This window comes from Dyadobacter sp. 3J3 (assembly GCF_009801115.1).
Taxonomy (GTDB): Bacteria; Bacteroidota; Bacteroidia; order Cytophagales; family Spirosomataceae; genus Dyadobacter.
Genome location: NZ_VTOL01000001.1, coordinates 519,044 through 576,714 on the forward strand (window position 1 = coordinate 519,044; position 57,671 = coordinate 576,714).

General features: G+C 41.2%; 51 protein-coding genes (1 of these 51 cut by a window edge). 34 read left to right on the forward strand and 17 right to left on the reverse strand.

Annotation, left to right across the window (positions count from 1 at the left end; genetic code table 11):
• Nucleotides 1-78: 78 nt before the first annotated feature.
• Nucleotides 79-444 carry a cupin domain-containing protein gene (locus tag FZF08_RS02260; RefSeq protein ID WP_159466984.1) on the reverse strand — a complete coding sequence of 122 codons (366 nt, stop codon included), beginning with the start codon at nt 442-444 and terminating at the stop codon, nt 79-81.
• A 373-nt stretch (nt 445-817) separates the two neighbouring features.
• Between FZF08_RS02260 and FZF08_RS02265 the strand changes: the two genes are divergently transcribed.
• The 4 genes from FZF08_RS02265 to FZF08_RS02280 all read left to right on the forward strand — a co-directional run bounded on the left by FZF08_RS02265 (nt 818) and on the right by FZF08_RS02280 (nt 6,660).
• A complete protein-coding gene (locus FZF08_RS02265; protein ID WP_159466985.1) occupies nt 818-1,186 on the forward strand; it encodes a hypothetical protein in 369 nt (122 codons plus the stop codon).
• A 30-nt stretch (nt 1,187-1,216) separates the two neighbouring features.
• The gene (gene glgP, locus FZF08_RS02270; RefSeq protein ID WP_159466986.1) at nt 1,217-3,760 is read left to right on the forward strand and encodes an alpha-glucan family phosphorylase; all 2,544 of its coding nucleotides are present in this window, start codon (nt 1,217-1,219) and stop codon (nt 3,758-3,760) included.
• 84 nt (nt 3,761-3,844) lie between these two features.
• Nucleotides 3,845-6,232: a phosphoketolase gene (locus FZF08_RS02275; RefSeq protein ID WP_200837011.1), complete on the forward strand. Its 2,388-nt coding sequence runs from the start codon at nt 3,845-3,847 to the stop codon at nt 6,230-6,232.
• 17 nt (nt 6,233-6,249) lie between these two features.
• The gene (locus tag FZF08_RS02280) at nt 6,250-6,660 is read left to right on the forward strand and encodes a class I fructose-bisphosphate aldolase (RefSeq protein WP_159467311.1); all 411 of its coding nucleotides are present in this window, start codon (nt 6,250-6,252) and stop codon (nt 6,658-6,660) included.
• A gap of 139 nt (nt 6,661-6,799) precedes the next feature.
• Here FZF08_RS02280 and FZF08_RS02285 read toward each other — a convergent pair whose 3' ends face one another.
• From FZF08_RS02285 to FZF08_RS02295, 3 genes are read right to left on the reverse strand one after another with little or no spacing between them, the layout of a single operon-like run.
• On the reverse strand, nt 6,800-7,258 hold the full coding sequence (locus FZF08_RS02285) for a hypothetical protein (protein WP_159466987.1): 459 nt from the start codon (nt 7,256-7,258) through the stop codon (nt 6,800-6,802).
• Nucleotides 7,259-7,303: 45 nt separating this feature from the next.
• Nucleotides 7,304-8,428: an Acg family FMN-binding oxidoreductase gene (locus FZF08_RS02290; protein WP_200837013.1), complete on the reverse strand. Its 1,125-nt coding sequence runs from the start codon at nt 8,426-8,428 to the stop codon at nt 7,304-7,306.
• On the reverse strand, nt 8,413-9,033 hold the full coding sequence (locus FZF08_RS02295) for a hypothetical protein (protein WP_159466988.1): 621 nt from the start codon (nt 9,031-9,033) through the stop codon (nt 8,413-8,415). The genes FZF08_RS02290 and FZF08_RS02295 overlap by 16 nt, the downstream gene beginning before the upstream one ends.
• 349 nt (nt 9,034-9,382) lie before the next feature.
• Between FZF08_RS02295 and FZF08_RS02300 the strand changes: the two genes are divergently transcribed.
• From FZF08_RS02300 to FZF08_RS02370, 15 genes are all read left to right on the forward strand, one after another.
• Nucleotides 9,383-9,781 carry a cupin domain-containing protein gene (locus FZF08_RS02300; RefSeq protein WP_159466989.1) on the forward strand — a complete coding sequence of 133 codons (399 nt, stop codon included), beginning with the start codon at nt 9,383-9,385 and terminating at the stop codon, nt 9,779-9,781.
• Between the two features lie 113 nt (nt 9,782-9,894).
• Complete coding sequence (locus FZF08_RS02305) at nt 9,895-10,572, forward strand: ATP-binding protein (protein ID WP_159466990.1); 678 nt, start codon at nt 9,895-9,897, stop codon at nt 10,570-10,572.
• A gap of 83 nt (nt 10,573-10,655) precedes the next feature.
• Nucleotides 10,656-12,038, forward strand: coding sequence for an NAD-dependent succinate-semialdehyde dehydrogenase (locus FZF08_RS02310; RefSeq protein ID WP_159466991.1), 1,383 nt, complete (start codon nt 10,656-10,658; stop codon nt 12,036-12,038).
• 92 nt (nt 12,039-12,130) lie between these two features.
• A complete protein-coding gene (locus FZF08_RS02315) occupies nt 12,131-13,165 on the forward strand; it encodes an NADP-dependent oxidoreductase (protein WP_159466992.1) in 1,035 nt (344 codons plus the stop codon).
• 88 nt (nt 13,166-13,253) lie between these two features.
• Nucleotides 13,254-14,003, forward strand: coding sequence for a YoaK family protein (locus tag FZF08_RS02320; protein WP_159466993.1), 750 nt, complete (start codon nt 13,254-13,256; stop codon nt 14,001-14,003).
• A 514-nt stretch (nt 14,004-14,517) separates the two neighbouring features.
• The gene (locus tag FZF08_RS02325) at nt 14,518-15,078 is read left to right on the forward strand and encodes an AraC family transcriptional regulator (RefSeq protein WP_159466994.1); all 561 of its coding nucleotides are present in this window, start codon (nt 14,518-14,520) and stop codon (nt 15,076-15,078) included.
• 106 nt (nt 15,079-15,184) lie between these two features.
• Nucleotides 15,185-15,466 (forward strand): hypothetical protein, encoded by a 282-nt coding sequence (locus FZF08_RS02330; RefSeq protein WP_159466995.1) that lies wholly within the window; start codon nt 15,185-15,187, stop codon nt 15,464-15,466.
• Between the two features lie 102 nt (nt 15,467-15,568).
• The gene (locus tag FZF08_RS02335; RefSeq protein ID WP_159466996.1) at nt 15,569-15,859 is read left to right on the forward strand and encodes a BON domain-containing protein; all 291 of its coding nucleotides are present in this window, start codon (nt 15,569-15,571) and stop codon (nt 15,857-15,859) included.
• Nucleotides 15,860-16,145: 286 nt separating this feature from the next.
• Nucleotides 16,146-16,706, forward strand: a complete 561-nt coding sequence (locus tag FZF08_RS02340) for an AraC family transcriptional regulator (protein WP_159466997.1) — start codon at nt 16,146-16,148, stop codon at nt 16,704-16,706.
• Nucleotides 16,707-16,872: 166 nt separating this feature from the next.
• Complete coding sequence (locus FZF08_RS02345) at nt 16,873-17,163, forward strand: YtxH domain-containing protein (protein ID WP_159466998.1); 291 nt, start codon at nt 16,873-16,875, stop codon at nt 17,161-17,163.
• 60 nt (nt 17,164-17,223) lie between these two features.
• A complete protein-coding gene (locus FZF08_RS02350; protein WP_159466999.1) occupies nt 17,224-18,204 on the forward strand; it encodes a 2-hydroxyacid dehydrogenase in 981 nt (326 codons plus the stop codon).
• A 47-nt stretch (nt 18,205-18,251) separates the two neighbouring features.
• Nucleotides 18,252-19,031, forward strand: a complete 780-nt coding sequence (locus FZF08_RS02355) for an SDR family oxidoreductase (RefSeq protein WP_159467000.1) — start codon at nt 18,252-18,254, stop codon at nt 19,029-19,031.
• Nucleotides 19,021-20,148, forward strand: a complete 1,128-nt coding sequence (locus tag FZF08_RS02360) for an efflux RND transporter periplasmic adaptor subunit (protein ID WP_159467001.1) — start codon at nt 19,021-19,023, stop codon at nt 20,146-20,148. Before FZF08_RS02355 ends, FZF08_RS02360 begins: the two co-directional genes overlap by 11 nt.
• Complete coding sequence (locus tag FZF08_RS02365; RefSeq protein ID WP_159467002.1) at nt 20,145-21,404, forward strand: FtsX-like permease family protein; 1,260 nt, start codon at nt 20,145-20,147, stop codon at nt 21,402-21,404. The genes FZF08_RS02360 and FZF08_RS02365 overlap by 4 nt, the downstream gene beginning before the upstream one ends.
• A 1-nt stretch (nt 21,405) precedes the next feature.
• Nucleotides 21,406-22,083, forward strand: coding sequence for an ABC transporter ATP-binding protein (locus FZF08_RS02370; protein WP_159467003.1), 678 nt, complete (start codon nt 21,406-21,408; stop codon nt 22,081-22,083).
• A gap of 34 nt (nt 22,084-22,117) precedes the next feature.
• On the opposite strand, the gene uraH is transcribed toward FZF08_RS02370, so the two are convergent.
• From uraH to FZF08_RS02400, 6 genes are all read right to left on the reverse strand, one after another.
• Nucleotides 22,118-22,528: a hydroxyisourate hydrolase gene (uraH, locus tag FZF08_RS02375; RefSeq protein ID WP_200837014.1), complete on the reverse strand. Its 411-nt coding sequence runs from the start codon at nt 22,526-22,528 to the stop codon at nt 22,118-22,120.
• A gap of 12 nt (nt 22,529-22,540) precedes the next feature.
• Nucleotides 22,541-23,083 (reverse strand): heme-binding protein, encoded by a 543-nt coding sequence (locus FZF08_RS02380; RefSeq protein WP_159467004.1) that lies wholly within the window; start codon nt 23,081-23,083, stop codon nt 22,541-22,543.
• A 63-nt stretch (nt 23,084-23,146) separates the two neighbouring features.
• Nucleotides 23,147-23,659 (reverse strand): Crp/Fnr family transcriptional regulator, encoded by a 513-nt coding sequence (locus FZF08_RS02385; RefSeq protein WP_229216384.1) that lies wholly within the window; start codon nt 23,657-23,659, stop codon nt 23,147-23,149.
• Between the two features lie 224 nt (nt 23,660-23,883).
• Nucleotides 23,884-25,314: a trypsin-like peptidase domain-containing protein gene (locus FZF08_RS02390; RefSeq protein WP_159467006.1), complete on the reverse strand. Its 1,431-nt coding sequence runs from the start codon at nt 25,312-25,314 to the stop codon at nt 23,884-23,886.
• Nucleotides 25,315-25,408: 94 nt separating this feature from the next.
• Nucleotides 25,409-25,990 (reverse strand): hypothetical protein, encoded by a 582-nt coding sequence (locus FZF08_RS02395; protein ID WP_159467007.1) that lies wholly within the window; start codon nt 25,988-25,990, stop codon nt 25,409-25,411.
• Between the two features lie 33 nt (nt 25,991-26,023).
• On the reverse strand, nt 26,024-26,470 hold the full coding sequence (locus tag FZF08_RS02400) for a hypothetical protein (protein ID WP_159467008.1): 447 nt from the start codon (nt 26,468-26,470) through the stop codon (nt 26,024-26,026).
• An 884-nt stretch (nt 26,471-27,354) separates the two neighbouring features.
• Here FZF08_RS02400 and FZF08_RS02405 point away from each other — a divergent pair.
• Genes FZF08_RS02405 through FZF08_RS02415 form a run of 3 tightly spaced genes read left to right on the forward strand, consistent with a single transcriptional unit; the run spans nt 27,355 to nt 29,888 of the window.
• Nucleotides 27,355-27,729: a hypothetical protein gene (locus tag FZF08_RS02405; protein WP_229216385.1), complete on the forward strand. Its 375-nt coding sequence runs from the start codon at nt 27,355-27,357 to the stop codon at nt 27,727-27,729.
• A gap of 54 nt (nt 27,730-27,783) precedes the next feature.
• Entirely contained in the window at nt 27,784-28,977 is a 1,194-nt protein-coding gene (locus FZF08_RS02410) for a DUF2254 domain-containing protein (RefSeq protein WP_159467009.1), read from the forward strand.
• Nucleotides 28,974-29,888 (forward strand): mechanosensitive ion channel family protein, encoded by a 915-nt coding sequence (locus tag FZF08_RS02415; RefSeq protein WP_229216386.1) that lies wholly within the window; start codon nt 28,974-28,976, stop codon nt 29,886-29,888. The genes FZF08_RS02410 and FZF08_RS02415 overlap by 4 nt, the downstream gene beginning before the upstream one ends.
• Before the next feature lie 72 nt (nt 29,889-29,960).
• Here the strand turns inward: FZF08_RS02415 and FZF08_RS02420 are convergent, their stop codons facing one another.
• The 3 genes from FZF08_RS02420 to FZF08_RS02430 form a co-directional block, all read right to left on the reverse strand.
• Nucleotides 29,961-31,205, reverse strand: coding sequence for a sodium:proton antiporter (locus FZF08_RS02420; protein ID WP_159467010.1), 1,245 nt, complete (start codon nt 31,203-31,205; stop codon nt 29,961-29,963).
• Nucleotides 31,206-31,333: 128 nt separating this feature from the next.
• Nucleotides 31,334-32,398 (reverse strand): mechanosensitive ion channel family protein, encoded by a 1,065-nt coding sequence (locus FZF08_RS02425; RefSeq protein ID WP_159467011.1) that lies wholly within the window; start codon nt 32,396-32,398, stop codon nt 31,334-31,336.
• A gap of 347 nt (nt 32,399-32,745) precedes the next feature.
• On the reverse strand, nt 32,746-35,151 hold the full coding sequence (locus FZF08_RS02430) for an outer membrane beta-barrel family protein (protein WP_159467012.1): 2,406 nt from the start codon (nt 35,149-35,151) through the stop codon (nt 32,746-32,748).
• 821 nt (nt 35,152-35,972) lie between these two features.
• Between FZF08_RS02430 and FZF08_RS02435 the strand changes: the two genes are divergently transcribed.
• Together FZF08_RS02435 and FZF08_RS02440 are read left to right on the forward strand one after the other, a co-directional pair.
• Nucleotides 35,973-38,204, forward strand: coding sequence for a bifunctional alpha,alpha-trehalose-phosphate synthase (UDP-forming)/trehalose-phosphatase (locus tag FZF08_RS02435; RefSeq protein ID WP_159467013.1), 2,232 nt, complete (start codon nt 35,973-35,975; stop codon nt 38,202-38,204).
• Nucleotides 38,205-38,306: 102 nt separating this feature from the next.
• A complete protein-coding gene (locus FZF08_RS02440) occupies nt 38,307-40,043 on the forward strand; it encodes an APC family permease (protein WP_159467014.1) in 1,737 nt (578 codons plus the stop codon).
• A 6-nt stretch (nt 40,044-40,049) separates the two neighbouring features.
• Here FZF08_RS02440 and FZF08_RS02445 read toward each other — a convergent pair whose 3' ends face one another.
• Nucleotides 40,050-41,471, reverse strand: coding sequence for a sodium:alanine symporter family protein (locus FZF08_RS02445; RefSeq protein WP_159467015.1), 1,422 nt, complete (start codon nt 41,469-41,471; stop codon nt 40,050-40,052).
• Between the two features lie 278 nt (nt 41,472-41,749).
• On the opposite strand from FZF08_RS02445, the gene nhaA reads away from it, so the two are divergent.
• From nhaA to FZF08_RS02460, 3 genes are all read left to right on the forward strand, one after another.
• On the forward strand, nt 41,750-43,078 hold the full coding sequence (gene nhaA / locus FZF08_RS02450) for a Na+/H+ antiporter NhaA (protein WP_159467016.1): 1,329 nt from the start codon (nt 41,750-41,752) through the stop codon (nt 43,076-43,078).
• A 12-nt stretch (nt 43,079-43,090) separates the two neighbouring features.
• Complete coding sequence (locus FZF08_RS02455) at nt 43,091-44,410, forward strand: DUF389 domain-containing protein (RefSeq protein ID WP_159467017.1); 1,320 nt, start codon at nt 43,091-43,093, stop codon at nt 44,408-44,410.
• Nucleotides 44,411-44,477: 67 nt separating this feature from the next.
• Nucleotides 44,478-44,618: a hypothetical protein gene (locus tag FZF08_RS02460; protein ID WP_159467018.1), complete on the forward strand. Its 141-nt coding sequence runs from the start codon at nt 44,478-44,480 to the stop codon at nt 44,616-44,618.
• A 165-nt stretch (nt 44,619-44,783) separates the two neighbouring features.
• Here the strand turns inward: FZF08_RS02460 and FZF08_RS02465 are convergent, their stop codons facing one another.
• Together FZF08_RS02465 and rmuC are read right to left on the reverse strand one after the other, a co-directional pair.
• Complete coding sequence (locus FZF08_RS02465; RefSeq protein ID WP_159467019.1) at nt 44,784-45,356, reverse strand: dihydrofolate reductase family protein; 573 nt, start codon at nt 45,354-45,356, stop codon at nt 44,784-44,786.
• A 184-nt stretch (nt 45,357-45,540) separates the two neighbouring features.
• On the reverse strand, nt 45,541-47,253 hold the full coding sequence (gene rmuC / locus FZF08_RS02470) for a DNA recombination protein RmuC (protein WP_200837015.1): 1,713 nt from the start codon (nt 47,251-47,253) through the stop codon (nt 45,541-45,543).
• A gap of 740 nt (nt 47,254-47,993) precedes the next feature.
• Between rmuC and FZF08_RS02475 the strand changes: the two genes are divergently transcribed.
• The 6 genes from FZF08_RS02475 to FZF08_RS02500 all read left to right on the forward strand — a co-directional run bounded on the left by FZF08_RS02475 (nt 47,994) and on the right by FZF08_RS02500 (nt 53,253).
• On the forward strand, nt 47,994-49,472 hold the full coding sequence (locus FZF08_RS02475; RefSeq protein ID WP_159467020.1) for a sigma-54 dependent transcriptional regulator: 1,479 nt from the start codon (nt 47,994-47,996) through the stop codon (nt 49,470-49,472).
• A gap of 140 nt (nt 49,473-49,612) precedes the next feature.
• Nucleotides 49,613-50,332: an NRDE family protein gene (locus tag FZF08_RS02480; protein ID WP_200837016.1), complete on the forward strand. Its 720-nt coding sequence runs from the start codon at nt 49,613-49,615 to the stop codon at nt 50,330-50,332.
• Entirely contained in the window at nt 50,319-51,425 is a 1,107-nt protein-coding gene (locus FZF08_RS02485) for a hypothetical protein (RefSeq protein WP_159467022.1), read from the forward strand. The genes FZF08_RS02480 and FZF08_RS02485 overlap by 14 nt, the downstream gene beginning before the upstream one ends.
• A 3-nt stretch (nt 51,426-51,428) precedes the next feature.
• Complete coding sequence (locus tag FZF08_RS02490; protein WP_229216387.1) at nt 51,429-52,043, forward strand: LysE family transporter; 615 nt, start codon at nt 51,429-51,431, stop codon at nt 52,041-52,043.
• A 12-nt stretch (nt 52,044-52,055) separates the two neighbouring features.
• Entirely contained in the window at nt 52,056-52,232 is a 177-nt protein-coding gene (locus FZF08_RS02495) for a phosphopantothenoylcysteine decarboxylase (RefSeq protein ID WP_159467023.1), read from the forward strand.
• A complete protein-coding gene (locus FZF08_RS02500) occupies nt 52,180-53,253 on the forward strand; it encodes an alpha/beta fold hydrolase (protein ID WP_229216388.1) in 1,074 nt (357 codons plus the stop codon). Before FZF08_RS02495 ends, FZF08_RS02500 begins: the two co-directional genes overlap by 53 nt.
• A 115-nt stretch (nt 53,254-53,368) precedes the next feature.
• On the opposite strand, the gene FZF08_RS02505 is transcribed toward FZF08_RS02500, so the two are convergent.
• The gene (locus FZF08_RS02505) at nt 53,369-57,244 is read right to left on the reverse strand and encodes a hybrid sensor histidine kinase/response regulator (protein WP_159467024.1); all 3,876 of its coding nucleotides are present in this window, start codon (nt 57,242-57,244) and stop codon (nt 53,369-53,371) included.
• Nucleotides 57,245-57,580: 336 nt separating this feature from the next.
• Between FZF08_RS02505 and FZF08_RS02510 the strand changes: the two genes are divergently transcribed.
• On the forward strand, nt 57,581-57,671 hold the 5' end (the start) of the coding sequence (locus tag FZF08_RS02510; RefSeq protein ID WP_159467025.1) for a hypothetical protein. It continues 413 nt past the right edge of the window; 91 of the gene's 504 nt are visible here — the first part of the coding sequence; its start codon is at nt 57,581-57,583; its stop codon lies beyond the right edge, outside the window.

The window sequence follows — 57,671 nt, forward strand, 5'->3', positions numbered from 1 at the left end:
CCAGCATCTTTGCCATATTCATTGAGGCTAGCACTACTTCGTAACTTAATTTATCGCTCTTACAGCAGCCTTATCACATTACTCATATCCGCTTTTAATTACGGTTGAAATCATTTTGAACTGTTCTGCTGCGGAAATAGAACTTGATTTGTGAGCGGGAATAATGATTCCTTCACCGAGTTTTAGTTTATGTTTTTTACCATCGATGGTAATATCCGCTGTCCCGTCAATGATTTGAATGTAAGTATCAAATGCAGAATACCTCTGGGATAATTCTTCTCCCGCTGCAAACGAAGAAACCGTAATGTTTCCTGTGGATTTTTTTATGATGGTGCGGCTAACTACGGCATGAGGTATGTATTCGATGATTTCAACGATGATATGTACCTTTCCTTTCTCCATTTCTGAGCCTCGCGCTTTTTCACCTTTATCTGTGCTATTCATGATTTTTGTTAAGCTGAAATATGATTTTTAAACCTGACCTGCCGGAGTCTGTTAGAAAAATCCGATCAAACCATTAAGTCAGGTCCGGCTCTTATAAAGGTGACGTTGTTTCAGTACACCATTGTTATGAAAGCTGAGAGGAAAGTTGCATATATCACAGATTCCCTTCAAAGGTATGATCACTGGATGTCAACAACTTGATATAGAAAATTTTGACGTCACCTATGCACCTACTCCGCCAACAGTACAAAAATCTGTGATTCATGCAACTATTCTTATTTGAAATGTAACAAATGAGGAGCCTAATATGGCGTCTTTTACAAAAAGGAACGGAGCGGAAAGGTATCAGGCTTTCCAAACAGTTATTAAAACCATGAAAGACTGCAAACAACGGCAACATACGCTTTATATAGAGCCAGTTAAGCTCCAAAAGGAAGTAATTGCGTCAGATCTTACACTTCTGGTTATTGCTGAAGGGCGCGATCCGGCCGGAATAGATAGCACTATCAAAAAGACAACCAAACATCTGAGCCTCCGTGAAACAATTTTAGCACTGGGCAAACCCTCTGATACTCATTTGCGGGAATGGTACTTTCAGCGTTACACGGCTCACATAGCAGTTTCTGGACAATTGACATATCTACTTAACCATCATCAGAAGAAGGATCAAACACTGCTTTTTTTTGATGATGGTCCTGTTTATTCGGCAACAGCTATTAATGTAAACAACAAGTTATTGTGATCAAAATCAGAACCACAAGAATTTAATTTCATGGATCAACACGAAAATACCAATAGAGGATTATACGGTTTTTTGCCATCCGATGCAGAAGGAATACGAACGCTTGCCAGGCTGGCCCTGGATCTGCGGTGGAGCTGGGACCATGCGGCTGATAACTTATGGCAACAGCTGGATGCCGAATTATGGGAGCTCACACATAATCCCTGGGTTATACTGCAAACGGTTTCCAGAGAGCAACTTGAACAGAAACTGAAAGACAAAGACTTTCAGGCCAAAATGGATGAGCTTGTCAGCAAAAAGCAGCTTTCAGCTTCGGCACCCACCTGGTTTGAACAAACTCATCCGGATTCCCTTTTAGATTGCATAGCCTATTTCAGCATGGAGTTTATGCTGAGCGAGGCGTTGCCTATTTATGTAGGAGGACTGGGCAATGTGGCCGGCGATCAGTTAAAATCGGCTAGTGACCTTGGCGTGCCTGTGACGGCGGTTGGGCTGCTTTATCAGCAAGGATACTTTCGGCAGCAGATTGATGCAGACGGTATGCAGCAGGCCTTGTTCCCTTTCAATGATCCCGGACAGTTACCGGTTGTTCCGTTACGTTTGCCAAACGGGGAATGGCTTAGACTGGAAGTGACATTGGCAGGTTTCACCGTTTGGCTCAGGACCTGGCAGGTGCAGATAGGCGGGGTAAAACTTTATCTGATGGATTCCAATGATGCCGTGAACTTGCCTGTTCACCGAAACATCACCAGCCAGGTATATGGAGGCGATAATGAACTGAGAATTCAGCAGGAAATCATTTTAGGGATTGGCGGCTGGAAACTGTTGATGGCCATGGGGCTGAATCCGCAGGTTTGCCATATGAATGAAGGCCATGCTGCTTTTCTGATATTACAGCGTGCGAGGGATTTTATGAAAACGGCAGGCTTCTCGTTTGACGCCGCACTCGCCGTAACCCGTGCCGGAAATTTATTTACAACGCATACTGCCGTAGCAGCTGGTTTTGATCATTTCAGTCCTGATTTAATGGCGAAATATCTGGGCTCTTACGCAAATGACGAATTGAAGATTGATTTTGACCATTTAATGTCATTTGGCCGCCAGGACTCAGATAACAATTCAGAAAGTTTTAATATGGCCTATCTGGCAATCCGTGGAAGCGGGTCGGTAAATGGGGTAAGCCGTTTGCATGGCCAGGTGAGCAGACATCTTTTCCAGAATATTTTTCCGAGATGGCCACAGCATGAAGTTCCGGTTCGCCATGTTACCAACGGCGTGCACATGCCTACCTGGGATTCTGAATCTGCCGATGTGGTTTGGACAAAAGCCTGCGGCAAAGAGCGGTGGAGAGGAGAGCTGGCGGAAAGGGATAATGGCATTGATGCGGTTTCTGATGAAACGATTTGGCAAATGCGTACCACGAGTCGGACCGATCTTATCAGTTACACCCGTAAAAGACTCGAAGGGCAAATGAGCGTGTCAGGCGAACCGGCTGAAACGATCGCTATTGCAAAATGTGCTTTTGACCCTCAGACGCTAACGCTTGGCTTTGCCCGGCGGTTTGTGGCTTATAAACGTCCGAATCTTTTACTGCACGACGAGGAGCGGTTTATTAGGATATTAACAAATGCTGAACATCCGGTACAACTGGTTATAGCCGGTAAGGCACCGCCCTACGATGATTCGGGCAAGGCGTTGATACAGCAGTGGGTGCAGTTTATCAGAAAACACCAGTTATACAAACACGTCGTTTTCCTGAGTGATTATGATGTCCTGCTGGCAGAACAGCTCGTGCAAGGGGCTGATTTGTGGGTAAATACGCCCAGACGTCCCTGGGAAGCATCCGGCACAAGTGGTATGAAGGTGCTTGTAAACGGTGGCTTGAACTTGTCGGAGCTCGACGGATGGTGGGACGAGGCATATACCGATCAAGTTGGCTGGGCTATGGGAGACGAAGCTGAACATGGAGAGGATACAGGCTGGGACGCCTCGGAAGCAAATACTTTATATGAGCTCTTGGAGAAACAAATCGTTCCGGAATTTTATGCGCGAAATGAGTCGGGCTTGCCTGTTCGCTGGATAGAAAGAGTGCGGAAAAGTATGTCACAACTCACGCCCAAGTTTTCTGCTGCCCGTACCGTTAGGGAATATACGGATCAGTATTATTTGCCTGCCGCAACGAATTATATGTACCGTGCCAATGAAAATGGCGCGGCGGGTGTAAGAATCATAAATGCTAAGGAAGATCTTGCAAAAAAATGGCAGGGAATCAGTGCAGGAGCTCTGGAAATTGAAGACCATACAATGGTGTATCACTGTCGGGTGATTATTAACCTCAATGGAATAAGTGCCGATGAAATATCCGTTGAAATGTATGCGGAAGAAAGCAATGGAATGAAAGCTGAGATCGTGAGAATGTTTCCCGGGCCAACCCGACAAATGGATGGCGGAGACGTATTTGAGATTCAATTTGTAAGCAACAGGTCAAAATCAGATTATACAGTAAGGGTCATTCCGGCTTATGAAAATATTCAGGTTCCGCTGGAAGACGAACTGATTTTCTGGCAGCACTGAGACGGTTATTCTGGTAACAAAATCTCTTTTTTCTTATAGCAAAACCAGCGTGGTATTGCTTGTATTAAACCATTAACCAAATGAATGATGGAAGCAGAAATTATTGATCATGATACGGAGATTTTATCCCCGGAAATGGTGCGCAAGATAAATGCCTACTGGCGGGCAGCCAACTATCTGTCCGTAGGCCAGATATATTTGTATGACAATCCGCTCTTGAAAGAGCCTTTGAAACTCGACCATGTAAAACCTTTGGTAGTAGGCCATTGGGGAACCACACCAGGGCAGAATTTTATCTATGTACACCTGAACCGGATCATTAAAAAATATGATCTGGATATGTTTTACGTAGCAGGTCCCGGACACGGAGGACCCGCCATTGTAGGAAACGTTTACCTGGAAGGAAGCTGGAGTGATATTTATCCAAATGTGACGCAGGATGAAGCTGGGCTGAAAAAATTGTTCAAACAATTCTCTTTCCCAGGCGGTATATCAAGCCACGTTGCGCCAACAACGCCGGGTTCTATTCATGAAGGCGGTGAACTGGGTTATTCGTTAAGTCATGCTTTTGGAGCTGCTTTTGACAATCCGGGGCTTATCGTGGCTTGTGTGGTTGGTGATGGTGAAGCAGAAACAGGGCCGCTGGCAACAGCCTGGCATTCAAACAAATTCCTGAACCCGATTACAGACGGTGCGGTTTTGCCGATCCTGCATTTAAATGGATATAAGATCAGTAATCCCACAGTGCTGGCGCGTATAGAACACGAGGAACTGGAACAGTTTTACATGGGATGCGGCTGGAAGCCGTATTTTGTTGAAGGAGACGATCCTGAAACCATGCATATCCTGATGGCTGAGGCCGTAGAAAAAGCCGTGGTGGAAATACTCGAAATACAGAGTGGATCGAGCGGAAGATCCGGCAGACCGCGCTGGCCTATGATCATTTTAAGATCACCTAAGGGATGGACCGGACCTAAAGAAGTAGATGGCGTACCCAATGAAGGCACTTTCAATTCGCATCAGGTACCCATACTGGTGGATGCAGAACATCCCGGACATTTGGAACAACTGGAAAAATGGATGCGAAGTTACAAGCCCGAAGAACTGTTTGATAGTGAAGGAAAATTACTCGCAGAACTTGCCGAATTGGCACCAACCGGTAATCGCAGGATGGGATCGAACCCGCATACAAACGGCGGGATGCTGTTGCATGATCTGCACATGCCCGACTTTCGGACGCACGCCGTGAAGGTAACTTCACCAGGCGGGGTGATGGGCCAGGATACGATGGTGCTGGGGAAATTTATCCGGGATGTAGCACTTGCCAACCAAAGCGAGCATAATTTCCGTGTTTTTGGTCCCGATGAAACCATTTCCAATCTGCTGGGTGCTGTTTTTGAAGTCACCAACCGGCAATGGGAAGCAAAAGAAGAAACAAATGATCAATTCCTTGCTCCTCAGGGACAGGTACTGGATTCTATGCTAAGCGAGCATCAGTGCCAGGGCTGGCTGGAAGGTTATTTACTGACGGGCCGACATGGGATTTTCAATAGCTATGAAGCATTTATCCGTATCGTCGACTCGATGTTCAGTCAGCATGCCAAATGGTTGAAAGTAACCTCTGAACTACCCTGGAGACGCGATATTGCTTCGTTAAATTATCTGTTAGCCTCACACGTATGGCAGCAGGATCACAATGGATTTACACACCAGGACCCCGGCTTTCTGGATCATGTGATCAATAAAAAAGCAGATGTCGTAAGGGTTTATCTTCCGCCGGATGCCAACTGCCTTTTATCAATTATGGATCACTGTCTCAGAAGCAGGCATTATGTGAATGTGGTTGTTGCTGGAAAACATGCTTTGCCGCAGTGGCTGGATATGCAGGCTGCCATTATTCATTGTACAGAAGGAATTGGAATATGGCAATGGGCGAGTAATGACCAGGGTTTTGAACCTGATGTGGTCATGGCCTGCGCCGGAGATACACCCACACTTGAACTATTGGCCGCTGTTTCTATTCTCAGAGCACAACTGCCAGAGCTTAAAATAAGGGTTGTAAATGTAGTTGATCTGATGAAGTTGCAATCTGAATCTGAACATCCGCATGGACTGAGTGACATGGATTATGATTCTATTTTCACAAAAAACAAACATATCATTTTCAATTTTCATGGCTACCCATGGTTGATCCACCGTCTGACATACCGCCGTGCAAACCGGAATCTGCATGTGAGAGGTTATAAGGAAGAAGGTACTATCACAACGCCATTTGATCTGCGTGTTCAAAATGAAATTGACCGTTTCCACCTGGTCATTGACGTGATTGATCGTGTGCCTGAGCTTGGCAGCAAGGGAGCCTATCTCAAACAGCAATTAAAAGATAAACTGATTGAACATAAACTGTATGTAAATCAGTACGGCAAGGATATGCCTGAAATACTTGACTGGAAATGGAATAGCGGCAAATGACCATTAAAAAATAAAACATAAAGGCCAAGTCCCTTGTTGCAGACAACAGGGGACTGCTGGCCATGGACGAAAGTGTGGGAACCTGCAATAAACATTTTGCAGCATTGGACATTTCACAAACCGGTAATATGCACCGAAAATACAGAAAATTGAGTCCGTTTTCATTTACAGTGGGTGGTCATTTTTTGAAAGGACTCATTGAAGAAGTAAAGGCCCAAACCGATAACTGGGATAAAGAAAGGCGGGTCGTGATCATCAGGCAATGCGTAGATATAAGCCCCAAGCTCCCGGAAAGCTATCGGTATGCGGCCTATATAACCAACTCGAAACTATCATCAGTGCCGGGTTTGGGTTTAATGGTAAATGTCCACATCGAGCTGCAATTGTCCGTTGGTTTCCATAATCGTCGTTTTATTGTTAAAAATTAGCTACCCGAAGGGAGCGATCTAACTGTTCAAATAAGTTATATATGAGTAGCTAAGAGTTCCATCATTCACTTATTGAACGCCTCACTAGTGTATTTAGCGTTTGTTCACCCTTTTGGTAAAATACACTCATTTTTCATTTTCAGGTATCCTGCTTTTTATACAAATCCCTTATCTGCGGCAACAATGCCACAACAAGCATTGCAACCCCATAAAACACATAAAAGGTATGCAGCCAGTGCACCGCATGAAGCAGAACCATTTCAACTTGGATCCATACAATCAAAGCAAAGGCCTGATATATCGAAAAACTCCATGGCCAGCGCATATCTTTGAAAAGATTAAAATGTTCAGCGAACGGACTGTCTACTTTTTGTATCAAAGCATAAATTAAAAATAATGGAAATACGCCAAGAACAAGAAACAAAAGAATTCCCGGTAGCAAAAAGGAATGAAATGGAGATGGGGAGAGCATTGATAATGGCATGCCTATCAATTCTCCTGTTGGAGAAATGATCAATACAGCTCCGCCAAATAATGCACCTGCGCCAAGAAAGCCCAGGAGAAAAATAAGAATATTTCGTGTCGTTGCCGGTGTCATTATTATGACTTTTAAAGCGTATAAAAAACTACTATTGCTATCATTTTAAAAGCGTAAAAACCGCTCAACCGGACGCCTTAGCGATACCGGCTCAGGATAATCATTCAAATAACCGACTCTCAAAATAAACTGAACCGGCTGGTTCAGTTCCATTGATCTGACAAGTTTTTGGCTCGTGACGGCCTCTTCCAATATTTGGGTCATGGGATGGATCGCTATGTTTTTTTCCCTTACGCTCAGGAATAACCGCTCCATACATTTACCCGTTTCAAGCAGCGATTGAACAGAATCATCCTTACTTGTGATCAATATCCATCCGGCAGACTGTGCCACTTGGCTGCTTACTTTGTCAATGCTCTGATCACGAAATCTCTTCTTCATCACATCCGCTTTCCCATAGAAATTCCTTAAAAACCAGCCAGCGACGCCATCAATCTCCATCCCTGCCGTTGTAAGTCCATCGTGGTACTTTTCGGCATCTTTGCTTGAAAAACGGATCCATTCAGACAATTCCTTTTGTGCTGCATCCCGATAAGATTGTATCCGGTTGGCTTCAATTGTTTGCTCGCGCAGCCACTGGCACTGATCCGAGGTGTTGGGTATAAAATGAATATATTCAGCATCATTGCTGATCAGGAATTTTACGTCTTCTTTTTTCAATACATCATTCTTAAAATCCGACCGCACAGTTCTTCGCTGTTTTATTTTGTCAATATCATAAATCCTGATACTTGATTTTAGCAACCTGACTTCCACCACGTTTTCTTCTTCGTTACTGGCAGCTAGTAAAACAAAATCACAATCATACCCCATGTTTCCGGCAGCATAGTCAAGATTTTGCAGAAATGCCCCGATGGATAACATGGTTTCGCGTTGCGTGGGATCCACGCCATCAAGCCATTTAGTTTTGTCGTTTCCAACGATCCAGTGAAAAGGCTCAATATATTTCACAAACCAGGGCTGCGTATTATGTCCGCTTGGTGCGAGAGAAGCCAGGTATAAAATCGATCTTTCGTCTGGGCTCAACGGCGTTTTGCCCGGCTCGCCGGCACGATCTGACCGGATATAGTTCTTCTTATCACTTACGGAATAACCGACAATCCCCGCCAGACCAACCGTACCGGCCGCAACAGCGATAAATTTCTTTCGGTCCATCAATACTTTTTCCATAACCTGGCTCCTATCCTGATTACAGGAGATATATCTGCATTCGGAATATTGTACGTCACTTCTCCAAAATTAACACTGTTATTACGTCTTAAATAAAGATGTAAACCCGGCTGGATATAAAAAACTTTCCCAATAAAAAACTGATAGCTGATACCAAGGCCAGTATCTACGCTTTTCAGATCCTTTTTCAAGTCTGTATTTTTTTGTGTGATTTTAAAAGTATGAAATTCCAGGTAGGTATAAACTTCCAGGTTTTTCCAGACATTATATCCAAAGAAAACACCAGGCGATGTGGTATAATATCTTTTGAACTCTGAGGAAGAATTTTTCACGCCGGCAGTTTCGGCGTTATATGTCCCGCCATTGATAACACTCGCCCGGATCCTGATTTTCTTGTACCGATACCCCAGAGCAAAATGATATCCTCCTGTAAAAAACATCGGCACCAGGCTCTCCACTTCCAGTGCTTGCTTCACAGCATATACTGGTGGATTTGGATGCCAGAAAGTACCGGCCGACGTATCTGTCTGGGCGCTTAAACAGAAGGGAAATAAAAATAGGCCAACCATTAAAAACAAAATACTTTTCAATTTCAGGGCTTCCATAACTGCTTGTTTATCGTGTACGAATACCGTAACACGCTGCAAAAGTTGCAATTACAAAAAGCATATTTGTTACACCAGTCTATCTTATTGTTGTATACTTCACGCTTTACTTCATTAAATAGAAGAACTTCGAAAATCAGTAAAACCTACAACTCTTCACAAACCAGATGTAATATTCAGCACCCTCAAATTACCAAACTTTGTAGTCTTTTCCAGGTCAGGTTCTATTGCCGATCCGGATAATATAAATCCTGCTGTCAGCATTCATTACGGCGGACGCGCTGAAAACGAATGAATGGAAACCTGGCGAATAAAGATTTTATCAAACAAATTTTAAATAAATATCCCGATGAAAGGATTTCAAAGTAATATCGAAAAAGACACGCTGGGAAATAGCCATTTCAGAAAAGTCCTTTATACCGGCAAACATCTTCAACTGGTGTTGATGACCTTAAAAGTGGGGGAAGACATTGGAGAGGAAATTCACGAAAACAATGACCAGTTTTTCCGGTTTGAAAGTGGAACCGGAAAATGCATTATTGACGGACATGAAAGCGAGGTAAAAGAAGGCGATGCGGTAGTAGTACCTGCCGGGGCAAAACACAATATAATAAACACGGACAGCTCAGCCGAATTAAAATTGTATACGATTTATGGCCCGCCCAATCATCAGGACAAAATCGTAAGAGCTACCAAAAAAGAGGCCGAAGAAAAAGAAGAAAAATTTGATGGTAAAACCACCGAATAATATCAAATGTCAAATCTGTGATTCATACAACTATTTGACTGTTTCATGTAAACTTCACGGTCCTAATAATGTCACCTTTGATGGTAGGAATTCAGCCAAAATAAGCTCATCAAATGAATCCATTCAATCCATTATTCGACGTGCCCCTGGCCAGTAATTTCCCGGCGACGCTTGCACACGAAATCCGTAATCCGCTGGCAACAATTGATCTGTCTATCGAGATGATACTTGCAGGGCGTCAAGATGAGGATCTGAAAACATACGTAGACATCATTAAACGCAGCTCGGCCAGAATTAATGACCTGGTTAATGAAATGGTCAAAACCCGTAGTTTGGAGGAGGTGCAGATTGCGAATCAGTCACTGCATCATCTTCTGGATGAAGTAGTTGATATGGCCAGCGACAGGATCATGCTTAAAAATATCATGGTGCGCAAGGAATATGATCCAACAGATTGTATCGTGGCTTTAAACCGCCCGAAAATGAAAATCGCCCTTACCAATATCATTGTAAATGCCATTGAGGCTATGGATCCTAAGGAGGGCGAATTGAAACTGGTTACCATGTCCATCGCCGGAAAATATGTTGTCCAGATCGAGGACAATGGTTGCGGCATCAGCGAAAAAAACCTGAAAAATATATTTCAGGCCAATTATACAAACAAGCCCGGAGGCATGGGTATTGGCCTGGCGTCAACATACGACATTCTTGAATCAAATCATGTAAAAGTACACGTGGAGTCAGAAGTGGGATCAGGGACCCAATTCCTGCTTTTATTTGACAAAAAGTAAAAAAAAGGTTGCAAAAAACTTCCGGCTAAATACCCGTTACTCAACGGTTACCAAACTAAAACCAACTTCAACAAAACTTAATTATGGCCATTCAAACAGTTGATCCTAATACAAACCAACTACTCAAATCATTCGAAGAAATGAGTTTTCACCAGGTAGATAAAGCGATTTCGCAAGCTTCTTCGGCTTTTACTGAATGGAGAAAAACAAGCTATGGACAGCGCGCGGATTTACTCCATAAAGTTGCCACCCTGATGCGCGACCAGAAACAATATCTGTCCAGGCTCATTACCATGGAAATGGGTAAACTTATTGCACAGGCAGAAGGTGAGATTACTTTAAGTGCAGATATACTTGATTATTATGCAGACAACGGCGAAAAATTCCTGGCGGATAAAACGCTTGCTCCGGAGTTTGGACAGGCCATTATCCGTTACAGCCCCATCGGTGTTTTACTTGGTGTTGAACCCTGGAATTTTCCCTTTTACCAGGTTGCCCGGTTTGCCGCACCCAATATCATGATTGGCAATACCATACTTGTCAAACATGCCTCCATTGTGCCCCAGTGCGCCATCGCGATCGAAGATCTCTTTACAAAAGCCGGTGCGCCAAAAGGTATATACACCAATTTGTTGATTTCCGGTAAACGTGCATCCATGCTGGTATCGGACAAACGTATCAAGGGTGTTTCACTCACAGGAAGCGAAGCGGCAGGCGCCAGTATCGCTTCCGCAGCTGGAAAAAACCTAAAAAAATCAGTGCTTGAATTAGGAGGAAGTGACGCCTTTATCATTTTAGAAGACGCAGATATTGATAAAGCAGTGGAGTGGGCGGTTGTAGGACGCATCAATAACAATGGGGAATGCTGTGTGGCGGCCAAGCGGTTTATAGCGATCGAATCAGTTGCTGACGAATTTATCACAAAATTCAGGGACAAATTGGCGGCCCTGGTCATTGGCGATCCTATGGACGCTGCAACCCAATTGGGGCCTCTGAGTAGTGAAGAAGCCGCTGTCGCGCTGGCGAGTCAGGTACAAAAATCGGTGGATGCAGGGGCAAAAGTACTGCTTGGCGGAAAACGACCTGTCAGAGCAGGCGCCTTCATGGAGCCGACCATTCTTACGGATCTGCATCCGGGAATTCCTGCCTATTACGAAGAGCTGTTTGGCCCGGTCGCTTCTTTTTACCGGGTTAAAGATGACCAGGCAGCCATTGATCTGGCAAATGATTCTCCCTTCGGTTTGGGCGGATCCGTATTTACACAGGATATTGAACGCGGTAAACGGATTGCGGATCAGATTGATACCGGTATGGTCTTTATCAACCATCCAACCTGGACCCAGGCCGATTTGCCTTTTGGAGGAACAAAGGGCTCTGGTTATGGCCGCGAATTATCCGAATTGGGTATTGACGAATTTGTAAATAAAAAACTGATCCGGGTAAGTGATTTGTCCGATCCTTTCTAATTTTATGTAAGGAAAACAGTATCTTACACAACATCAAACAAAACTGAAGAAGACACTTTTAGATGTCTTCTTCCTTCCTTTAAAACATCGTTATGAAAACAAGACAAATTGTACTCGCCTCAAGACCAGTGGGTATGCCGACAAAGGAAAATTTCAGATTTGAAAGTATTGATCTGCCCGAAATAAAAGAAGGAGAAGTCCTGCTCAAAGGGCTGTACTACTCGGTAGATCCATATATGCGGGGTAGAATGAATGACGCTAAATCTTACGCGCCACCGTTTCAACTGAATGAGCCTTTTACAGGCGGTGTAATAGCTCGTGTTACCGAAAGCAAATCAGATTCATTTGCCATTGGTGACTATGTTCTGGGTCCTTTGCCGTGGCGGGAAAATTGCATTGCCAATGAAAAAGATATTCGCCCAATAGACGCAACGGTTGCTCCTGCGAGTTATTACCTCGGTGTTCTTGGTATGCCAGGTCTCACCGCCTACGTTGGACTCATGCACATTGGGAAACCAAAATCCGGTGAAACGGTGGTGGTATCTGGCGCAGCCGGAGCGGTAGGTATTGTGGTAGGCCAAATTGCTAAGATTCAGGGATGCCGGGTAATTGGTATTGCAGGCTCAGATGAAAAGATAAATATTTTGAAAAATGAATTTGGATTTGATCAGGCCATAAATTACAAAACAACACCTGATATGGGAAAAGCCATTGCAGAAGCCTGTCCTGATGGTGTTGATATTTATTTTGATAATGTAGGCGGTGTCATTTCAGATGCGGTGATCAGCCACATGAATTTTCATTCACGCATACCTTTGTGCGGACAAATCTCTCTTTATAACAATACTTCGGACGCCACTGGCCCAAGGTTACAGCCTATGATGCTGACCAGAAGCATACTGATGCAGGGATTCATAGTCGGTGATTTCCAAAATCTATTTCCCGAAGCCATCCAGCATTTATCGCAATGGATTAAAGAAGGAAAGTTAAAATTCACAGAAACCGTGATTCATGGTTTTGACCAGTTACCTGCCGCGCTGTTGGGATTGTTTAGCGGGCAAAACGAAGGAAAAATGATTGTGCAGGCGGAAGAAAAGGATCCAATTCCAGCTGAAAAAAGAGTGTGATGAAAGAACATTATGATACGGTTGAAATACAAAATGTTTACATTCGAATTCCCCGGGTTAATAAGAACCTTTACCTGCAAGTAAAATCATGTTCCGACACTCCGGCACACATCGTACACCAAAACACAATCTGAAACTGGCTACCCTACTGGGTCTTACAGCCGGGTTTGTTAATGCAGAAGGATTTCTTGGATTTTCCGTACTTACAACTAACATTACCGGCCATGCTGCATTACTAGCCGAAGGAATTGCGCAGCAAAACTGGCAAAATGCACAAGTCATTGTTTTATGGATGCTTTTATTTCTTGCGGGCGCTTTTACATCCGGACTATTCTTATCTCTTTTTGGCGCAAATCAACGTTACTCCTATTCCATTCCACTTGTGATCGAAATAGCCGTACTTGTATTTTCGGCACTCTATGGATACAAATTTGATGGGACTAAATTATCCCAACTCGTTTTTGCCGGTAGTCTGCTTTTTGCAATGGGTTTGCAGAATGCACTGGTTTCGCTGGTTTCCGGATCCTTGGTAAGGACAACTCATCTTACTGGGACATTTACGGATCTTGGCATTGATCTGGCGCAATTGGTGAACAGCACTAATGACAACCGTCCAATTATTCATTCAAAAATAAAACTTAGATTATTCATCATTGGCTCCTTCATATTGGGAGCAATTGCCGGTGCTTATCTGTTTCAACGTATAGGATTTAAATCATTTTTTGTTCCTGTTCTTATTTTAACTTTTGTGCTGCTTTACGATATTTTCAGAATTAATGTAAAGCGGTATTATCGCACAACTTCAAGGGCTTTCAAAGGGGACGTGAGTCAAAATTAGACCGGGCATTACCGACAGGAATTAACAAAATCAATGGTGAAATTCATTATCATTTCAATAATCTGAACGACCTAAAAGCCACTTGTCTCAATAACACTATTTTAAAAATCCCTGCTGATTGCCTTTATCGGAAATCCCGCACTTTCAATATTCCTGCCAAGTATCGGACGCCAATGCCCACGCCATTACCTTACTGATCCCAAAGCCACAGTCTGGACAGTATCCATAAAACAGATATACTGTGAATCATAATTGGTTACCTGCGCAGTTTTATTTAATATTCACTTGCCTATACAAGACGGCATACTTCCAAATAAATAGTCAACTACCGGCTATTTAAATATAACAATCAAAAGTAATGGCACGGTTGTAGTAGCTGTTATTTGCCACCACAAAGTTTGCCGGATTTATTCCGGATTCCATTACACATCAATTTTCATTCGTTGCATTGATCACAGATTAGCCTGGCAAATTCTGTATTTAACAACGGAAGAAATTACCAACGCATATCACAATGATACTCTACATCAAATACATGGTCAGCCTGCGTTGCAAAATGCTGGTGAAAGAAGAATTGACCAAATTAGGACTTCATTATGTGATCGTAGATTTAGGGACGGTTGAGATTCTGGAAGATATCACGCAGCATCAGCACGAGGAGCTTAAAAAAAACCTGCTCCGCTCGGGACTTGAACTGCTTGATGATAAAAAAGGTATTCTGATCGAAAAAATAAAGGCAGTGATCGTAGAGATGGTTCATTATGCGGATGAACTGCCGATAACCAACTATTCTGATTACATCAGTGAAAAACTGGGGTATGACTACACGTACCTGTCCAACACATTTTCAGAGGTAAAAGGAATAAACATTCAACAGTTCATTATTCTGCACAAAATTGAAAAGGTAAAAGAATTATTATTATATGAAGATTTCAATTTAACGGAAATAGCATACCGGCTGCATTACAGCAGTGTATCACACCTGTCAAACCAGTTCAAAAAAATCACTGGACTGTCGCCCTCCTACTTCAAAAAACTTAAAATGCACCGGATTGAAAATCTGGAAAATATGTGAAATATGTAAGTTCTTCTGATCCTTATGTAAGGTTTAAAACCAGCAATAAACCCACCTTTGTAAACCGGATTACACCATCACTGAAATCCGTATTCAGAAAAATAACATGAAACCAGAAAAACAGCAACGTGTCAATGAAATCATCCAGGTGCTTAACGCTAACCTGAAAATCGATGAAAATAATAAGGACACCTCAAAACAGGAAAATGTGATCCGAAAAGCGGCAAAAAAACTCTACGAAGATTTCCTACATATTGCAAAAAAGAAATTATCCAAAGAAAACAAACGCTTTGCATTTGAATTGAAAAAGCAACTTAAAAAAGCAAGAAAGGCCGAAACAACAATAGCCGTTGCTGCATTGCTTAAAAACAATATTGAACTTGCCTGACTTTGAAGCCTAGTGGCTTATTAATCCCGGATATTCTTGACATTTATTGATGAACCTTTAGATCTAATCATCAAAAAACTCATTCACTTTACATAATGAATCATGACAAAAAACACAGAAATCCATAAAATATGGGAACCTGATTATGATTCCGAAACCGCCAGAACTGAAACCGATAAAAACCTGAAAGAAAAAGTAATAAATGCTTTGCGGGCAAACACATTTATTAACTGCGAAAAAATAAGAGTCCGTGTAACGGGACGCCTTGTATTTCTGGAAGGAGAGGTTCATCTGCAAAAGGAAAGAATTTCAGCTCAAAAATGTATCAGAGACATCTTCGGGATCCGGGCGGTGATCAACTACATTACCTACCATAATGAATACGCTAAGTAAAAAACTCTGGTTGTAAACAGGTCTGCTGTACAATACCGAATATTATATATTTACAAAACGGAGGTAACGATCATTACCTCCGTTTTTTGTGCCAGAAGCGCAAAAATTACATTGGGAATCGATTACCTTCCCCTCATGCACCACTGTAATCACAATCATAACCGATTGTGATGATTGTCATCTATTTAGGCCAAACATACCCCTACCTTTCATATAGTTAAAAAAAATCCCCGGCCGGATAAACCATCCATATCCGGTTTCACCGTATCTATCAAACTTAACTTATATGGTACTCTATATTAAAAACATGGTTAGTTTACGCTGCAAAATCAGGGTGACCGAAGAACTGGCAAAGCTGGGACTGGGTTGTAGCAAGGTTGAACTGGGTGTAGTTCAACTCGTGAAAAAAATAACCGTTACACAGCGGAAACGACTTAGAGAAAACTTAATCGATTCAGGTCTTGAACTTTTGGAGGATAGAAAAAGTATCCTGATTGAAAAAATAAAAAATGTGATCATTGAACTCGTGCACTATACCGATGACATGCCCAAGATCAACTATTCCGACTACATCAGCAAAAGACTCGGCTATGATTATACTTATTTATCAAATCTGTTTTCTGAGCAAAAAGGAATTAATATACAGCATTTTATCATTAACCATAAAATTGAAAGGGTTAAGGAGCTGCTTCAATACAAGGAATTAAACCTGACAGAAATTTCCTACAAACTTCATTACAGCAGCGTATCACATCTTTCCAACCAATTCAAAAAAGTGACAGGACTGTCGCCATCCATATACAAACATCAAAGTCAAAAAAGGTGGAATAATTTGGAAAACATGTGAAAAGTATAACTTTTTACATGTTTTCTATAACACCTTATAACCAGAACTTTTGAAACTTTATGTATTATATCTAGATGATCAGATTGGTTTTGACAAATCCTCAGCTACGTATACAGTTAAAAGTCATTAAAATATATTCAGGCAGGAATCGTTAAATCAAATTAATATGACAATAGGAAAAGGATTATGCAGCTTGCTGCTTGCTGGCTCAGCAGGCTTTGCAATAGGATTATTGTTGGCTCCTGATAAAGGTTCGCAGACCAGAAAAAAAAGACAGCAGAAAGCAGAAGACTTTCTTGATGATGAGATTACTGGGTACAACCGTATTGTTTGTAATGTGAAAACAAAAATTGATGCGATATTAAACGGTATTTCGATACCCGTGGATGATAACATAAGCAACTGGGCAGATGCGGATCAAAAAATGAAAAATGATCAGCATCATATAAAAGTCTGACGATACTTACTGCTGACATGACCGGTACAGGGTAAATTCGCGTAATCCAAAACCGGTATTATGAAAGTAGTAGCATATAGTATAAAAAACTTTGAAAAGAAGTTTTTGGCCAGGGCCAATCAAAAAAAACACGACATTACGCTGATATCCAACACACTTACTTTAGCTAACTGCGGTTTTGCAGAAGGAAAAGAAGCCATTCTTGTTTCTATCCATGATGATCTTACGGCACCAGTGGTCAATAAACTGGCCGATATCGGTATTAAATACATCGCAACGCGTTCTGCCGGAACTGATCATATTGATAAAAAAGCTGCTAAACTGAGAGGAGTAAAAATTGCCAGCGTTCCGGCTTATTCACCTACTTCGATCGCCGAGCATGCAGTTGCGTTGGCTATGGCACTAAACCGCCATATCATAAAGGCCGATGCAGATAGTCATCATTATAACTTTAAACTTGACGGGTTGACAGGATTTACCTTTTCAGGAAAAACAGTGGGGATAATCGGGTTAGGAAATACCGGACAGGCCGCCGCAGCTATTTTTAATGGTTTGGGATGTCAAGTATTAGGTTTTGATGTTTTTGTCAATGACAAACTTGAAAGAATAAAGCAGGTTTCACTGGAAATCTTATTAAGCCAGTCCGATATTATCTCCCTGCATTTACCACTTACACCTCAGACGAGACATATGATTGACACTTCCAGCATAGCGCTTATGAAAGACGGAGTGATGCTTATCAATACTTCCCGGGGTGCATTAATCAAATCCGCTGACCTGCCCCAAGCACTTGATCAGGGAAAGATCGGATATCTGGGAATTGATGTTTATGAATATGAAAACAACATTTTCTCTCAGGATGCACATCGTGGCGAAAGTAAAGATGCTTTGCTTTTGAAACTGCTGGGCTATCCGAATGTAATTGTAACCCCACACCAGGCATTTCTAACCGTTGAAGCTTTGGAGGAAATTGCCAGTCAGACAATTCTTAGTCTAAATCATTGGCAGGACAACTTATCGGAGACCTTTGTCAGCAACTGAAAAAGATTCTAATATACAGGCATTCATCATAAATTATTGAAATTACAATGGCCTATACTGCATTGATTACAGGAGCCTCCAGCGGAATCGGTTTGGAACTGGCCAAAATCCATGCTTCAAAAGGAGGCAATCTGGTTTTGGTTGCAAGAAACAAAGTAAAGCTTGATAAGCTCAAATCAGAACTGGTTGAAAAGTACAAGATCTCCGTTTGCATCATTGTAATGGATCTTTCAGTTGAAGGTTCAGCGCAAAAGGTCTATGACCAGACTACACTGGAAAAAATCCAGATTGATTGTCTTATCAACAATGCAGGTTTCGGAGACTTTGGTTTCTTTTCCCAAACTGATACTGCCAAGACAGTGAGCATGATCAACCTGAATATCACGGCGCTGACATTGTTGACGAAGTTATACCTGACTGATATGCTTGACAGAAAAGGTGGCAGAATATTAAATGTCGCCTCCATAGCCGCCTTTCAGCCCGGCCCGAAAATGGCGGTTTATTCCGCGACAAAGGCCTATGTTTTAAGTTTTTCGCAGGCTATTGGTAATGAGGTGGCTCATCTGGGCGTAACCGTTACTGCACTCTGCCCCGGCGCGACGCAAAGCGGATTTCAGGCTGCGGCATCCATGCAGGAAAGTAAAATGTTTAATAACAAAAACCTTCCCTCTTCCAAAGAAGTGGCAGCGTACGGCTATGACGCGATGATAAAAGGGAAAAGTGTAGCCATACCAGGCTTTTTGAATAATATCATGGCGGATGCTGTGGGCCTTATGCCAAGAAAGTGGGTTCTCAAACTGGTAAGAAAAATTCAGGATGCAGCTTAAAATTAAAAATCACACCGCACACGCCAGACAAGGCCTAAGCATACATTATGCGCTCTTTTGCATTTTACTTACGTTGACAAATTGTAAAAAAGATCCGCAAAAGCTGAAACCTACCCTGGAACCTGTCACCGAATCGGTATATGCTTCGGGTATCGTAAAAAGTAAAAACCAGTATCAGGTTTACGCGGCTGCCACTGGCATTCTCAGCAAGATTTTAGTCAGCAAAGGAGATATCGTTTCCAAAGGAACGCCGTTGATGCTAATCACCAATACTACCGCCAAATTGAACACCGAAAACGCATTACTGAATGCGGAATATGCTTCATCCGTTTCCAATAAGGAAAAATTTGATGAACTTTCCATAGCGATCGAACTTGCCAAAACAAAGCTGGACAACGACCTTTCGCTATTGCAAAGGCAGAAAAACCTCTGGGCACAAAACGTGGGGACCCGCAATGACCTGGATGCCAGGCAGCTCGCTTATACCAGTTCTGAAAACGCTTATCAAACCGCAAAGCTTCGATTTACTGAGCTTCAGAAGCAAATCAGTTTTCAGCAAAAACAGTCACGTAAAACACTGGAAATATCAAAAACCACATCAGGAGATTACACCGTCAGAAGCCAGTGGGACGGAAAAGTCTATGATATTTTGAAAAAAACCGGCGAGATGGTCAACACCCTAAACCCTGTTGCACTTGTAGGCGATGCAAATGATTTTTTATTGGAATTGCAGATCGACGAATATGATATTACAAGAATACACGTGGGGCAAAAAATGCTGCTCACCATGGATAGCTATAAAGGACAAGTTTTTCAGGCGGTAGTCACCAAGATAATTCCCGTCATGAACGAGCGGTCCAAATCCTTCACCGTTGAAGCCGGATTTATCAAACCGCCTGCGGTTCTGTACCCCAACCTGACCTGTGAAGCCAACATTGTGATCCGCGAAAAGAAGAAAGCTTTGACGATACCAAGAAATTACCTGATGCCCGGAGATTACGTTTTACTGGAAAATAATCAGAAAAGAAGCGTTGTGACAGGACTTAAAGATTATCAAAAGGTAGAAATTATTTCAGGCCTACTGGTTAGTGACGTTATTATAATGCCTCAGGAATGAACTTCAAACTGATTTTCGATATTGCAAAGGCCCTCCTGCTGGCAAGGTGGAAACAATCGCTGGTTGCTGCCATAGGTGTCACTTTCAGCATCGGCATGTTTATCACCCTGCTCAGTTTTATGAATGGCCTCAATGATATGCTCGACGGACTGATCCTGAACCGGACACCCCACATCAGGCTGTACAATGAAATAAAACCCAATGTCAACCAGCCCATAAATCTGTCTAAATCTTATCAGCATTATCACAATTTCATCCGTTCCATCAAAGCTTCCGGGAGCCGGCAGGCCATTTATGACAACGGCGCGATCATGCAGGCACTTTTGAATGACAAAAGAGTACTCGGTTTCTCCCCGAAAATTACTGCCCAGGTATTCTTCAATGATGGCAACATCGATATAACGGGAGCCGTGAACGGAATTGACGTACAAAAGGAAAGTAAACTTTTTCATTTCAGTGAATACATCACAGCAGGCACCGCGACCGACCTGGAAAGAGTACCCAATAGTATTGTACTGGGTAAAGGTCTGGCTGAAAAACTACTCGCCGATCTTGGCGATGTGGTGCAGGTGACCACTGCAAAAGGCGAAATTTTTCAATTAAAAGTAGTGGGCTATTTTCAATCGGGCATTCAGGAACTTGACAAAACGCAGAGCTACGCCTCCATCATGACCACGCAGAAACTGCTTGGACAATCTGCCAATTACATCACCGACATCCAGATCAAACTCACCGATATCGACAAGGCACCTGCAATCTCAAGGGAATACACCCAGCTTTTTGGATCCGATGCGGAAGACATTCAAACAGCCAACGCGCAGTTTGAGACCGGCAGTTTTGTCCGGACGCTCATTTCCTACGCAGTTGGTGTAACGCTGCTGATCGTCGCCGGATTTGGGATATACAACATTTTGAACATGATGATATTTGAGAAAATGGATACGATAGCCATCTTGAAGGCCATTGGTTTTTCAGGGAAAGACGTCAAAAGTATATTTCTGGTCATCGCGCTGAGTATTGGCTTCTTTGGCGGATTGCTCGGGCTGATGCTGGGCCTGGGTTTATCGTTGATCATTGATCAGGTTCCTTTCACAACGGCATCCTTGCCCACGATAAAAACCTATCCGATCAGTTATAATATTACTTTTTATCTTATCGGCTCTGTATTTTCATTGGTTACCACTTTTTTAGCCGGTTGGTTTCCTGCAAGAAAAGCAAGTCAGGTGGATCCGGTCATCATCATCAGAGGGAAATAAAATGGGAGAAATTATTTTGGAAGCCAGGAAAATCAACAAATATTTCCATGACCCGGTAGACATAAAAGTGCTGACCGATATTGATTTTTCTATAAATAAAGGTGAGTTTGTTTCCATAACCGGCAAGTCAGGCTGTGGCAAATCGACCTTGTTATATATTTTATCCACCATGGATACAGACTTTGACGGCGATCTTTTGATCGATAACATTTCAATGAAAAACAAAAAAGAGCCTCAGCTCGCCGCCGTGCGCAATGAGAAAATCGGGTTTGTGTTCCAGTTCCATTATTTGCTCAACGAATTCACTGTGCTGAAAAACGTGATGTTACCTGCCTTGAAACTAAATCAATTTCCCTTGAAAGAAATTGAACAAAAGGCGATGGAAAGATTAAAGATGCTGGGTATCGAGCATTTGGCACAAAAAAGTGCCAATCAGGTTTCGGGCGGTGAAAAACAACGTGTTGCCATTGCCCGTGCATTGATCAATGATCCGGATATCATCATGGGTGATGAGCCGACAGGCAACCTGGACAAAAAAAATACCGAAGTAGTGTTTGATATTTTCAAACGACTGGCCGAAGAATTTAACCAGACTTTACTAATTGTTACCCACGACCAAAGTTTCGCCGAAAGGACGCATAGGATCATCAACATGGAAGATGGGAAAATTATCATTTGAATTATATGACAATTTTCCCTCGTGGCATTACTATTTAATTTCCTCTATATGTAGAATATCCGTAGGCAGACAGTGTTATAGGCACATGATAATGCTTGTTATCTTTTATTTCAAAGACAACCTCAATAAAGGGATAAAAACTATCGATTTCTTGTTTTTTAAAGTAATCTGCAATCAGGTATGTCAGTTTGTAAATTCCGATATTGGGATTTTCGGAACTTAGAAATTCTGAGATCCGGCCATTCTGATCGGTCACTTTTTGATCAAGCAACATCCATGTGCTTTTAGCCTGATCCATTTTTTCAAGTTTTATACTGACGCCTGAAGCCGGTGCACCCTTGGAAATGTCAAGGATGTGACTTGACAATTGAAAAGATTTTGGTTGTCCAAAAGCCCATATTGTACCCAATGCGAGGGTAAGTGTTAAAATAAGTTTCTTCATCATGATTTTTGTAAATTAATTATTTTGCGTTGTGATTCCAGCCTCTTCAATATTGGCGGATTTTGCAATCAAATCATCGTTTTCCGGACTCCCGCCGCCTGCTACCCCTATTGCACCGATAACTTTTCCTTCAAACCAAATCGGACTTCCTCCGCCCAAAAGAAGCAGTTCTGGTAAGTGTGCCAGATTTTCAGTATCGGGATTTGATTTAGCATTTCTGGACAATGATAACGTGGGTGTTTTTGTTGAAACAGAAGTATACGCCTTCCGTCTTGCAGCCTCAGTATTATGCGGCCCCACACCGTCCTGTCGGCTGATCAGTATAATTTGACCCGATCCGTCCAAAATGGCAATAGAAACAGATCTCCCAAGCTGATTTGCGCAAACCCGAGCGCGTGCAGCCAGACCTTCCGCGGCATGAAAACTTAGTTGGTGCTGTGGTATTAAGTACTGTTTGCTTTGTTCCCGATGATGATCATTAACAGTTTGATTATCAACAATCTGAGCTTTTAAACTAACAGACATTAAGAGAATTAAGATTGTGAGCGTCAATTTCATGATGTCTTTTTTTGACAAAATTACGGACGATCATGTAAAGAAGTGTTGACCTATGTCAACGTTTCAGAGTCTCGATTTTACTCTGCTCAGGGTTGAAGGAGACATGCCAAGATAAGAAGCAGCCATCTTATTGGAAACACGCAGTAAAAATTTGGGCTGAAATTTGATAAGCCATTTGACTTTTTCCAAAGCATCAAAACCTTGAAAGCCATAAATTCGTTTTTGAGCATTAACAAAACCAATTTCCAGAATTTCCCTATATATATGACCGAATTCAGGTACTGTCCTAACCATTTCATAAAAGTCCTTACGGGTAATAGCAAGTAACTCTGATTTTTCTATCGCCTGCAAAAATTCCTCTGCTGGCTGCTGGTCAATAAAACTTGGCAAGGCCGTGATAAACATACCTTCAAATGCAAAATATCGGGATGTTTCAAGGCCCGACTTATTTACCGTAAACAACCTGAGCGATCCTTTATTGATAAAATAATAAATGCGGCAAGTTTCATTATAATTCACTAAAATCTGATTTCGTTTTGCGCTGACAGGATGAAAAAATGAACAGATGTATTTCATCTGTTCATGATCAATATTATGTCGTTGCATTATATAGGACGACAGACGCTTATAAATAAGGGGGCTCGTGTCAGGAACTTGCATATTTTTTCTTGATTATAAGGGTTTTGATCAGAATAGTATCATGGCCTTATAAATAATAATACAAAATTTATTTTGTTAACAGAGGTTGCAAATTTCGATTTGCTATTGGCGGTATCTTAAGAAAGGTCTTAAAGACAACCTCAGGTCCCAAGCGAAAAATCGAACACGACTTTGGAACCATCAGGGGCAATCGCAAAAATCCGGATCATTCCGCTTTGTGCGGACAATAAAGCCTCGTCGATATCCTTGGGACTACTAATGGACTGTCCGTTAATAAAGGCGATGATGGTTCCAGGGGGAATCCCGATCTGGTCGAAAAAACCTCCTTTAAGAACATTGGTTACCTCTACCCCGGCAACGATGCTGAAACGTTGCTTTACTTCATTTGATAGTGGGGCAAAAGTGGCACCTAGTTTACTGTGTATCTCACCAAGCGGCTGACGGGTCTTTGCAGGAACTGTTGCCTCACCTTCGCCGCTCAGTGTAGCAGAAACCGTTCCTGTTTGATTATTTCGCAGGTAACCCAGTCTTATCCTATCACCCGGCCTGTGCCTGGCTATTCTTTCAGAAAATTCGGTTGAGGAATTTAATTGAATGCCATCTATATTTTGGATGATGTCGCCTTCTTTCAGCCCCGCAGCAGCAGCTGCACTTTCAGGTTGCACACCGGTAATGTACACACCTTTTACATTCGAAGGATTCATGCCATGCTGGACCATATACTGGTCCTCAACAGCCGGTGCCGGAAAGGAGACACCGAGCACACCGCGCCTTACAGTCCCGTAAGCCTTTAAATCATCCAGTATTTTTTTGGCCAGGTTTACCGGAATAGCAAAAGCATAACCCGCGTAACTGCCGGTTTGGGAAGCAATAGCAGAATTGATCCCAATCAGCTCGCCATTGGTATTAACCAACGCACCGCCACTGTTACCAGGATTGATGGCTGCATCGGTTTGTATAAATGACTCAACTGCCGAACTGCCTGACGGTTGTTGAGCACCTTGATCCTGACGGTTAATTATCCCGATACTTCTGGCTTTGGCACTAACAATACCTGCGGTAACGGTCGTATTTAACGAAAGCGGAAAACCGATAGCTAAAACCCACTCTCCTACTTGCAGTACATCCGAATTACCCAATTTTACAATTGGCAGGTAGTCAGCATCTACTTTAATAAGTGCCAGATCCGTATTTGGGTCGCGCCCTATCAATTTTGCTTTGAAGGTACGTTTATCTGGTAAGGTTACATCGATCTGGGAGGCATTTTCTACCACATGGTTGTTCGTAGCAATGTATCCATCTTCACTGATTATTACACCCGATCCTGACGCTCCATAGTCCTGTGTATTTTTAAAACGGATCTTGATGTGAACTACCGCAGGCATGGCAGCTTTTGCAGCTTCTACAAAGCTTACCATCCCGTTTGGTTGATTTAGATATACGGTATCTCCTGTAACAGTTTCCGTAACCTTTATGACACTGTCAGGATTTTTTATACTTTCCAAATTACTACCAGCACCTTGTGTGGTAACAAAAAGGGCTGAAAGAAAGAACCCAAGAAAATGTTTCATCTTAAAAGTTTTTGTTTATGAGAAAAAGACGCTCCGGTTCAAGACCTGAAATCTTCATCATGTCAAAAAAAGAAGATCCTGATCAATATTAACATTAATTCATTTTCCCAAGAAGGTCTGAGCATTTGGCAAAAAAAGTTTTCACTGCATCTTTCTGGTCTAATGTCAATATTTTGGGATCAATACCCATTGCTGCACTTTTTACTTCGGCGGCTTCATTTGACAATCCAGGATATTTCGCCACCTGTATATTTTCTAACGCACGGGCTAATATGTCAGCTGATTTCCTAATCTCATCGGCATGAGAAGTTTCAAATGGATTTTCGGTTATTTTGTTTGCACTTTCTTTTGCCTGATCCATATCCGCCTTGATATCAAAACCAACTTCCCCGGCCATGGCGTCGATTGCCGAAGTCAATTTCAACAAAGCCTCATTTGTATACGCATGATCCAAGGCCATTTTGTCCTTATCATTGCTTACAAACGTGATATATTCAGCAACTGTGCTATTATTCTCCTTTACCTCCATAACATCAGTTGTCTTTACCTCTTCGGTCTTTTCTTCTTTTTTCTTCTCACTACAACCAATCAAGGCCACTAATACTAAAAGAAATGTTAAACCTGACAGGCTTTTAAACCATTCTGTGTTTTTTGCTTTATTTTGAATATTTTCCATAATATTAAGTTATTTTTAAATTAGGATTAAAAATTAATTCTTAGATGTTCTAAGTACTACCTGATCACCCGGTTGTTGAACATTGGCATCATCCTCGGCAGAAATAATAAAGCCAACCGGTTTAAAAGACGTTACAGTACTTAGGGAGCTCTTCAAAGTATTGGAAAGAAAACCACTTGAAGTTTTCAATTGTCCAACATTTTTATCTCCATTTTGCTCAGTTTGTACCCAAACAACATACAGTTTCCTCTCAGGACTAAGTCTGTTTGGCTCAGCCAGACGCGTGACGTTTAAATCAATTTCATAATTTTCGTTTCCATCCTTTTTCACTTCAACAGATCCCTCTGCCGCAGGTACAACCGATGAAATTTCAAATTTATATTTCTCTTTATTACATGATTGTAGCACCATTACTGCAAAAATGAGTACGAAGAAATTACAAGCAAAACTTAAAAGTCTACTTTTTTTATTTGGTTTCATTTGAGATTTTGTTAAATTAAATCAAGAAGTTAACTGTTCTACAAATACCCCGATATCGGACAAGAAATCGACACATTCATAATTTATAAATTATAGGTAACAGGCTAATTTACCGGCAGAAGTAATTGAAATAGCTGTGAAGCCATAATCCTATCCTAATGGCAAAGTATTATAGAAATACCAAATATTATTATTGGGATACAAGGATAAATACGCTATAATCATGCCAATTACCCAACATAACTGTCATCCTACTTTCTGCCACAGAGAAAATAAACTAAGCTTGAAGAGATGCTCTTTGTTTGGCATAGCGTAAGATTCCAAAATGAGACAGTCAGCCAGAATGTTCCGGCAAGCTAGATGGATTGGAGTGAGAAGATGGCAATCTGCTACCAAATTGTGGAGGCCTGCCTTATGAAAATTAGAAAAACGTGCTATTCATGGGCATAAAAAACAAAAACTGTTTGACTCCTTTTTAGGCGGAGTTTTTTTGTTTTAGCTCATCATTAGCCCATTTTTTATTAAGATTCCCCTACAACCTTTACTTTTTCTGCGGTCCGTTGCGCGGTAACTTTTTTTGTGTAAAGACAAAAAAGTAAAATCGCCTTTTGAGCTAGATTTTCTTAAAATAATTTAGAAAAAAGTTAAACAAGATGCATTACCTACTTGGCCATTTGGCATGTAATCAACGTGTCTTTTATTCCACTAGCGAGACTTTCTTACACATATATCCCGCCCTTCCCATGCCGGAGAGTAGCGAGAGGGATGGTATAAGAATGGTATGGTCAATGAAATCAGGAACTATATCAAAATTCAAATTTATGAAAGGAATAAACTATTTTAGAAAATATCGGGGCATTACATTTATGATTATTTGTTTAACAATGGCAACTATTCTATCGTCATGCTCGAAAAAACTAACATTCTCAACGTCAGCAATTGTACCTGCCGCTCAGGGATCCGTAAAGGTTAAAAAGGATAAAAATGAGAATTACGCAATACACCTTACTGTAAACCACTTGTCTCCTCCGGACCGGCTGGTTGAATCCCGAAACGCGTATGTCGTTTGGCTAAATACTAAAAATAACGGCATTAAAAATATCGGACAACTAAAAACTTCAAGTGGGCTTTTTTCAAAGGAACTGAAAAGCGATCTTGAAACAGTAACAACATTTGAACCTGTAAGTTTTTTTATTACTGCCGAACGTGCTACCGATATTCAATATCCAGAAGGTCAGGTAGTACTGACGACGAAGTAAAATATTAATTTAAGCACAAAAAATAATTTGTCAGATCACCTGATTAACAACTCTATGCTAAAAAATTTCATACGGAAACAGTACCAAAAGACGATCAGCAGTATTGCATTTTTCCCGGCTATTATTGCTTTTGGATTTCTGGTTTTGTGTGGAATAATGATCTCTCTGGATTATTCAGAACAAGGTAAATTCATTAAAAGCCAGCTTCATTGGCTACGGCTTAAGGATGCATCCACTGCCAGAAGTATTATAGGCGCCATCGCTTCGGGAATTATATCCCTGACTGTTTTCAGCTTCTCTATGGTGATGATTGTGCTTAATCAGGGGGCTTCTCAAATGAGTAATCGTGTGTTAGGGCAATTGATCGGAAACAAATTCCAGCAAATTGTTCTAGGTATATATATTGGTACCATTATATATGCTTTTTTTCTGCTAAGCACCATACGTGACATTGATTCAGGCTTATATATTCCGGCACTTAGTACTTATCTGCTGATATTTTTTACAATCTTCGACATTTTTATTTTTATATATTTTCTTCATTACATCACCCAGTCAGTCAAGTATGAGGTAGTAATCAAGAGGATTTATAATGATACTCTGGATTCTCTTAAAAAGGTATGTACCAATGAGAAGCCTTCTCCGTCTGTGCTATTGAATACACCCTATACGATAGATTCGTCTTCTTCCGGTGTTTTTGAAGAAATAGATATCTTGGCAATTCGATCGCTTTGCGTTCAGCATGAGGTAGAAGTCTCGATACTGGTCGTTCAAGGTACATTTGTTTTAAAGGGAATTCCCCTTATTGCAGTCAGTAAAATACTTGAAAAATCAGTTCAAAAAAAGCTGATTGATTTGATCTCTGTTAGTCATGACGAAACCATTGACAGAAATTTCCTGTATGGCTTCAATCAATTAAGAGAGATCGCCCTAAGGGCTCTCAGCCCCGGGATTAATGATCCGGGCACAGCGATCATTAGCCTTCATGCGCTGGCATCCTTAATCCAGTACCGGTCTAAGCATTTCCCTGAAAATGTAATACGAAGTGATGAGGGAAAGATATTAGGTTCTATTCCGGATCTGAGTTTTGAAGCGATCGTTTCCAGTGCCATTAACCCTATACTGGACTATGGAAAAAATGATCGGTTACTTTGTGAGGAGCTTATTTTAATGTGCAGACAGCTCAAAATATTCACTTCAAATGTCCTTTTTGATGAAATGATATTGAAAATAAAATCCTTAGCATGATAGACTTCAACAACGCGTACCACCTCGTTTCAGAAAAACTAATCAATTGGGTACACGACTTTATCCGCCTGCTGCCCAATATATTTCTTGCGGCACTTATTCTGGTATTTGGCTTATTTATGGCACGCCGTTTTAAAACCTTTTCTGGCCAGTTATTGCGAAAGATTGTTCATAACCCTGCCCTGAGCAACTTATTCAACACAGTGATTTATACCTTTCTGATTGGTATTATCTTGTTTGTTGTGTTAAGTATTCTCGGACTTGACAAGGCTGTTACTTCCATACTTGCAGGAGCCGGCCTTTTGGGCTTAGCGCTTGCTTTTGCATTTCAGGACATTGCCGCCAATTTAATTTCAGGGATTTTTATCCTCATCAGAAAACCCCTTAACGTAGGTGATATCGTAAAAGTAAAGGATTATATGGGTAAAGTCGAACATATTAATTTGCGTGATACGGTGTTGAGATCGTTTCAGGGACAGATGGTTATTATCCCCAACAAAGATGTTTTCCAAAACGCAATCGAAAATTTTTCTCTGCTCGGCAAAAGGCGCGTGGATCTGGAAGTAGGTATATCCTATGGTGAAGACCTTGAGAGGGTTAAACAGATTACCATGCAAGCGGTAAAGGACATTTCAAATCTTTCTGAAACGGACGAGACAACAATGTTTTATACCAAATTTGCCGACAGCTCAATCAATTTCACGATCCGCCTTTGGGTATCTTCCGCTGATCAGATTAAACATAAGGAAGTGACAAGTGATGCGATTATACATATCAAAAAAGCCTTTGATGACAATAATATATTAATTCCATTCCCAATCAGAACCCTGGATTTCGGTATCAAAGGCGGAGTTTCTCTCAGTGAAACAACAGTCGCAGTTTCAAACAAAAGCCTTTCATCGGAAGATTAAAAAAATGAATCAATTGGTTGCTAAAACCATAAATCACACTTGTAAAATCTGAAAAGGCGTAAAGCCAAAATTTCACCCTACCTTTTCCGACAGCTTACGTATAAGCCCCCCAATCGTTAAACCTTGTATCAGAATTGAGAAAAGTACAACAACAAAGGTTACCGAGACAATGATATTTTTATAGGGATCGGCCGGCAATGATAATGCAAGAGCCACCGAAATTCCTCCTCGCAGACCTCCCCAAGTCATTATTTTCAATGTTTTCAGTGGAAACTCTTTTATAAATCTAAAAACAGAAGCTGTGGAGTAAAGCGCCACAAAACGTGCGCAAATGATAACAAAAGCAGTAACCAGGCCAATGATGATATATGATATGTCGAAATCAACGATCACGATTTCAAGTCCGATCAGCATAAATAGGATTGCATTCAGGATTTCGTCTGTCACCTCCCAGAACTTTCCAAGATAATCACGCGTCATATCACTCATTGCTAATGACTTGCCTCTATTCCCTGTCATAATACCTGCTACCACCATCGCCAACGGACCCGACACGTGCAGGTAATGACATAATGAATAACCACCCATCACCATCGCGAGAGAGATCAAAATTTCGGTTTGAAAATGATCAATTGATTTCATCAGACGATAACCCGCAAATCCAATAATCCCTCCCGCCAGAATCCCGCCACCAGCCTCCTGAACAAAGAGAAGACCAATATCAACCGCTCCAAAATTTTCAATTCCCACAGAAGCAATTTGAAGTAATGTGGCGAAGATCACAACGCCGATTCCATCATTAAAAAGCGACTCTCCTACAATATTGGTTTCTACTTTTTTGGAAAGATTTGCTTTTTTCAATATCCCCATGACAGCAATTGGATCCGTTGGGGAAATAAGTGCACCAAACAGCAAACAGTAAAGAATCGGGATTTCCTGACCAAACAATTGCATTAAGTACTGAAAGCTATAACCGACCAGGAAGGTTGAAAGGACCGTCCCTACCACTGCAAAACTTGTGATACTTTTCGCCGATTTTTTAAGATCTTCCAGATTAACGTGGAGGGAGCCCGCAAACAGAAGGAAACTAAGTAAAATCCCTAAGAGGAATTCTGAAAAATCGATAAGTGCCAATTCCTTTTCAACTATTAGCTGAAAATTCTTCGAAAAATGACCTAATACAATAACGCCAAGCGCGGCAATCGTGCCCATCAGCATCAGACTGATCCCTGACGGTAACTTTAAGAGCCTGACATTGAGGTAAGAAAAAAATGCAGCGAGTGAGATGAGGATAGAAAAAAGTACAAATAATTCCATTTTAAGGTTATAAAAAAGTATTGAAAAGTGAGATTAATTATATTTATGACCAATAATCATTCCACCAACCCTATACGTTTTCAGTAAAAGGCTGGTGGATCATTTAGTTTAGCATCTATGCTGAAATATTACCTGGCAACCGCATCCTCCGACTGCATTAATAATGTTTGTGTCGGATATGCAAACTCGATACCTTCATTTTCGAACGTACGATAAATGTCAAGGTATATATCCTGCTGTTTGTCCATATATAGTGTATAATCCGGATCAAGAATGTAATATACGATTTCAAAATTAAGACTAAAATCTCCGTAGCCGGAAAAATGTGCCCGGTCAAATTGAACATAGGGTTTCGACTGAACAATTTCCTTCAACATTTTCGGTATTTCAGAAAGCTTTTGATGCGAGGTTTGATAGGTTACACCCAGATTAAACAATATTCTTCTTTTTTGCAGACGTTTATAATTATGAAGGCGGGAGTTGGTCAGGTCGGTATTGGAACAGACAAGTTGTTCCCCGCCCAATGTGCGAATACGGGTGGTTTTTATACCGATGTATTCTATTATTCCGGATTTATCATCGATTACGACAAAATCGCCAATCTCGAATGGTCTGTCAAAAAAGATCACAAAATAGCTGAATAAGTCCCCCAGAATCGTTTGAGCAGCCAGCGCAATGGCAATACCACCAATCCCTAATCCGGCAATAAGTGACGTCACATCATAACCCAGATTATCGATCATGAAAATGATTCCGAAAATCCAGATCACAATATTTACGATTAGAATAAGTCCGCTGGCCTGTTTGCCCTTGGCTTCACTATTATCCCGGGTGTTGATAAATGAATAAACAAACTTTCGGAAAGCCGCACTCATAATCCGTAATGCAAAAAATGTACATGCTACAAGAAAAACGACTTCAGAAACCTTTTCAACTTTTGGCGAAAGCGTCAGATTCGAAACAGCAAAATAGAAGCTGGCTATAAAAAGAAACGGAACAACTGACTTTTCGATCATTTCAACAATAAAATTGTCCCAGCTTGTAGCGGTATTTAACGACCATTTTTTTGCCCTGCCCACAATTATGACTCTAAAAAAATGAATGACTACAAAAAGAATTGAAGTCGTTGCGATAGCAAGAGCCCAGGAAGTGATCGAATTGCCTAAAAAGTGTTGGTTGAAAATGTCGTTCATAATGCTTAAAATCTTGCAGATAAAAAATCTTTTCTAAGCGGCTTAATTTACCGCTTGTCCGGGATACAACTATCTGAAATGTTATTAAAAAAATATGTGGCCGCAACCTGTGCGGAGCCAGTAAATAAATTCTGAATTGATTGATCAGCTAAATTTTCGCTGAAATAAGAAAGGACAAAAAGGTGCCCGATAATATCGAAGTTTCTAAAAAAGGATAAAACGGATAACCGGTTTGTAATAACAACCGGATTGCTTTACAATGCACAAATATAACCCCAAAAAGCCAAAATGTCAACCAAAACGAGGATTAAACACATTTATAGTAACAATTTTCAACAGCTGAAAACCTAGCTTTCATCGTCATCATTGTTATCGTTCATTTTCCCTGACTTCTCTTTTGAACTATTCAAACGGTATGAAAAGGTAACAAGAAACTGCCGTGCCCGCCATTGAAATTCAGATTTGGAATAGTAACCAGCATTCTCAATAATCCGGCGTTGTTTTCTGGAATTGAACAAATCTCTAACACTGGCGGTAACGGTCGCTCTTCCCTTTAAAACATCCCTTGAAAGGCCGAGATCAATAAAGTATTGCGCAAGATCGCGTCCCTGAGTGGTCTTCCGGGGTGCACGATAATTAAAAGCTGACTGAAAATCCAGATTATTGAATAGCGTAACTTTTGACGAAACCCTGCTTGTCCAGGAATAGGTATCACTTTTCAATATTTTATCCTGATAAACGCCCTCATTTATAGAACGGAAAACATTGGCGTTTGCCGTCCATTTCCACCAGGCAAAAGGATCATAACTTAAATTAAATTCAAAACCATACGAATCCCCTGTAGACAAATTAATGGGCGTTATTCTGGTAAACCCGGTAGAGTCCATCGAAGTAATACGTTCCACAACGCCTAACCGGTGCCGGTAATAAACGCTGGACAGCAGCGTTCCTTTTTCCATATTCAACAAATGACCTGCTTCAAAAGAATGGGTATACTCCGGATTAAGAAGAGGATTTCCGGCACGGAAAACACGGGAGTCGCTAAAATTTGAAAAAGGTAAAAGATCTCTGAAACTAGGACGGCTTAGTCTGTAACTGTAACTTAGCTGTAAAGTTTGCATGTCTTCCAGCTTGTAAGACAAATGCAGACTGGGAAACAGATTGAAATATCTGCGGTGGTTTACAATGTTTGTCTTTTTTAGTTCAGAAAGTATGTCCGAATACTCTCCCCGGAGACCGGCCTGAACAAAAAACTTACCAAACTCATTGCTCGCCATTAAATATCCAGCGTGTATCTTCTCATCATAGGCCAAACGATTATCAAATTCCGGCAAAATGATCCAGTTCATTTCCTCGTTCTGTTGATGAACCGAAAAGTCATTGTCCAGCATTCTGATTGAGCTTTTTAATCCTGTCTCGAATTTTCCGCTTTTTCCAAAAGGATGAATATAATCCAGCTGAAAAAGTATATTTTTTTCATCTTCGGTGTTAAAAGAACGTTGTGCGATGCTGTATTCCTCTCCCAGTGTACTTTCATTGTATTTCGAAGCTTCGGTTTCATCGCTCAAAATATATTTGGCTGTAAGGGCCAGGCTTTGCCCCTTTCGCTCAAAAGTCTTGTTATAATTAAGCGCAGCTTCAAAATTGGCTCGAGGCTCCTTTTCGAGCTCGGTCCTTATCACTGTTTTTGTCAAAGTGTTGTTAAAATCATAATCACGGTATTCCAGTGTCGTATTATTTTTGTTTCGGGACTTTCGGTATGATAAGGTTCCGGTTAAAGTATTTTGATCATTCAGAAAATAATCCATTCCAACAGAGAAACTGTTAGAATATCCGCCACGGTTTCTCCTGTTATCCTGTTCATAAACAAAACTCGTATCGGCACTGCTATACTCTTGTCTGGAGGTACCCCGGCCTGGACCGTTTCTGTATATGTTACCATAGTTGGCTGTAAGGTTAACTTTTTTCTTTCTGTAATTGATATTAAAGGATCCGCCGAAATTTGATGGATAACCCGCGGTACCGGTAAATGAACCATTCAGGCCATACCTTATATTTTTTTTCATTACTATATTAAGAATACCAACTTCGCCCTCGGCGTCGTATCTGGAAGAAGGATTGGTAATAATCTCAATGCTTTCGATCAAATCTCCGGGAATCATTTTCAGTGCATCCGCCGGGCTCATCCCAACCATCCCTGATTGTTTGCCATCAATAAGGATCCGAACGTTCTGGCTTCCGCGCAGGGCAACATTGCCGTCCACATCAACCGTTACTGATGGCATATTGTTCAGTATATCTGAAGCATTACTGCCAATATTGCTTAAATCCTTCCCTACATTAAAAACGCGCTTGTCGAGTTGCAGCTCCATCTGGCTTTTTTCACCCTTTACCAAAACTTCTTCCAACTCCTGTGCATTGGCCTTCATTACGATGACCCCCAGATTAACTCCTTGATTTTCAATTGAAATATCGGGAACAATTTTCTCATCAAGGGTCAAATATGTGACTTTTAGGAAATAATTTCCACGATCAGTCCCAATTACAAAATTCCCCTTTTCATCCGAAGTAGCTCCGCCAATGAGTGTAGAATCCGCTGAGGAATATAGGGCCACACTCGCAAAAAGTACAGGTTGCTTATTTGTTTCCACCAGCTTACCAGTAATGGAATAGGTTGTCAAAGGTTCTTGCTGTGCTCGTAAGAACGATAAATTGAATAAAAAGATTAGCAAGGTTAGTGAGGCGGTTTTCATAACAATGGAGTTTAAAAGCCATCTCCGGGATGCATGTTGCAGAGATGAAATTGGTAGAACACTCGTTAATACTAAACGGAAAAACTATGATGGATTTAATCTCTTTTTAATCCGTATTCTGGTTAAGTATTAAAATTTCATACCATTTATAAGACCAGGCATATTTCAAACCATTTTATTTTTGGTAAAATATCCGGAAAATTCTCCAATCCGATTAGTATAAAAAAACCAATATTATCCAAAATTAAAAATTCAGTTTACGTTCATTTATCAGTGAATAATTGCTTTCTATTAACACTTATTAACAGACAAAAACTTGAAAATACATAAAAAAAACGCTATATTTGATCTTAAATGAGTTTATATATCTTTTTCATATCTCTACTATATTTGCTGCAAGAGTATGATTTTTCAATGACTGATCAAAAAAATCAGCACCATGATAAAAATAGTTCTCCTTTACTTCTTCCTAGTGATTCATCTTCATAGATATTTTTCCAATGCCGCAAATGGGAATATCTCAGGTCGACCCAGTTTTATAAAATCAGAGGTTACATAAAGGTTATTTTTTAGAAAAATATGGTGTATCGCAAACGGTTTACACACCAAACATTTTGCAAAGAAAAAATCTCAAAATACCTTATAGCTTGAATCTGCCAGTTGGAGATATGAATAAAACTTAGGCAGTAAAAAGGACCAGAAACAGACCCCGACAGAAATTTACTCTTCGCTGGGCGGATGTTTGGAATAATATCGATATTGTTTCCAGAAAACGCCAATATTTTTTTCACAAAACGCGTCAAAAAAAAGGGCGCAAAAAAATGAATAAAAAAATAGAAAATCCACCTAGATTAATCATTGTAGCCTATCGATTACCTTTTAAAATTATTCACGAGAATGACAACGTAACATTCCAACAGAGTTCTGGCGGACTGGTTTCGGCAGTATTATCGCTCGTTGGTCAGCAAAAAGAATCTTTTTTTAACCCGGAAGAGAAAATCCAGTGGGTAGGTTTTACCGAAAACACAAAGGAAGAACTTGAAGGGCAATCCCTGGCCAACGAGTCTTTTCAGGCACACCCCGTTTTCCTTCCAGATGATATAAGAGAGAATTATTATGAAGGATTTTGTAACAATCTGATCTGGCCGCTTTGTCATTATTTCCCTTCCCTTGCACGATTCGACGACGCCTACTTTGGCGCCTATCAAACGGCAAATGAACTGTTCTTTGACAAACTCGCCGAGATTATTCAGCCTGGTGATGTGGTTTGGGTACAGGATTACCAGCTTATGCTGCTGCCGGAAATGATCCGAAAAAAATTCCCTGAAAACAAGATCGGTTTCTTTTTCCATATACCTTTTCCGTCTTATGAATTGTTCCGTTTACTACCTGTAAAATGGCGCAAGGCTATTATCGATGGAATGCTTGGTGCGGACGTGATCGGATTTCATACAAACGATTACGTCGAATATTTTCTGAAAGCAGCCAAACTCGTCTCTGGTTATGGAAATAAATTACACTACATCAATATGGGAAACCGGATCTTAAAGGTAGATTCTTTCCCCATCAGTATCGACTTCAATAAATTCAATTCTGCCTACGATGACCCCGAAGTCTCCTTTGCCCGTGGCAGTGCAAGGGAGTCCCTCATGGAAAAGATCATTTTTTCAGTAGACCGGCTTGATTATTCCAAAGGGATCCGCCACAGGCTACAGGGATTCAACAGATTTCTTGAACAATATCCGGAATGGCATGGAAGGGTTTCGTTTGTGATGGTGGTAGTTCCTTCCCGGGACACCATTGAGCAGTATCAGAATATGAAAATGGAAATTGACCAGACCGTAGGCCGCATCAATTCTGATTACGGCAATATTAACTGGCAACCTATTATATATCAGTACAGGTCAATGTCATACACAGAATTGGTGGGAATGTATTCCGCTAGTGACGTAGCGCTTGTCACCCCACTCCGCGATGGCATGAATCTGGTATGCAAAGAATATGTGGCAAGCCGGAAAGATGAGATGGGTGTATTGATATTGAGCGAAATGGCCGGTGCATCTGCCGAACTTGGCGAAGCACTCATCATAAATCCACTCGATAATCAGGATATCGCTGATGCCATAGATATGGCTTTCAAAATGTCTCCTGAAAACCAAACTAAACGAATGATTGCCATGCGTCAGCGAATCAAAGATTATGACGTTTTTGCATGGACAAAAGATTTCTTTACACAAATGAATATGCTTGAACAAGAACAAGAAAGACTAAGACAGGTATTTTTAACCAACAAAGGAATTGATGACATAAGAACAGCTTATGAGCGGAGTTCGAACAGAATTCTGTTTTTTGACTACGACGGAACACTCGCTCCGATCGTGCCGGATCCTTCTAAAGCCATTATATCAGAAGACATAAAAAATCTGATCCTTGGTATAGCCAAACGAGATACGGTAGTTATTATCAGTGGCCGCGACCGTAAATTCCTGGAAGATCGGTTTGGAGACCTGCCTGTGCATATTATTGCAGAACATGGTGCTATGACAAAGTCGGTAGATGCCAGTGAATGGACGATGAATGATGATTATGAAGAGGACTGGAAAGAAAGCATCAAGCCCATTCTTGATCTCTATGCCATCAGATGCCCCGGGGCGTTTGTAGAGACCAAAGAGACCTCGCTCGCCTGGCATTACAGGGTTGCAGATGATGCTGATTATGCGGACAGGCGCTCACGGGAGCTGATCTGGCAATTGAAAAACTTCATACAACCCGAATTAAAATTACAGGTTATTGACGGCAGCAAAGTCGTTGAGGTAAAGAAAACAGCCTTTAATAAAGGAACTGCCGCCAAAAGCCTTGCAGCGCAACGGAATTATGATTTTATTCTTGCGATCGGAGACGACACGACAGACGAAGATATGTTTGAAGCTTTGCCTGATACTGCCTTTACCATAAAGATTGGTGAAGACCTTTCTGCAGCCAGAAATCATATTAAAAATCAGGATGAAGTCTTTCACTTTTTAAACTTCATGACATCGTCGGTCGTTGAATAGCCCGTAAAGTAAAGTGCTCTGGTTAGCTCATATTTTTATACCTTTTTCTGGGCTCGATACACGATAACTTTCTAGCAATATGCCCTGAAAAGGCACACTTTTATGAAAACCCACAAAAAGCTGAATGAATTGGCGGCAACGGCCATTTGCGGAAATGACATCACCTCTTCGTGCTTGTACGTTTCTTCACTTACTATTATTTATGCCGGACAATATGCATGGCTGGCACTAATGATTGTGGCCCTGGTGCTGTTTTTATTTAGGAAAATATATGGAGAAGTGGTTGGAGCACTGCCTTTGAACGGCGGTGCCTACAACGTGCTACTGAATACAACAAGTAAGAGCAATGCATCCATTGCGGCTTGCCTTACGATTCTCTCGTATATGGCAACAGCAGTCATTTCTGCCAGTGAGGCTATGCATTACTTGCATGGGATTTTACCGTCACTACCGGTCATGCTCGCTACCGGAGGACTTATAACTGCTTTTCTTTTCCTGGTCATGTCAGGCATAAGCGAATCGTCGATTGTAGCTGTTGTTATTTTCATTTTGCACATCGTCGCCATGATCACATTGATTCTCAGCGCTGTTTGGTATGTAAGTGTGAACGGATTGGATATTGCTTACGCCAATTTCAAAATGCCCGCACATGGAAGTTTTACAACGGCTTTGTTTCTGGGGTTTAGCACAGCTATGCTCGGCATTTCGGGCTTTGAAAGTTCAGCCAATTTTGTGGAAGAGCAGGAACAGGGTGTTTTCAGAAAAACGTTGAGAAATATGTGGGCCGCCGTATCGATAATCAATCCGCTAATGGCGCTGGCCGCAGTTTCCGTTTTACCATTGACAGAAGTAGCTGTTAATCAAGAGGCTCTACTTTCTCACATGGGCAATATCACTGCCGGGCCTTGGTTAAGAACCTTTATTTCCGTTGATGCCGTACTCGTTTTAAGTGGCGCTTTACTGACATCCTATGTGGGCGTCAATGGTCTGATCAAAAGAATGACTCTTGACAGGATCCTTCCCCAGTTCCTGTTAAAAGAAAATTCAAGGGGAAGTTCTCCAAGAATACTTATCTTATTTTACCTGTTATGCCTATCTGTTCTGGTGATCACGCAAGGTCAACTTGGGCCACTGGCCGGGGTCTACACCATATCATTTCTGCTGGTGATGATTTATTTTGGTTTTGGAAATTTTCTTTTAAAGATTAAAAGAAGCCGTTTGCCAAGACCTGAAAAAGCTTCAATCCCAACTGTTGCCCTGGCAATTATCGCAGTAATGGTCGCCCTCTATGGGAACGTGATCATGCATGCCGAATATCTGATCGTTTTTCTGCAATACTTTTTACCATCCATCATTGTCATCTTCCTGCTTTTGAACAGAAATGAACTGTTGCAATACATGTTGATTTTTGTAGAAAGCTTTTTCACTTCGGTAAAAAGGCTAGCTACCTTAAGCAAATTGCATCTTACCAGAGCATTAAAGAAGTTAACAGAGCAAGAATTTGTCTATTTTACCAAAGGAGACGACATCTCAATTCTGAACAAAGTAATGATCTACGTTCAGGAAAACGAGATTACAAAAAAGCTAAAAATCGTCACGGTTTTAGCCGATGGCAGCCATGTTTCAGCAGACTTCCTGAGAGACCTGGACGTACTCGACCGCGCCTATCCGGATATCAAAATTGAATATATTCAGATACATGGAACATTCGGACCCCAGATTATTGAAAAATTGAGCGCGGAATGGAACATCCCCATCAATTTCATGTTTATCAGCTCACCCAGTGACCGGTTTTCTCACCACATTTCGGATTTGGGCGGAGTTAGGCTGATTATTTAAATTTTCTCAATTCCATTCTTCTGTATTTTCTATACCCAGCTTTTTGGCATTAAAAACAGGATCCTTACCCTCGCTCTTTTGCTGTTGGTAATCCCTAAGTGCCAGTAACGCCGGTTTTCTCAGCAACAGGATTGCAATAATATTTAACCAAGCCATAACGCCAACCCCAATGTCACCAAGAGTCCAGGCCAAAGCGGCCGTTTTTATTGAACCGTAAAAAGTTGCACCCATAATTAAAGCCCTGAGCACCCAAACCATCCATTTACTATCGTTGTCTTTCTGAAGATAACTGAGATTGGTTTCGGCTATATAATAATATGCCATGATGGTAGTGAAGGCAAAGAAAAGAAGTGCGACAGATACGAATTCACTTCCCAGAGACGGAAAATGAACGTTTATCGCCTCCTGTGTAAACTGTGAACCAATGGCCATCCCTTTGACATTCTCCACTAAAAAACCTCCCTCAGGGTTTACAACGTTGTATTTCCCAGTAAACAAGATCATTAATGCAGTAGCTGTACAAACAAATAAGGTGTCAACATAAACCGAAAACGCCTGAACCAATCCCTGTTTTGCCGGGTGACTTGCTTCCGCTGCGGCTGCGGCATGAGGTGCTGTTCCCTGTCCCGCTTCGTTGGAATAAATCCCCCTCTTGACACCCCAGGATACCGCCATTCCGAAAATCCCGGCAAACGCAGGCTCCATATCAAAAGCCGAACGAAAGATCAAACCAAAAATGGCTGGAACCTGTGTAATATTTAATGCAATGATTATCAAAGCCATGAGAATATAAGCTCCTGCCATAAATGGCACTACAAATTCGGCAACCTTACCAATTCTTTTTACGCCGCCAAAAATGATCAGCCCTAAAAAGACCGTTACCGCACCTCCCGTAATTTCAACCGGAATATCAAAAGCACTTTTGGCACTAATCGCAATACTATTACTTTGCACACCCGGCAAAAATAACGCCGTACTGAGAATGGTCGCTACCGCAAAAAGAGTAGCATACCACTTAATACCCAATCCCCTTTCAATATAGAAAGCAGGGCCTCCACGGTATTGACCGTCTTTTACTTCCTTATAGATTTGGCCCAACGTCGCTTCAATATACGCCGACGCGGCACCTAGAAATGCGATTGCCCACATCCAGAACACAGCACCCGGCCCACCCATGGCTATTGCAGTTGCCACTCCTGCAATATTTCCTGTGCCTACCCGCCCCGAAATCGCGATCGCAAATGCCTGAAAAGATGACACGCCTTTTTCCGAACCTTTGTTGCCAAAAAGCAGCGTTACCATATCTTTCAAATAACGGACTTGCACAAAACGGGTAACAATTGAAAAATAAATTCCTGTCCCTAAACAAAGAAGGATTAATGCATTGCTCCAGATAATATCATTAACGCTATTGACGATCTGCTCCATAAAGGGAATTAAAAAGATAGGATGTTTTAAATAATTCGGTATTTAATGAATAAAGAAAAGGAATATTCTCCAGTTCTTACCGAACATCCATCATAAATATCCGTATTTATACAAATAGTAAAATAAAATAGCATTTATGTAACAATCATAAAAATCAGGAGAAATTAATGATCGTTAAATATCCGCAATCAATATCCGTTTAGCTGAAATATGAAATAGACGAGTAAGTTTGCGTGTCTAGCCCTATCTTTGTTCTAAAATCATCTCGACTTTAACTTATGAATGACTCTCCGATAGACTATTTTCTCAAACCGGTCAGTAAATTTATTCACCAGGAATTTACAGGTGGGATCATCTTATTTATAAGTGTTTTGATCGCCATCATCTGGGTCAATTCTTCTTCTGGTGAATCCTATCACCATCTTTGGGAAACAAAACTTTCTATCGGTTTTCACAACTATGTAATGGATCATCCGCTGCATATCTGGATTAACGATGGATTGATGGCGCTTTTCTTCTTTGTGATCGGACTGGAATTGAAAAGGGAATTTATGACAGGAGAACTTTCTACCATAAAAAAGGCCTCCTTACCCATGATGGCAGCTCTGGGCGGTATGCTCGTACCTGCTCTGATCTATTTCATAATTAATAAAGACCTTGCTTCGGACCACGGCTGGGGAATTCCCATGGCTACCGATATTGCTTTTGCACTAGCCCTGCTTTCTATGGCAGGCAAACACATTCCCGGTTCAGTAAAAGTATTTCTTTCTGCACTTGCAGTTGCAGACGATCTTGGTGCCGTGCTGGTCATCGCTTTTTTTTATACGGCAAAAATAGCATTTACACCTTTGCTAATCGCCGGTGGATTCCTGATTGTTCTAACCATTGGTAATTTTTTAGGCATTCGCAGTACCCTTTTCTACCTGATCATGGGTCTGGCAGTGTGGGCGGGATTTTTGTTTTCAGGTGTACACGCAACCATTGCAGGCGTGCTTGTAGCTTTTACTATTCCGGCCCGTACCAAAATAAATGAGAACGATTATGCGAAAAATGTCAGAAAATACATTAGCTATTTTGAACAGGCTATTCCGCAAAATGGCTCACTGACCACCACAGAGCAGCATGTAACAATAGAAAAAATAAAGACACTAAGTCAGGATGCGGAAACACCATTACAAAAAATAGAATATGCATTGCATCCGTGGGTAGCATTTATAATCATGCCGCTATTTGCACTTGCCAATGCAGGAATGCACATCGGAAGCGACTTTTTTTCATCGCTGATCAATCCGGTTAGTTTTGGAATTGTTACCGGGCTGATCGTAGGAAAATTCGTTGGCGTATTGTTATTCACGTGGCTCATGGTCCGTTTTAAAATTTCCGAACTACCTCAGTCAGCGACCTGGCGTCATATTACTGGTGTGGCCGCACTTGCCGGTGTGGGGTTTACAATGTCTTTGTTCATAACAGGATTGGCTTTTAATTCCGACGAAATGGTCGACCAGGCCAAGTACGGAATACTCATTGCATCTGTCTTTGCCGGTTGTGCAGGCATTATCATTTTAAAAAACGTTAAGCCAGGATCTTCTACAGATTTCCAATCTTAAAATTTGAAGTAAATGGTACTCAACAAGCTGTTAAAACGGTTCGATATATCCACTGAACGGGAGGAATACACGACGATACACGATACCGTAGAAAGTGGGATTGAATTCAAGGGTACCAATCTTTGGATTCTGATCTTTGCCATTTTCATTGCCTCGGTTGGCCTTAATGTAAACTCAACCGCCGTGATTATCGGTGCCATGCTTATTTCACCCTTGATGGGCCCGATTTTGGGTATGGGATACAGCATAGCTACTTACGATTTTGCTTTGTTCAGAAAGGCATTTGTAAACTACTTTTTTGCAGTGATCGCAGGTCTTCTTACCTCTGCTGCCTATTTTTTTGTAACCCCCATTTATCAGGCGCATTCCGAGCTCCTTGCCAGAACACAACCCAGCATTTACGATGTGATTATCGCGCTCGTTGGTGGGCTGGCTGGCATTGTGGCCATATCAAGTAAACACAAAGGGAATGTAATTCCGGGAGTTGCCATTGCTACGGCATTGATGCCGCCCCTCTGCACGGCAGGTTACGGGCTTTCGAATGGTAACTGGCCGTTCTTTTTTGGTGCACTGTATCTGTTGACCATCAATACCGTTTTTATTGGAAGCGCTACTTTAATCACAGTTCGCCTTCTTAGATACCCCATCAGAAACAATGCGGATAAGGATCAAAAGAGAGCGGCGAACCGTTGGGTCACATTTATTGTCTTTCTAACGGCCATTCCAAGCTTCTACTATGGTTATTTACTCGTACAAAAGGAGAATTTCATTCAGAATGCCAATACTTATATTACCAATGAAAGTTATATTGAAGGAGATTTTCTTTTAAAAAATGAGCTTAATCCAGCTAAAAAAGAAATCAAACTGATCTACGGCGGTAAGATGATTGGTGAGGAGGATAAAAAACGCCTCTCCCAAAGAAAAAATATATACGGACTGCATGATGCCACCCTGATTATCCAACAAGGATTTTCGATTAGCGACGTGTCAAAAGATCTAACCCAAACCGAATTGTACCAGGCGGAAATCAACCGTCTCAAAAGCCAGCTTAGTGGCAGTATTCATAAACAGGACAGTATCTCTGCCATTAAAAAAATGGGCAGCCCACTTTACAACGAAATCCAACCGCTTTTCCCGGAAGTGAAATATTGCTCGGCTGATAAACAAGCTTTTTTTACAGAGTCAAAAGCTGTAAAACATTACACGGTCGTGGTGCTGGGCTCTACCAATCCTTCGAAGACAAAGCGTGACCTCACCAGGATCAACCGGTGGCTGCGCGTGCGTCTTAAAAGCGATTCGTTAAAGGTATATGTTGAAAAATCTACCTTCTAATAGTTATCAAAACTAGCTGATTATCAAGTGTTTATTCTTTATTAGACAAGCGATTCGAAATCTCTGAATGATGGGAAAAACCGATACTGGATCAGTATTAAATATTACAAAAATTTCCCGGAAAGGTGGTTCGACTTATACCTACATTCCCGAGATTTCACAAAGCAAAACCGCACGTTTTGGCTGGGTAAAAGTAAAAACGGTATAGACGATTTTGAAATTAATGATTTCCGCTAGATGCCAGCGGGAAACTGCACTTTGTTTTTTGCCGCTCAGATCCGAGATCAGGAAGAAAATAAAAAAACAGGCGGGGGCATGGTACTCCGTTCCAAGTTTGTCTGCCGAGCACTGGCCTACCGCCTTTATTAGTTTGTTATTGTCTGTCCACAAAATAATTCAGCTCAGTTACTCCGGAAGTAAATTGATGCGTATCTGAAAGTTTTAGTTTTATTTTGTCCTTGAAGCCTGTAAATAATGGAACACCTTGTCCGAGAATAATAGGATTAACAAATAGCCAGTAGCCGTCAATCAGGTTGTGTTGCATAAGTGCATGTGTAGCAGTCGGGCTGCCAAAAAGCAAGATCTCTCTACCTGCCTGCTGTTTTAGGTCATTGATACTTTCCGAAAGGTTATCGCTAATAATTTTGGTATTAGCCAGACCCTCGACCTGTATTGTTTTTGATAAAACAACTTTTTGAACTTTGCTGTACCACTTTGAGTGTTCAATGTCGTGCCTGGTCGCGGTCGGCATGTCGGCTGCGGTCGGCCAGTAACTTTCCATCATCTGATAAGTTACTCGGCCATACAACGCCGTGTCGCCTTCGCTTATACGCTTACCTACATAGTCAAAAATCTCTTCATCCACTTTAATCCAGTCCATTTCACCGTTCGGTCCCGATACAAAACCGTCAAGCGATACGTGCATAAATGAAATTATTTTTCTCATAAATTGAATTGTTGCTTATCGTTTGTATATGGTTTTTTTCAGTGACTGACTTTTTGACCTTGCCGAAGTGCGGGGAGTTAGATGCACAAATACTTAATTTAGCACACATTTACAATAGAATTCCAAATATTCCAATTAACGCTTCCGACCACATTTTAGGCAAACAATTGTTAGCAGTATGCATTTATTTTATGTCCGTTTCGTTAAACAACAAATTCTCTACTTCGTCTTCTAAGTCTATTGCGTCTTCGGAAATGTCGCTTTCAATTTTTAATTGTCTTTCACTTGTAGGTAATTCTTGCACATTTTTTAATTGTCTTTCAATTGCTCTAGTCCTGACACTTGCATTATCAATAGTGTTTGTCGCTTCTTGTAATTTTTTCTTTGTTTTTTCCAAAACAGTTCCAAATTTACCAAACTCGGTTTTAACTACTCCTAATATGTCCCAAACTTCACTACTTCGCTTTTCAATTGCCAAAGTTCTGAAACCCATTTGCAAACTATTTAGTAATGCACTCAATGTTGTCGGCCCTGTTATTGTGATTTTATAATTCTTTTGTAAAAGTTCAAAAAGTCCTGGTGTCCTTAAAACTTCTGCATATAAACTTTCAAAAGGTAAAAACATTATACCATATTCTGTTGTATGGGGTGGATCAATGTATTTTTCATTTATGTCTTTTGCATTTTTAATTATTGAATTTTTAAATGCTTTTCTTAATGTTTCTAATTTTATTGGGTCACCATCATCATAAGCATCTACAAGATTTTCATAATCTTCTTTTGGAAATTTGGAATCTATCGGCAACCATAATGTTTTATCTAAACTATTATTGTTAGGTAGCTTGATTGCAAATTCAACTACAACGCCACTTCCAACTTTGGTTTTTACATTTTTTTCGTATTGTTCGTTTGTAAGTAAGTCTTCAAGAATATTGGCTAATTGATATTCGCCCATAATTCCCCTTGACTTTACGTTTGTCATAACTTTTTTTATATCTCCAACGCTAATTGCAAGAGTTTGCATTTCACCTAATCCTTTGTGAACTAACTCTAATCTATCACTTATTAGAGTAAAAGAATCATTAAATCTTTTTTCAAGTGTTGTTTGAAGTTTTTCATCAACCGTTACTCTCATTTCCTCCAATTTCTTGTTATTGTCTTCTTGTAATATTTGTAGTTTTTGCTCAACGGTTTCTCTAATCTTGTCAAGTTTATTTTCGGTATCTGTTTTTGTTTGCTCTTGTTTTAATAATAAGTCATTAAATTTATTACGTTGTAATTCGTTAAATTCCTTTGCATTATTTGAAAATTTTTCCTCAAAAGATTTTAGCGAATTTGTCATTTCAGTTCGGTTCTCTTTTGCAGAATTAAGTAATAATTCATTTAATGATTTTGAACTTTCCGCAATATTTTGAACTATAAGAATTGTCTTTTCTTCATTAGATTTCAACGAATTAGTAAGTTCAGTTTTAGTTTCTTTTGATGAATCAGATAATTGTTGTTTAAACTCGTTTTGTTTTTCTTCATTTGTCCTAATTAGTTTTTCAAATTTTTCTTCATTGTTCTTTGTCATGTTTTGAAGGAAATTTGAAAAGGTTTCTAACTGTCCTTTTTGACTGTTTGATAAGTCATTAATTGTTTTTGAAATTTGTTCGCTGAAATTTTTTATTGAATTGCTTAATTCGTCTCTTGAATCTTTTGAACTTTTTTGGATTTCATCGCGACTACTTGAAAATTCATTTCTAATTAATGGGTCTATTTTAGAAACATCCAAATTTATCTTTGTTATTTCGTTTTTCAAATCTTCAGTGTTAAAACCGTTTTTTTTGAAAAGTATTAAATTTAGAAAGATTGATGAAACCAATCCAACTATTAGTAAAATTTCTGTCAATGGCATAAGTTTTCTATTTTGTTTTGATTAATTGCATTACTGCTAATGGTTTAGGCATTTATTTAGGCTTTAAATCATTGAACGTCAGGCTAGCCTTTTTAAATAGCCATTTGAAATACCCACGATGAGTTTTGTTAGTCAACAGCCTTGCACTTTACAAAGACATCATTACCTAACTCTACTCAATATTTAGATTAACCGGTTTCCCACGTCACGCAACTACTAACAAATAAGCCAATTGCACAGCCATTTCTTCAACAATTTTTTCGGAAATAAAAATATCCCCACCCACCATTTCCAATATCTTTTTACTTTTTGTCAGCCAGATTCTGTTAGTTTAAGGGTTCGTCGGTCATTCCAGTTGCAGTTCGCAGTTTTCCTTAGATTCGGCCAGGTAGCACTGTTGGCGGCAAGCCTCTTACAGATATACGCACATTTTCCGGTGTGGTATTGAACCAGTGGTTTGGCCTAGGAATGTTGATGGGATTTCTCTTTTTAAAATCTAAAAAGCCTTTTCACGCAAAAACAGATAAGTTTAGCGCAAAGTTCGCGAAGGGGTTCTCTTGCGTTTCCTTAGTAACGCAGTATCTGGAAAACGATTGGTTGTCTTATTATCGTATCAATAAATTCAATCTGCACTTTTCATAATTTCTACGAATCAAATTAAATTCACGATATTTCGAATATACTCCCGCAACGACGGAATTTGTTTCTAACAAACGAAATGCCATATCATCTTGAATTTTATGAAAAACGAATTAGCTGATAAAATAACAGGCACTATATTAATTGTTGACGACACACCCAACAACATCAGCATCCTTTTCGACTTTCTGACCAAATCTGGCTATAAAGTGCTCGTCGCCAACGATGGAAAAAGCGCGTTGGAGCAAGCCAGCTACGCTTTGCCCGATCTAATTCTGCTGGATGTGATGATGCCCGGTATCAGCGGATTTGAAACTTGCCGTCTGCTAAAAAACAATATGGCTACAAAGCACATTCCGGTTATTTTTATGACGGCACTGACCGAAACGGTTAACAAAGTGAACGGTTTCAATATGGGTGCAGTGGATTATATTACCAAGCCTTTCGAAATTCATGAAGTCCAGTCCAGGATCGGTACGCATCTCGCACTGGCCAACCTCCGGCAAAACCTGGAACAGATAGTTAATGACCGTACCGCCGATTTAAACGTGGCGTTAACCGAAGTTGAGCAGCTGAAAGATCAATTGCAGGCAGAAAATATATATCTCAAAGAAGAGATCAAACAATCCAAAAATCCGGATGATATCATCAGCCAAAGCAAGACTTTCCAAAAAGTGCTGACTAAAATCACTCAGGTTGCGCCTACAAACAGTACTGTGCTGATCACCGGAGAATCAGGCACGGGAAAGGAACTTCTGGCAAGAGCGGTACACAATTTAAGCAACAGAAAAAACCGTCCACTGATCAAACTCAATTGCGCTGCTCTTCCCGCGAGCCTGATCGAAAGTGAATTGTTTGGCCATGAAAAAGGATCCTTCACGGGTGCAACTGCACAAAAAAACGGGCGCTTTGAACTGGCAGACGGAGGGACACTTTTTCTGGATGAAATTGGCGAAATGCCACTGGAATTACAGGCCAAGCTACTTCGAGTTTTACAGGAAGGAGAATTTGAACGGGTTGGCAGTACCAAAACCTTAAAAGTAAATGTCAGGATCATTGCTGCGACAAACCGGGACCTGGAAAAAGAGATTACGGAACATCGTTTCCGGGAGGATCTCTACTACCGCCTCAATGTATTTCCGGTTTTCAGTATTCCATTAAGGGAAAGAAGAGAAGATATACCGCTGCTGGTAAGACATTTTTGCCAGAAACATGGAAAGGACCAGGGTAAAATCATTGACCAGATTCCTCAGAAAGTGATCGATGCGCTCAGCGAATATCATTGGCCTGGTAATATACGGGAATTGGAAAATGTAGTCGAAAGATCCATCATTATGTCTCCGGGTAAAACGTTGCTGCTCGACGACTGGTCTCCCCGCAAGCTTATGGTTACCGCCAAAGGCAGCCTGATGACCATGGAAGAATGCGAACGCGATCATATCATTTATATACTTACAAAAACCAATTGGAAAGTAAGCGGTAAGAACGGCGCAGCTGAAATCCTGGACATGGTACCAACAACGTTAGATTCAAGAATGCGAAAACTCGGCATCAAGCGGCCTTCTCAATTTCCATTTTAAAAGAGATTTTACGAAATATCGGAAATGAAAGTTTAAAGACAACTGGGTTAAATAAACATAAAAAGCTCATTAACAAATATTTAAATACAAAAATTATATTGGAATAACATTTGATTACTTATTCAAAAAAAGCAATCAACATGTGCACGGTAAGTTATCTCCCATATCAGAACGGTTTTATCCTCACTTCCAGCAGGGATGAAAAGCTGGTGCGTCCAGTAGCAAGGCTCTCAGATCCAGTCATGATCCACGATCAGGAAGTAACTTTCCCAAAAGATCCACTGGGCCAGGGGACCTGGATAGCCACCTCCAAAACAAAAACTGTTTGTCTGCTCAATGGCGCATTCACTGCCCATTTACCAAAGCCTCCGTATAAACACAGCCGGGGCTTGGTGGTTTTGGATGTCTTCGACTATTTTTCAATTGGCAATTTTGCTGCAAATTATGATTTCAGTGGTTTGGAGCCTTTCACCTTACTATTAATTGAAAAGAGACGATTGTTGGTTTTACGTTGGAATGGGAAGAGGCTTTTTATGGCTGATAAGGATGCTTCGATCCCGCACATCTGGTCATCGGCTACCCTTTATGCGCCTGAAATCATCGAAAAACGGGAAGATTGGTTTAAAAAATGGCTGAATTCTCAGGACAATTTTTCATTGGAAAACATCAGAAAGTTCCATAAAACAGCCGGTGACGGTGACCTTGAAAACGCGGTCTTTATGCGCCGTGAAAATCTATATGCCACTGTTAGTCTTACCAGTGTCGTTCAGACCCGCGACCAGATGGAAATGATTTACGAAGACCTCATTCATTCAAAAATTTTCCAAAACAAACTGTCCCTGGCTTATGCGTCAAATTGAAACAGCTGAGATCGAAAGCCAGGCAACGCTGATATCTCGAACTCCGACCGTATTTAAAGTAACTAAAAACAAGCGGTTGATCCGGCTCAAAAGCTGGGAATATTGGCCATTTTCGGTGGTTTATATTCCAGTATTTGTCTACTGGTTTTGGCTCTCGATCAAAGCACGTTCTTTCTTTTTCTTCTCCGCCTCCAATCCTTCCATTGAATCGGGGGGGATGCTGGGAGAATCCAAAATTGATATTCTGGATCTGATAGCTGATACTTACAAACCTATAACGGTTTTTATTAAACGCAATTTTGAAATACCAGCTTTTAGCGCCAAACTGATGACAGCAAATCTTGATTTTCCGGTTATTGCCAAACCCAATGCCGGTGAACGCGGCTGGCGTGTGGAAAAGATCATGGATATCAATCAGCTTCTTGCCTATCATCAGCAAAGTCCTGTCGATTACCTGATTCAGGAGTACGTAGATTATCCACTTGAATTCGGTGTTTTTTACTATCGTATGCCCGATCAATTAACTGGATACATTTCTTCTATTGTTCAAAAAGAATTTCTAAGTATTACAGGAAATGGGCACAACAATGTAGGAGAACTGATTTTGGATAATGAACGCGCGGTTTTACAATGGGATCTGCTGAAAATAAAATATGCGCATGCACTGGATATGGTTTTGGCAAAAGGCAAAAAAATGACACTCGTTTCCATTGGTAATCATTGTCTGGGCACCAAGTTTCTCAATGCAAACCATTTGATCACACCAGAACTAACGGCGATTTTTGATCAGATCAGTACCAGCATCAACGGGTTTTACTACGGACGTTATGATCTCCGATGCAGTAACCTGACCGACTTTTACCAAGGCAAAAACATTAAAATTATGGAGCTCAATGGAGCTGGCGCCGAGCCTGCACATATTTACGATCCTGGATTTTCGATCTGGGAAGGCTGGAAAGTATTGTTGTTTCACTGGCATATACTTTTCAAAATCAGCGTGCAAAATCATAAAAACGGTGTTCCCTACATGAAGCTAGCCGAGGCAAGGTCCATTTTAAAACGCATCAACGAAAACAAACAAAAAAACCGGTAAGCCATGACATCACTATCACTTAACTTCCTTACCGGACTGATCGTCAGCTTTTTGGGTACACTTCCGCTGGGTATTCTCAACGTGACCATCATGGATGTATCCCTAAAAAAAGGAATGAATGCAGCACTTCGCTTTGCTTTGGCATGTGCTTTGGTAGAGCTGGTTTACAGTTATATCTCCGTTCAGCTTACCAGATCGCTCATAGAATTTCCGGCGCTCAAACCCATTACGGAAGTAATTGCTGCCATCACATTGCTGACGATGGGCATTTATTATATCCGTAAGCAGGACGCACTCGTTGCAAGCAAACAAAAAGCAGTTTCATCCTTCTATCTGGGCTCAATTTTAAGTATACTCAATGTAGTCGCATTTCCCTTTTGGATTCTTTACACGACACTTTTAGAAAGTAAAGGAATCGTAGGCCTTTCACAACAGCCGCTGATTGTCATTTATGTTTTAGGGATTTCGCTGGGAACTATCGCAGGCCTGCTTCCTTTCGCATACGCCAGCCGGTTTTTTACCCGCATTATAGCCAGGCATCAGCATCAAATGGATCGGATGATTGGTTGTCTTTTTATTTTCCTTTCGGCATGTCAGTTTATTTCCTTAGTCATTTAAACCAAAGATCTCATGTCTCAAAAAAATAATCCTGATACATTCGAGGATTTGAAGATACTGATTAGCGCAGGAGCAGCCCGGGAAGCCATTGATCCTGTCCGGTTTATCAGTAATCATTCCATACGTGAAATGGATTATGCTATCGTCGAAAAATTCTTTACAAAACCAGGGTACCGGATTTGGCCATGATACCAACCAGATTACCATGATAAACCGCGGTGGGCCGATTAAAAAATTTCGGATTGAAGCACAAAACCGAAGTAGCCAGGGACATCGTGAACAGCATAACTCTTATGATTGCCAGACATTTCAAAATGAATATCTCTGCTGTTTTATGAAAAACAAATTCAACATCACAAAATCCCGGTTTGACAGATGTCTTGCTGTCTTTTGCTTACTTTTGACGCCCGTCTTTTTCAGCCAGTGCATGTCTTTCCGAAAAACCGATCAGGAGATCACGGCATACTTTGAAAATTCGCCTGTAAAACCCTCATTTGGTTTTGCAAATGTAGGTAGCAGAAAAATTCATTATGCGGAAATCGGATCAGATACACTGCCGCTGGTGGTTTTTGTTCACGGCTCCCCCGGCTCCTGGACAGCATTCATCGATTTTTTTAAAGATTCAATTTTGTACAGACACGCTCATCTGGTATCTGTTGACAGGCTTGGTTTTGGAAAATCCGGATTGGGAAAAGTGGAAAGTTCTATGCAAAAACAGGCTGAGGCGATTGTTGCGGTAATAACCGCTGCCGCGCCCGGCTCCCGGGCCTTATTGGTAGGGCATTCACTGGGCGGGCCTGTTATTGCCAGGGCAGCCATGGATTATCCCAGTCAGATAAGCGGCTTGATTTTGGTGGCTGGCTCAATCGATCCAAACCTTGAAAAGAAAGAATGGTTTCGCCCGATACTAGGCTCTTTTCCTTTCAGACAACTATTACCAGTTGATCTGGATGTAAGCAATCGCGAAATCCGGCCATTAAAAGGTGAGTTGACCAAAATGCTGCCGCTATGGTCGAACATCCGTATGCCCGTGACAGTGATCCAGGGTGAAGTGGATGACCTGGTTCCACCTGGAAACGCCGATTTTGCCAAACGAATGCTTGTAAACGCTAATGTGACTGTGCAGATGATTCCGGAAATGAATCATTTTATTCCCTGGCGACGGCCGGATTTGATAAGAAAGGCAATTTTGACGCAGTTGGCCAAGTAAGCAAATCAAATTCATGCCCAAACACCCTGACTATTTACAAAATTTGACTTCATTACATTATAACTAAATTGGCATCATTATTAAAAAATAACAATACATATTACAGCAGTTTAAATTATTTGGCCAACACCATGCAACTAACCAAATACTCCCTAATCCTCCCCATATTAAATTCCCCGGCCCATTTTCTTACCTGCCTCACAAAAGCAATAGTATCAGGATAATCCCGTTCTATCTCATTCAATGTATCCAGAATTCCCTGAATGTCCCCTTTCATTGCATTTTCCATCAATATTTCAAGTTCCTTTCCGGGAGGCAATTGATCGTTCATATCCGGGTTACCGGCAATTTCTGATACGGTTTGTAACTGATTTTCTGTGGCAAACGTCCATTGCAGATTCAGTTGCCGCGCAACCACTGACAACAATGCTGTTATATTAACCGGCTTTGGTACAAAATCATCAAATCCTCCATCCAGACTTCGTTTTTGATTGCGCTCAAATACGTTTGCTGAAAAGGCGATCATTTTCGTATTAGCCAGCGCAGGATTCTTTTTCATCTCCGTTACGGCCTCAAAGCCGTTCAAACGCGGCATCACAAGATCCATAATCACCAGGTCGGGAACCATTGAACTGGCCAGTTTAACAGCTTCTTGTCCGTCGGATGCTTCCAGAATAAGGAAGCCTAAAGATAAAAACAACTCATGCACGACCAGCCGGTTTTCAGCATGGTCATCCACAATGAGCATAGTCTTTCTATCACCTAAATAACCTGTTATATCCCGGTCTGAAAACCTGGGGGCCATTTCACCAACCGCTTCACTGAGCGTCAGGATCAATGAGAACACACTACCTTTTCCTATTTCACTTCGCACATCAAGTTTTCCGTCCATAAGTCCAACCAGGTTACTGGCAATCGCAAGTCCCAGGCCTGTGCCTTCCGAAAACAGCCTGCGGTCTTTGATCTGATGAAAAGGAAGAAATATTTCGTCTAAAAATTCTTTTGAAATACCGATTCCGGTATCTTTTACTTCAAATTTTATTTCAAAAAAACCTGTTTGCAAGGCGTTGCTGCTGACGTGAAAAGTCACACTACCCTTTTCGGTAAACTTCACGGCATTACCCAGCAAATTGGTCAATACCTGCATAATACGCTTCTCGTCACCGATTACGAGCGCAGGTATTTGTTTGTCGATAATCATTTCAAATGCCAAATCTTTTTCCTCTGCCCTGCCCTGAAAAAGATTTGCTATATCATTTAATAAACCCGGCAGACTGAAAACGGTATTTTCCATTTCCAGCTTTTGCGCCTCGATTTTCGAAATATCCAGAACCTCGTTGATCAGATTCAGTAAATGCTCGCCACTTTTCCGGATGATGTTCAAGCCTTTATCCTGGCTTTGTGTTAGCGCAGGCTCTCTTTGTAAAACTTGTGCAAAACCCAGTATCCCGTTCAAGGGTGTTCTTAATTCATGGCTCATATTGGCGAGGAATTCGCTTTTGGCATGGTTTGCTTTTTCAGCGGCATCTTTGGCCAGTTGCAGGCGCGCAGCCTGCTCCACAAGTTCCTCTTTTTGCAAAACTACCTCGGCCGTCCGGCTGTCAACCAAATTTTCCAGTTTGGCCTTTTCATTGTTCAACCTACGGGTATACAGCCATATCGCCAGAGAAATAATCAAAAAAGCTGATACGGCATACAACAGATAGGCCCACCAGGTACGGAACCAGGGATCCTGAATATCAAATGCGAAACTACTTTCCCGGCTCAGTTCCCGATAAGGATTCCTGGCCATTACATGAAATACATAGTGACCGGCGGGCAGGTTGGTATAATCCTTCCAGCTTTCCTTCGACCAGCGCGACCATTCCAGATCGGTCGCCATCACGCCATTTCCGATCAGTTTGTAACGGAATTCATTACCCGTTTCACCCACATAACTCGTAGCCGCAAAACGAAAGGAAAGATCTCTCAAATTGTACGATAACGGCTTACTCAAAACCGTATCTTGTCTTAGGTCTTTACCCGAAATATTCAACAATGAATCATTTAACAAAAGACGAACCTCCCTGATCAGAACCGGATAAGAGGGGTGCATGGCCATTTGAATACCATCATATCGATACAACCCTTCGTCATTTCCAACCCATACGATACCCGTTTTTTCCGGATAAATACAATAACCTTTCCGCTGGATCGGCATCAGGCTAAGGCTGTCCCATTCCGTATTACCATTTGGCAATTGTCGCAAAATACCAAGTGGATTTGCAAACCACCAGTTGCGGGCGCTATCCTCTACAAAATACGGAGCACTGTTGATAGAATCACGAAGCAGGTTTTGAAAAACAGGTATTTCTTCAAATTCCCCTTTTTGGCGGTCAAATGCATATACGTGATTTTTGGAGGTAAATCTTGGTTCCCCGGCCGTTGGAAAAACATAATTCCAGGAAAGCTCATTGAGCCCTGCCCCAACGTGTACTGAGGATGGCCCTTTCACTGGTTGTTCCTGACCGGGTATATGGTTTAAATCAATTTTAAAAAAGCCGCTTTTATTGGTACCAGCCCAGATCTTTCCGTCCACATCCTCCGCCAACGAGCGACAATCTGCATTCAGCCCCTGGATCCTACCCATTTCTTTCCATGAATTACCAGAAATCCTGTATAAAAATACTCCATTGGAAAGAGCGGCAAGCAAATATCCGGGACGCAGTTTGGATTTCAATAACGCATATACAGATTCACCACCCGTAGATAATACCTGAACGACATGATCATTCCGTATCCGGAAAATATTTTCAGATGTACCCGCATACAGGTCCGTGCCATCGGAAAGCAGAGTCCGGCAGGCCGAGCGAATAAATGGAAGCGGTTCAAACAATTCTCTTGACGCACTCCACCCCAGTAAACCAATTCCCGTCCCGACATACAATTTTCCGCCGTGACGGGCAATGCTCCAAACCGTAGAATTAATATTTTGGCTTGTGCCGAAACGGCTTACCGGCAAATTATAGCCGATCTGGCAGATTCCGCTGCCGGTCATTGCCCAGAGTGAAAGCTGTTTGTCCAGATACAACGAAGCAATGCTGTTCTGGTTAAATCCTGTTGATCCATCCAGCTGCATTTGTTCTGCACCAGATTGATTCAATATCCTGATACCTCCAAACTGACTTGCAATGAAATACTGATATGATTTTTCCTCCTTATTGAAAGAACAAATGGCACTGGTAATGGCTGAACTTTTAAGCCAAGGATCAGCTGATGTTTTGAAAGGAATCAATTTTGCCGCGACGCCGGAAGGCGAATAAACAAACATTCCATTCTTTTCAGTTACTGCAAGCAGCTTTTTGTCAGTAAATTCGAGCAGCGCCTGTATTTTCAGGTTGACAAACTGGCCGCTATTGGCTGCGGGTTTCAGTTCATCCGAAACCAGATGAAGTAGTTGACCGGAAATTTCCTGTACGTATAAAATATTACGGACGAAATTGGCCGTCAAAAATTTGTTTTTAGCAGTCCAAATCCTAAATTTTTTGTCATTGAAGCGATAGATCTTTTTTGAAGTACAAAAATAAATACCTGTTGAGTCACTAAACAGGCGGTTAACGGGTAAAATAGTTCGTTCGGCCTTAGGCAACTTTTTGCTGAGCGATTTGTACTCCACTTGTCCACCGGGTTTTGGAAGCAGATAGCCAAAATCCGTTGAGGTTCCCACATAGACAAGGCCGTCCTTTCCAACAATCAATGATTTAACAGCAGCACCCGGCACCTCGATCAGTTTCCAGGTGCTGCCGTCATATTCCAATACGCCGCTTTGATTTCCCACATAAAGAACCCCGCGCCGATCTTGAATGATCGTCCAGTTTTCAGGATGTGCCTGATACATTTTGGGGCTAAAATGCTGAATAAGCGGTGTGCCGACGCCCTGCGCAATTACAACGACCGTAAAACCTCCTATCATGCCGAGGCAAAGTAAAAGGAGTTCTGCAAATCTTCTCATGTATTCTACCTGATAACGAACTGATGTTCAATGTACGGAAAAAGTATTCAACTTCTGTTCCTTGACTATTCCTGTTTTATATTAAAGCCATTATGGCCCTTCAAAGCACACAATCGAACTTTCCCCCTCCGCCACACTTTTAATCGCCTGGAATATCTTCCGAAAACTCCGAAAGATTACGAAATATCGAAAATGGTCTGGTTTGGCACACACCCAAAAAAAGACTCATAATACCAAAAGGACATAACAGAGGCGCTTTTCTGGTGATCCATTGTTGATGGCATATCCTTTGAATGTAAATACCCTAAACGAAAGTAAAAAACAACCTTTTAAGCTATGAAATTACAAGATGTTTCCATAGAAATCCTAAGTCAGCTCGCACAGATGACCCAGCAGTTTTCTCAGGAAGAGTATACCAGGCCACTGG

Excerpts from the sequence above, each read along its gene's own strand:
- FZF08_RS02495 (WP_159467023.1), top strand. The coding sequence starts at position 52,056 with ATGTCTCAAAAAAATAATCCTGATACATTCGAGGATTTGAAGATACTG.
- FZF08_RS02345 (WP_159466998.1), top strand. The coding sequence starts at position 16,873 with ATGACAATAGGAAAAGGATTATGCAGCTTGCTGCTTGCTGGCTCAGCA.
- FZF08_RS02275 (WP_200837011.1), top strand. The coding sequence starts at position 3,845 with ATGATGGAAGCAGAAATTATTGATCATGATACGGAGATTTTATCCCCG.
- FZF08_RS02395 (WP_159467007.1), bottom strand. The coding sequence starts at position 25,990 with ATGGAAAATATTCAAAATAAAGCAAAAAACACAGAATGGTTTAAAAGC.
- FZF08_RS02260 (WP_159466984.1), bottom strand. The coding sequence starts at position 444 with ATGAATAGCACAGATAAAGGTGAAAAAGCGCGAGGCTCAGAAATGGAG.
- FZF08_RS02325 (WP_159466994.1), top strand. The coding sequence starts at position 14,518 with ATGATACTCTACATCAAATACATGGTCAGCCTGCGTTGCAAAATGCTG.
- FZF08_RS02430 (WP_159467012.1), bottom strand. The coding sequence starts at position 35,151 with ATGAAAACCGCCTCACTAACCTTGCTAATCTTTTTATTCAATTTATCG.
- FZF08_RS02265 (WP_159466985.1), top strand. The coding sequence starts at position 818 with ATGAAAGACTGCAAACAACGGCAACATACGCTTTATATAGAGCCAGTT.
- FZF08_RS02400 (WP_159467008.1), bottom strand. The coding sequence starts at position 26,470 with ATGAAACCAAATAAAAAAAGTAGACTTTTAAGTTTTGCTTGTAATTTC.
- FZF08_RS02425 (WP_159467011.1), bottom strand. The coding sequence starts at position 32,398 with ATGAACGACATTTTCAACCAACACTTTTTAGGCAATTCGATCACTTCC.
- FZF08_RS02435 (WP_159467013.1), top strand. The coding sequence starts at position 35,973 with ATGAATAAAAAAATAGAAAATCCACCTAGATTAATCATTGTAGCCTAT.
- FZF08_RS02340 (WP_159466997.1), top strand. The coding sequence starts at position 16,146 with ATGGTACTCTATATTAAAAACATGGTTAGTTTACGCTGCAAAATCAGG.
- FZF08_RS02490 (WP_229216387.1), top strand. The coding sequence starts at position 51,429 with ATGACATCACTATCACTTAACTTCCTTACCGGACTGATCGTCAGCTTT.
- FZF08_RS02420 (WP_159467010.1), bottom strand. The coding sequence starts at position 31,205 with ATGGAATTATTTGTACTTTTTTCTATCCTCATCTCACTCGCTGCATTT.
- uraH (WP_200837014.1), bottom strand. The coding sequence starts at position 22,528 with ATGATGAAGAAACTTATTTTAACACTTACCCTCGCATTGGGTACAATA.
- FZF08_RS02480 (WP_200837016.1), top strand. The coding sequence starts at position 49,613 with ATGTGCACGGTAAGTTATCTCCCATATCAGAACGGTTTTATCCTCACT.
- FZF08_RS02335 (WP_159466996.1), top strand. The coding sequence starts at position 15,569 with ATGACAAAAAACACAGAAATCCATAAAATATGGGAACCTGATTATGAT.
- FZF08_RS02440 (WP_159467014.1), top strand. The coding sequence starts at position 38,307 with ATGAAAACCCACAAAAAGCTGAATGAATTGGCGGCAACGGCCATTTGC.
- FZF08_RS02285 (WP_159466987.1), bottom strand. The coding sequence starts at position 7,258 with ATGACACCGGCAACGACACGAAATATTCTTATTTTTCTCCTGGGCTTT.
- rmuC (WP_200837015.1), bottom strand. The coding sequence starts at position 47,253 with ATGCCATTGACAGAAATTTTACTAATAGTTGGATTGGTTTCATCAATC.
- FZF08_RS02415 (WP_229216386.1), top strand. The coding sequence starts at position 28,974 with ATGATAGACTTCAACAACGCGTACCACCTCGTTTCAGAAAAACTAATC.
- FZF08_RS02370 (WP_159467003.1), top strand. The coding sequence starts at position 21,406 with ATGGGAGAAATTATTTTGGAAGCCAGGAAAATCAACAAATATTTCCAT.
- FZF08_RS02405 (WP_229216385.1), top strand. The coding sequence starts at position 27,355 with ATGGCAACTATTCTATCGTCATGCTCGAAAAAACTAACATTCTCAACG.
- FZF08_RS02290 (WP_200837013.1), bottom strand. The coding sequence starts at position 8,428 with ATGGAAAAAGTATTGATGGACCGAAAGAAATTTATCGCTGTTGCGGCC.
- FZF08_RS02295 (WP_159466988.1), bottom strand. The coding sequence starts at position 9,033 with ATGGAAGCCCTGAAATTGAAAAGTATTTTGTTTTTAATGGTTGGCCTA.
- nhaA (WP_159467016.1), top strand. The coding sequence starts at position 41,750 with ATGAATGACTCTCCGATAGACTATTTTCTCAAACCGGTCAGTAAATTT.
- glgP (WP_159466986.1), top strand. The coding sequence starts at position 1,217 with ATGGATCAACACGAAAATACCAATAGAGGATTATACGGTTTTTTGCCA.
- FZF08_RS02380 (WP_159467004.1), bottom strand. The coding sequence starts at position 23,083 with ATGAAATTGACGCTCACAATCTTAATTCTCTTAATGTCTGTTAGTTTA.
- FZF08_RS02365 (WP_159467002.1), top strand. The coding sequence starts at position 20,145 with ATGAACTTCAAACTGATTTTCGATATTGCAAAGGCCCTCCTGCTGGCA.
- FZF08_RS02385 (WP_229216384.1), bottom strand. The coding sequence starts at position 23,659 with ATGAAATACATCTGTTCATTTTTTCATCCTGTCAGCGCAAAACGAAAT.
- FZF08_RS02410 (WP_159467009.1), top strand. The coding sequence starts at position 27,784 with ATGCTAAAAAATTTCATACGGAAACAGTACCAAAAGACGATCAGCAGT.
- FZF08_RS02475 (WP_159467020.1), top strand. The coding sequence starts at position 47,994 with ATGAAAAACGAATTAGCTGATAAAATAACAGGCACTATATTAATTGTT.
- FZF08_RS02305 (WP_159466990.1), top strand. The coding sequence starts at position 9,895 with ATGAATCCATTCAATCCATTATTCGACGTGCCCCTGGCCAGTAATTTC.
- FZF08_RS02310 (WP_159466991.1), top strand. The coding sequence starts at position 10,656 with ATGGCCATTCAAACAGTTGATCCTAATACAAACCAACTACTCAAATCA.
- FZF08_RS02460 (WP_159467018.1), top strand. The coding sequence starts at position 44,478 with ATGATGGGAAAAACCGATACTGGATCAGTATTAAATATTACAAAAATT.
- FZF08_RS02390 (WP_159467006.1), bottom strand. The coding sequence starts at position 25,314 with ATGAAACATTTTCTTGGGTTCTTTCTTTCAGCCCTTTTTGTTACCACA.
- FZF08_RS02315 (WP_159466992.1), top strand. The coding sequence starts at position 12,131 with ATGAAAACAAGACAAATTGTACTCGCCTCAAGACCAGTGGGTATGCCG.
- FZF08_RS02330 (WP_159466995.1), top strand. The coding sequence starts at position 15,185 with ATGAAACCAGAAAAACAGCAACGTGTCAATGAAATCATCCAGGTGCTT.
- FZF08_RS02505 (WP_159467024.1), bottom strand. The coding sequence starts at position 57,244 with ATGAGAAGATTTGCAGAACTCCTTTTACTTTGCCTCGGCATGATAGGA.
- FZF08_RS02300 (WP_159466989.1), top strand. The coding sequence starts at position 9,383 with ATGAAAGGATTTCAAAGTAATATCGAAAAAGACACGCTGGGAAATAGC.
- FZF08_RS02350 (WP_159466999.1), top strand. The coding sequence starts at position 17,224 with ATGAAAGTAGTAGCATATAGTATAAAAAACTTTGAAAAGAAGTTTTTG.
- FZF08_RS02455 (WP_159467017.1), top strand. The coding sequence starts at position 43,091 with ATGGTACTCAACAAGCTGTTAAAACGGTTCGATATATCCACTGAACGG.
- FZF08_RS02500 (WP_229216388.1), top strand. The coding sequence starts at position 52,180 with ATGCTATCGTCGAAAAATTCTTTACAAAACCAGGGTACCGGATTTGGC.
- FZF08_RS02355 (WP_159467000.1), top strand. The coding sequence starts at position 18,252 with ATGGCCTATACTGCATTGATTACAGGAGCCTCCAGCGGAATCGGTTTG.
- FZF08_RS02465 (WP_159467019.1), bottom strand. The coding sequence starts at position 45,356 with ATGAGAAAAATAATTTCATTTATGCACGTATCGCTTGACGGTTTTGTA.
- FZF08_RS02485 (WP_159467022.1), top strand. The coding sequence starts at position 50,319 with ATGCGTCAAATTGAAACAGCTGAGATCGAAAGCCAGGCAACGCTGATA.
- FZF08_RS02360 (WP_159467001.1), top strand. The coding sequence starts at position 19,021 with ATGCAGCTTAAAATTAAAAATCACACCGCACACGCCAGACAAGGCCTA.
- FZF08_RS02445 (WP_159467015.1), bottom strand. The coding sequence starts at position 41,471 with ATGGAGCAGATCGTCAATAGCGTTAATGATATTATCTGGAGCAATGCA.
- FZF08_RS02320 (WP_159466993.1), top strand. The coding sequence starts at position 13,254 with ATGTTCCGACACTCCGGCACACATCGTACACCAAAACACAATCTGAAA.